At 70.5% G+C, this 57671-nt stretch carries 49 protein-coding genes and 1 riboswitch (1 of these 50 running past the window's edge); of the genes, 25 read left to right on the forward strand and 24 right to left on the reverse strand.

Translation table 11 applies throughout. The annotated features are described in order from the left end of the window. The 14 genes from AC3A46_RS12230 to AC3A46_RS12295 all read left to right on the forward strand — a co-directional run. Window positions 1-475: FHA domain-containing protein (locus AC3A46_RS12230; protein ID WP_487665427.1), on the forward strand; the 475-nt coding region annotated here is incomplete at its 5' end. Window positions 476-495: 20 nt separating this feature from the next. Beyond that, window positions 496-5025, forward strand: a complete 4530-nt coding sequence (locus AC3A46_RS12235; RefSeq protein WP_487665428.1) for a type VII secretion EssC family protein — start codon at window positions 496-498, stop codon at window positions 5023-5025. A gap of 117 nt (window positions 5026-5142) precedes the next feature. Further along, entirely contained in the window at window positions 5143-5430 is a 288-nt protein-coding gene (locus AC3A46_RS12240) for a WXG100 family type VII secretion target (protein WP_056370824.1), read from the forward strand. Window positions 5431-5520: 90 nt separating this feature from the next. Further along, entirely contained in the window at window positions 5521-5814 is a 294-nt protein-coding gene (locus AC3A46_RS12245; RefSeq protein ID WP_056370822.1) for a hypothetical protein, read from the forward strand. Between the two features lie 7 nt (window positions 5815-5821). After that, window positions 5822-7045: a hypothetical protein gene (locus tag AC3A46_RS12250; RefSeq protein ID WP_056370820.1), complete on the forward strand. Its 1224-nt coding sequence runs from the start codon at window positions 5822-5824 to the stop codon at window positions 7043-7045. A gap of 43 nt (window positions 7046-7088) precedes the next feature. Beyond that, on the forward strand, window positions 7089-7706 hold the full coding sequence (locus tag AC3A46_RS12255; protein ID WP_310247539.1) for a hypothetical protein: 618 nt from the start codon (window positions 7089-7091) through the stop codon (window positions 7704-7706). Window position 7707: 1 nt separating this feature from the next. Beyond that, window positions 7708-8325 (forward strand): hypothetical protein, encoded by a 618-nt coding sequence (locus tag AC3A46_RS12260; RefSeq protein WP_487665429.1) that lies wholly within the window; start codon window positions 7708-7710, stop codon window positions 8323-8325. Beyond that, on the forward strand, window positions 8322-9089 hold the full coding sequence (locus AC3A46_RS12265) for a hypothetical protein (RefSeq protein WP_487665430.1): 768 nt from the start codon (window positions 8322-8324) through the stop codon (window positions 9087-9089). The genes AC3A46_RS12260 and AC3A46_RS12265 overlap by 4 nt, the downstream gene beginning before the upstream one ends. Before the next feature lie 187 nt (window positions 9090-9276). After that, on the forward strand, window positions 9277-10059 hold the full coding sequence (locus tag AC3A46_RS12270; RefSeq protein ID WP_487665431.1) for a hypothetical protein: 783 nt from the start codon (window positions 9277-9279) through the stop codon (window positions 10057-10059). Between the two features lie 150 nt (window positions 10060-10209). After that, on the forward strand, window positions 10210-10497 hold the full coding sequence (locus AC3A46_RS12275; RefSeq protein WP_056370824.1) for a WXG100 family type VII secretion target: 288 nt from the start codon (window positions 10210-10212) through the stop codon (window positions 10495-10497). A gap of 251 nt (window positions 10498-10748) precedes the next feature. Further along, complete coding sequence (locus AC3A46_RS12280) at window positions 10749-12326, forward strand: DNA-3-methyladenine glycosylase 2 family protein (protein ID WP_487665432.1); 1578 nt, start codon at window positions 10749-10751, stop codon at window positions 12324-12326. Next, window positions 12323-12832, forward strand: coding sequence for a methylated-DNA--[protein]-cysteine S-methyltransferase (locus AC3A46_RS12285; RefSeq protein WP_487665433.1), 510 nt, complete (start codon window positions 12323-12325; stop codon window positions 12830-12832). Before AC3A46_RS12280 ends, AC3A46_RS12285 begins: the two co-directional genes overlap by 4 nt. A gap of 398 nt (window positions 12833-13230) precedes the next feature. Next, window positions 13231-15090 (forward strand): ABC transporter ATP-binding protein, encoded by a 1860-nt coding sequence (locus tag AC3A46_RS12290; RefSeq protein ID WP_487665434.1) that lies wholly within the window; start codon window positions 13231-13233, stop codon window positions 15088-15090. Next, the gene (locus AC3A46_RS12295; protein WP_487665435.1) at window positions 15072-16901 is read left to right on the forward strand and encodes an ABC transporter ATP-binding protein; all 1830 of its coding nucleotides are present in this window, start codon (window positions 15072-15074) and stop codon (window positions 16899-16901) included. Before AC3A46_RS12290 ends, AC3A46_RS12295 begins: the two co-directional genes overlap by 19 nt. A 212-nt stretch (window positions 16902-17113) precedes the next feature. Here AC3A46_RS12295 and AC3A46_RS12300 read toward each other — a convergent pair whose 3' ends face one another. From AC3A46_RS12300 to AC3A46_RS12325, 6 genes are read right to left on the reverse strand one after another with little or no spacing between them, the layout of a single operon-like run. Beyond that, complete coding sequence (locus tag AC3A46_RS12300; RefSeq protein WP_487665436.1) at window positions 17114-18028, reverse strand: N-acetylglucosamine kinase; 915 nt, start codon at window positions 18026-18028, stop codon at window positions 17114-17116. Next, on the reverse strand, window positions 18025-18996 hold the full coding sequence (locus tag AC3A46_RS12305; protein ID WP_487665437.1) for a glycoside hydrolase family 113: 972 nt from the start codon (window positions 18994-18996) through the stop codon (window positions 18025-18027). The genes AC3A46_RS12300 and AC3A46_RS12305 overlap by 4 nt, the downstream gene beginning before the upstream one ends. Further along, window positions 18993-21497 carry a glycoside hydrolase family 2 protein gene (locus AC3A46_RS12310; protein WP_487665438.1) on the reverse strand — a complete coding sequence of 835 codons (2505 nt, stop codon included), beginning with the start codon at window positions 21495-21497 and terminating at the stop codon, window positions 18993-18995. Before AC3A46_RS12310 ends, AC3A46_RS12305 begins: the two co-directional genes overlap by 4 nt. Next, the gene (locus AC3A46_RS12315) at window positions 21494-22402 is read right to left on the reverse strand and encodes a carbohydrate ABC transporter permease (RefSeq protein WP_487665439.1); all 909 of its coding nucleotides are present in this window, start codon (window positions 22400-22402) and stop codon (window positions 21494-21496) included. Before AC3A46_RS12315 ends, AC3A46_RS12310 begins: the two co-directional genes overlap by 4 nt. Further along, window positions 22399-23391, reverse strand: a complete 993-nt coding sequence (locus AC3A46_RS12320; protein ID WP_487665440.1) for a carbohydrate ABC transporter permease — start codon at window positions 23389-23391, stop codon at window positions 22399-22401. Before AC3A46_RS12320 ends, AC3A46_RS12315 begins: the two co-directional genes overlap by 4 nt. A 20-nt stretch (window positions 23392-23411) precedes the next feature. Then, window positions 23412-24725, reverse strand: a complete 1314-nt coding sequence (locus AC3A46_RS12325; RefSeq protein WP_056370792.1) for an ABC transporter substrate-binding protein — start codon at window positions 24723-24725, stop codon at window positions 23412-23414. A gap of 290 nt (window positions 24726-25015) precedes the next feature. Between AC3A46_RS12325 and AC3A46_RS12330 the strand changes: the two genes are divergently transcribed. Next, window positions 25016-26041 (forward strand): LacI family DNA-binding transcriptional regulator, encoded by a 1026-nt coding sequence (locus AC3A46_RS12330; RefSeq protein WP_487665441.1) that lies wholly within the window; start codon window positions 25016-25018, stop codon window positions 26039-26041. Then, a complete protein-coding gene (locus tag AC3A46_RS12335) occupies window positions 26038-28173 on the forward strand; it encodes an alpha-galactosidase (protein ID WP_487665442.1) in 2136 nt (711 codons plus the stop codon). Before AC3A46_RS12330 ends, AC3A46_RS12335 begins: the two co-directional genes overlap by 4 nt. Window positions 28174-28191: 18 nt before the next feature. Here the strand turns inward: AC3A46_RS12335 and AC3A46_RS12340 are convergent, their stop codons facing one another. Both AC3A46_RS12340 and AC3A46_RS12345 read right to left on the reverse strand, forming a co-directional pair. Continuing rightward, window positions 28192-29157: an acetylxylan esterase gene (locus tag AC3A46_RS12340; RefSeq protein ID WP_487665443.1), complete on the reverse strand. Its 966-nt coding sequence runs from the start codon at window positions 29155-29157 to the stop codon at window positions 28192-28194. Window positions 29158-29318: 161 nt separating this feature from the next. Beyond that, window positions 29319-29771, reverse strand: a complete 453-nt coding sequence (locus AC3A46_RS12345; protein WP_056370784.1) for a GNAT family N-acetyltransferase — start codon at window positions 29769-29771, stop codon at window positions 29319-29321. Between the two features lie 146 nt (window positions 29772-29917). Here AC3A46_RS12345 and AC3A46_RS12350 point away from each other — a divergent pair, with 146 nt between their 5' ends. After that, window positions 29918-32146 (forward strand): NADP-dependent isocitrate dehydrogenase, encoded by a 2229-nt coding sequence (locus AC3A46_RS12350; protein WP_487665444.1) that lies wholly within the window; start codon window positions 29918-29920, stop codon window positions 32144-32146. Between the two features lie 204 nt (window positions 32147-32350). Here the strand turns inward: AC3A46_RS12350 and AC3A46_RS12355 are convergent, their stop codons facing one another. After that, window positions 32351-34174 (reverse strand): L,D-transpeptidase, encoded by a 1824-nt coding sequence (locus AC3A46_RS12355; protein ID WP_487665445.1) that lies wholly within the window; start codon window positions 34172-34174, stop codon window positions 32351-32353. A gap of 219 nt (window positions 34175-34393) precedes the next feature. On the opposite strand from AC3A46_RS12355, the gene AC3A46_RS12360 reads away from it, so the two are divergent. The 6 genes from AC3A46_RS12360 to AC3A46_RS12385 all read left to right on the forward strand — a co-directional run bounded on the left by AC3A46_RS12360 (window position 34394) and on the right by AC3A46_RS12385 (window position 40761). Further along, entirely contained in the window at window positions 34394-35593 is a 1200-nt protein-coding gene (locus AC3A46_RS12360; protein ID WP_487665446.1) for an ROK family transcriptional regulator, read from the forward strand. A 107-nt stretch (window positions 35594-35700) separates the two neighbouring features. Then, window positions 35701-37035 carry an extracellular solute-binding protein gene (locus AC3A46_RS12365; RefSeq protein WP_487665447.1) on the forward strand — a complete coding sequence of 445 codons (1335 nt, stop codon included), beginning with the start codon at window positions 35701-35703 and terminating at the stop codon, window positions 37033-37035. 77 nt (window positions 37036-37112) lie between these two features. Next, the gene (locus AC3A46_RS12370) at window positions 37113-38072 is read left to right on the forward strand and encodes a carbohydrate ABC transporter permease (protein ID WP_487665448.1); all 960 of its coding nucleotides are present in this window, start codon (window positions 37113-37115) and stop codon (window positions 38070-38072) included. Next, the gene (locus tag AC3A46_RS12375; RefSeq protein ID WP_487665449.1) at window positions 38072-38992 is read left to right on the forward strand and encodes a carbohydrate ABC transporter permease; all 921 of its coding nucleotides are present in this window, start codon (window positions 38072-38074) and stop codon (window positions 38990-38992) included. The genes AC3A46_RS12370 and AC3A46_RS12375 overlap by 1 nt, the downstream gene beginning before the upstream one ends. A 43-nt stretch (window positions 38993-39035) precedes the next feature. Next, the gene (locus tag AC3A46_RS12380) at window positions 39036-39989 is read left to right on the forward strand and encodes an ROK family protein (RefSeq protein ID WP_487665450.1); all 954 of its coding nucleotides are present in this window, start codon (window positions 39036-39038) and stop codon (window positions 39987-39989) included. Next, on the forward strand, window positions 39982-40761 hold the full coding sequence (locus AC3A46_RS12385) for a glucosamine-6-phosphate deaminase (RefSeq protein WP_487665451.1): 780 nt from the start codon (window positions 39982-39984) through the stop codon (window positions 40759-40761). Before AC3A46_RS12380 ends, AC3A46_RS12385 begins: the two co-directional genes overlap by 8 nt. 15 nt (window positions 40762-40776) lie before the next feature. On the opposite strand, the gene AC3A46_RS12390 is transcribed toward AC3A46_RS12385, so the two are convergent. The 5 genes from AC3A46_RS12390 to AC3A46_RS12410 form a co-directional block, all read right to left on the reverse strand. Continuing rightward, window positions 40777-42168: an FAD-binding oxidoreductase gene (locus AC3A46_RS12390; protein WP_487665452.1), complete on the reverse strand. Its 1392-nt coding sequence runs from the start codon at window positions 42166-42168 to the stop codon at window positions 40777-40779. Then, a complete protein-coding gene (locus tag AC3A46_RS12395; RefSeq protein WP_487665453.1) occupies window positions 42165-42581 on the reverse strand; it encodes a YrdB family protein in 417 nt (138 codons plus the stop codon). The genes AC3A46_RS12390 and AC3A46_RS12395 overlap by 4 nt, the downstream gene beginning before the upstream one ends. A 98-nt stretch (window positions 42582-42679) precedes the next feature. Beyond that, complete coding sequence (locus tag AC3A46_RS12400; RefSeq protein WP_487665454.1) at window positions 42680-44590, reverse strand: RNA polymerase sigma factor; 1911 nt, start codon at window positions 44588-44590, stop codon at window positions 42680-42682. A gap of 309 nt (window positions 44591-44899) precedes the next feature. Beyond that, complete coding sequence (nagA, locus tag AC3A46_RS12405; protein WP_487665455.1) at window positions 44900-46036, reverse strand: N-acetylglucosamine-6-phosphate deacetylase; 1137 nt, start codon at window positions 46034-46036, stop codon at window positions 44900-44902. Between the two features lie 27 nt (window positions 46037-46063). Beyond that, window positions 46064-47593 (reverse strand): family 20 glycosylhydrolase, encoded by a 1530-nt coding sequence (locus AC3A46_RS12410; protein WP_487665483.1) that lies wholly within the window; start codon window positions 47591-47593, stop codon window positions 46064-46066. Between the two features lie 151 nt (window positions 47594-47744). Further along, a riboswitch (ZMP/ZTP riboswitch) is annotated at window positions 47745-47829 on the forward strand. 52 nt (window positions 47830-47881) lie between these two features. Here AC3A46_RS12410 and glyA point away from each other — a divergent pair. Next, window positions 47882-49156, forward strand: coding sequence for a serine hydroxymethyltransferase (glyA, locus tag AC3A46_RS12415; protein WP_487665456.1), 1275 nt, complete (start codon window positions 47882-47884; stop codon window positions 49154-49156). Window positions 49157-49401: 245 nt separating this feature from the next. Further along, window positions 49402-50289: a bifunctional methylenetetrahydrofolate dehydrogenase/methenyltetrahydrofolate cyclohydrolase gene (locus AC3A46_RS12420; RefSeq protein WP_487665457.1), complete on the forward strand. Its 888-nt coding sequence runs from the start codon at window positions 49402-49404 to the stop codon at window positions 50287-50289. Here AC3A46_RS12420 and AC3A46_RS12425 read toward each other — a convergent pair. The 10 genes from AC3A46_RS12425 to hpaD form a co-directional block, all read right to left on the reverse strand. Next, window positions 50276-50932, reverse strand: coding sequence for an NAD(P)H-dependent oxidoreductase (locus AC3A46_RS12425; protein ID WP_487665458.1), 657 nt, complete (start codon window positions 50930-50932; stop codon window positions 50276-50278). The genes AC3A46_RS12420 and AC3A46_RS12425 overlap by 14 nt on opposite strands. Continuing rightward, window positions 50929-51411 (reverse strand): MarR family winged helix-turn-helix transcriptional regulator, encoded by a 483-nt coding sequence (locus AC3A46_RS12430; protein WP_487665459.1) that lies wholly within the window; start codon window positions 51409-51411, stop codon window positions 50929-50931. Before AC3A46_RS12430 ends, AC3A46_RS12425 begins: the two co-directional genes overlap by 4 nt. Before the next feature lie 154 nt (window positions 51412-51565). After that, a complete protein-coding gene (locus tag AC3A46_RS12435; RefSeq protein ID WP_487665460.1) occupies window positions 51566-52300 on the reverse strand; it encodes an amino acid ABC transporter ATP-binding protein in 735 nt (244 codons plus the stop codon). Continuing rightward, window positions 52297-53142, reverse strand: coding sequence for an amino acid ABC transporter permease (locus AC3A46_RS12440; RefSeq protein ID WP_056370745.1), 846 nt, complete (start codon window positions 53140-53142; stop codon window positions 52297-52299). Before AC3A46_RS12440 ends, AC3A46_RS12435 begins: the two co-directional genes overlap by 4 nt. A 22-nt stretch (window positions 53143-53164) precedes the next feature. After that, the gene (locus AC3A46_RS12445) at window positions 53165-54019 is read right to left on the reverse strand and encodes an ABC transporter substrate-binding protein (RefSeq protein WP_487665461.1); all 855 of its coding nucleotides are present in this window, start codon (window positions 54017-54019) and stop codon (window positions 53165-53167) included. A gap of 369 nt (window positions 54020-54388) precedes the next feature. Then, window positions 54389-54952: a hypothetical protein gene (locus tag AC3A46_RS12450; RefSeq protein ID WP_487665462.1), complete on the reverse strand. Its 564-nt coding sequence runs from the start codon at window positions 54950-54952 to the stop codon at window positions 54389-54391. Between the two features lie 39 nt (window positions 54953-54991). Beyond that, a complete protein-coding gene (locus AC3A46_RS12455) occupies window positions 54992-55789 on the reverse strand; it encodes a transglutaminase-like domain-containing protein (RefSeq protein WP_487665463.1) in 798 nt (265 codons plus the stop codon). A 38-nt stretch (window positions 55790-55827) separates the two neighbouring features. Continuing rightward, window positions 55828-56631 carry an HpcH/HpaI aldolase family protein gene (locus tag AC3A46_RS12460; protein ID WP_487665464.1) on the reverse strand — a complete coding sequence of 268 codons (804 nt, stop codon included), beginning with the start codon at window positions 56629-56631 and terminating at the stop codon, window positions 55828-55830. Further along, on the reverse strand, window positions 56616-57401 hold the full coding sequence (locus AC3A46_RS12465; protein ID WP_487665465.1) for a 2-keto-4-pentenoate hydratase: 786 nt from the start codon (window positions 57399-57401) through the stop codon (window positions 56616-56618). Before AC3A46_RS12465 ends, AC3A46_RS12460 begins: the two co-directional genes overlap by 16 nt. A gap of 10 nt (window positions 57402-57411) precedes the next feature. After that, window positions 57412-57671 carry the end of a 3,4-dihydroxyphenylacetate 2,3-dioxygenase gene (hpaD, locus tag AC3A46_RS12470; RefSeq protein WP_056370728.1) on the reverse strand. The gene runs 901 nt beyond the window's last position, so only the last 260 of its 1161 coding nucleotides appear in the window; its start codon lies beyond the right edge, outside the window — the gene reads right to left on this strand; the stop codon is at window positions 57412-57414.

Consider the following 57671-nt stretch of genomic DNA (forward strand, 5'->3'; position numbering starts at 1 on the left):
AGCGCCGCACTCCGGCCCGGGGATCCCGTGGACGCCGCCCCGGCTGCTGCCTGACGCGAGCCCCGCGCCCGCGCCGGCTCTCGCAGGCCCCCCGGACGCGCCCGCAACCCCGGCGCGACAGTCGTCGCCGGCCGACCCTGCGACGCCGGGCGTCGTCCTCGAGTTCGACAACGGCGCCCGCATCGCGCTCGCCGGGTCCGGAATCCTGATCGGCCGTGATCCGGCGGCTGGGCCAGGGGACGCCGGTCTCGCGCTCGTTCCCCTGGACGACCCGTCGAAATCCATCTCGAAGACCCACCTGGCGCTCCTGCGCACGGATGGCAGCATCATCGCGATCGACCGTGCGTCGACCAACGGGAGCGCGGTGATCCGCGACGGCGTCGAGCACGCCCTTCCGCCCGGCCAGGGCATCGCGGTCCGCTCCGGAGACACCCTGCTGCTCGGCGAACGGCGCGCCCGCGTCCGCATCGGCTGAGGCAGCACAGCGAGGAACCCATGAGACTCAGACTCACCCTGCAGCGCCGGAACGCCCAGCACATCGACATCGTGGTCACCGCCGACACGACGGCGACCGTGCAGGACGTCGCGAGGCACATCGTCGAGACCGATCCGGCGCGCGAGACCATCGCGTCATCGCGTGACGTGCTGACGCTCAAGGTGGCGCCTCCGACGTCGTCGACGTTCACGATGCTCTCACCCGAGACGCTCATCAGCGACGCTGCGGTGGGCTCGGGCTTCGTCGCGTCGATCGTCAATCTCGGTGAGGAGTACGTCTCGACGCGGACGAACGGCGGCCCGCCCGCCGCCATCCTCTCGATCGTCGGCGGTCCGCTCGTCGGCCGCGAGTTCCCGCTGCCGCGCGGTCAGTTCACCATCGGCCGTGTCGCGGGCAACGACATCGTCCTCCCGGATCCCCTCATCTCCAAGTCGCACGCACGCGTCGAGGTCGGCGCGTCGGTCGAACTGGTCGACCTGAACTCGGCGAACGGCATCGTCGTCGACGGCGGCCTCGTGCAGCGACTTCGCGTCATCCCCGGCCAGCGGTTCTCGCTCGGCGACACGGACGTCGTCGTCCGCATGGTGCAGGACTTCGCGCCGGTGGAACAGGATCCCGTCCTCGAGCGGGGCGGCTCGCTCCTGTTCAACCGCAGCCCGCGCGTGGAGCCGCGGTACGTGGGCGAGGAGCTGCCCGAGCCGCGGATGCCGAAGGACCCGATCTCGCGGCTGTTCCCGTGGCCGATGCTGGTCGCGCCTCTGATCCTCGGCATGGCGCTGTTCGCGATGAACGGCAACCCTCGCTCGCTCCTGGTCGTGGTGATGTCGCCGCTCATGCTCCTCGGCAACTTCATCTCCCAGCGCACGCAGGTCGGCCAGCGCGCCCGCAAAGAGACCGAGATCTTCGAGCGCACATTCGAGGAGCTCGAAGAGAACCTCTATCGCGAGCGGCCGCGCGAGCGCGAGATCCGCAACGCCGAGGTGCCGCCGGTGGCCGTCGTCTTCGACGAGGCGATGCGGCTCGGCCCGATGCTCTGGACCCGCCGGCCCGAGCACTGGAACTTCCTGTCGGTGCGCCTGGGCACCGCCGAGGCCCCGTCGCGCACGACGGTGAAGAGATCCGAATCGCCCGAGGCGCTGCAGGAGTTCGTCGACCGCGTCGACCGGCTGCGGGATCGCTACCGCATGATCGACGGCGTGCCGGTGCTCGAGTCGCTGCAGAGCGTCGGGGTGATCGGCGTCGCAGGAGGCGAGCGGGAAGCCGCCGACGCCCTGCGGGGCCTCTGCGTCCAGCTGTTCGGCCTCCACTCGCCCAACGAACTGGTCGCGATCGCGCTCACCGAACCGCGATGGGCGACGCAGCTCGAGTGGCTCAAGTGGCTTCCGCACACCTCCAGCGAGCGCAGTCCCTTCCGCGAGATGCCGCTGTCGGATTCGGCGTCGACCGGCGCCGCGCTGCTGTCGAGCCTCGAGGAGCTCGTCATGCAGCGCTCCAAGGCCGCCTCGTCACCGCGCCTGCCGCTGGATGACGAGTGGGACCCCATGCGCTACGGCACCGACGTGCGGCGCGCCGCGGAGGAGGCCACGTTCCCCGGCCAGACGGCGGTGCTCGTCATCGTCACCGCTGACGCCCCGGTGGATCGCGCACGTCTCACGCAGGTGCTCGAGCGCGGCGCCGACGTCGGCGTCTACGGCCTGTTCGTGGCGCCCGTCGTCGAGGCGCTCCCCGCCGTCTGCCGCAGCTTCATCGACGTGTCCCGGGGTCTCGATCACGGCCACGCGGGCACGGTCCGCAGCGGCGTGGACTATCCGGAGACCGCGGTCGAGGGCGTGTCGAACGAGCTGATGACGGTGTTGGCCAAGCGGCTCGCCCCGGTCGTGGACTCGAGCACGGTCGTGGAGGACTCGTCCGACATCCCGAACTCGGTCATGTTCCTTTCGCTCGTCGGCACCGAGCTCGCCGTGGATCCCGGCTCCGCCGTGGAGCGCTGGCGCGAGAACAACACGATCATCGACCGCTCGGGCGCGGTTCTGCCACGCCTGAAGAAGGCCGGCACCCTCCGCGCGATCGTCGGCCAGGGAGCCACGGACGCGATGGCCCTCGATCTGCGGACGCAGGGACCGCACGCCCTCGTCGGCGGCACCACCGGCGCCGGCAAGTCCGAGTTCCTCCAGGCGTGGGTGCTCGGCATGGCCGCCGCCCACAGCCCCGACCGCGTCACGTTCCTGTTCGTCGACTACAAGGGCGGCTCCGCCTTCGCCGACTGCGTCGAGCTTCCGCACACGGTCGGCCTCGTCACCGACCTGAGCCCGCACCTCGTACGACGCGCGCTCACCAGCCTGCGCGCCGAGCTGCACCACCGCGAGCACCTCTTCAACCGCAAGAAGGCGAAGGACCTGCTCGAGCTGGAGAAGCGGCGCGACCCCGACACGCCGCCCGCCCTCGTGCTCGTCATCGACGAGTTCGCGGCGCTCGCGGGGGAGGTGCCCGAGTTCGTGGACGGTGTCGTCGACATCGCGCAGCGCGGCCGCTCCCTGGGGATCCACCTGATCATGGCCACGCAGCGGCCGGCGGGCGTCATCAAAGACAACCTGCGCGCCAACACCAACCTCCGCGTCGCGCTGCGCATGGCCGACGAGTCGGACTCGAAGGACGTCGTCGACGACCCCGTGGCTGCGCGCTTCGATCCGGGCATCCCCGGCCGCGGCATCGCCAAGACCGGCCCGGGCCGGCTCGTCCCGTTCCAGTCCGCCTACGCGGGTGGCTGGAGCACCGACGAGGCGCCCGCTGCCGACGTGGGCGTCGCGCAGCTGCGGTTCGGCTCGGTGCAGCGGTGGGAGCTGCCGGACTCGGGCGAATCCGAATCGCATGATGTCGATCCCGGGCCCAACGACCAGAAGCGCATCGTCGCGAACCTGGTCGCCGCCGCCGAGGCGGCGCGGATCCCGGCGCCGAGGCGCCCGTGGCTCGACGACCTCGAGACCACCGTCGACCTCCGCCGGCTGCGGGCCGGGCGCCCCGGCTTCATCCTGCTCGGCAAGCGCGATGTGCCGGAACGTCAGCTGCAGGAGCCGGTGTACTTCGAGCCCGACCGCGACGGCTCGCTCCTGGTGTACGGCACGAGCGGGTCGGGCAAGTCCACCGTGCTGCGCACCGTCGCGATCGCCGCGGCGATGGGGCGCCGCGCCGAGAACATCGCGGTGTACGGTCTGGACTTCGGCGCCGGCGCGCTCAAGAGCCTCGAGGTGCTGCCGCACGTCGGCTCGATCATCCCGGGCGACGACGCCGAGCGCGTGCAGCGCATCATGCGCTCGCTGGGGGGCATCCTCGACGACCGAGCCAAGCGGTTCAGCACGGCCAACGCCTCGAGCATCGCGGAATACCGCGAGCTGACCGGGCGCGACGAGTCGCGCATCATCGTGCTCCTCGACGGCCTCCCGCAGTTCCGCGCCGAGTGGGAGTCGACGACGGCGCGGATGCCGTTCTATCAGGCGTTCATGCGCATCCTCGGTGAGGGCCGCCCGCTCGGCGTGCACGTCGTCGCGACCGCCGACCGTTCCGGGTCGGTGCCCACCGCGATCAGCTCGAACGTGTCGCGGCGTGTGGTGCTGCGTCTGTCGGACGAGAACGCCTACGCGCTGCTGAACGCGCCGAAGGACGTGCTCGATGAGCGCTCCGCGCCCGGCCGCGCCATCGTCGACGGCTTCGAGACGCAGATCGCGGTGCTCGGCGGCACGCCGAACGTGGCCGAGCAGACGAAGCTCCTGGGCCAGTGGGCCGAGGAGCTTCGCGCGAACGGCGCGAGAGAAGTGGACGAGATCGGCTCGCTGCCGACACGGCTCGCCTGGCAGGCGCTGCCGGATCGCATCGGCGAGTTCCCGGTGCTCGGCATCGCCGAAGACACGCTCGCGGCCCGGGAGTTCGATCCGGTGGGCACCTTCGTCGTCGCGGGGCCGCCCTCGGCGGGCAAGACCAACGCGATGAAGGCCCTCGTCACCTCGATGGTGCGCTTCGATCCCGCTGTGCGGCTGTTCCACTTCGGCGGCCGGCGCTCGCAGCTGAAGGAGTTCGCCCCGTGGATGCGCAGCGCCACGACGCCCGACGAGGCGAAGGACCTCGCGACCGAGCTCGCCGAGCTCGTCGCGGACGAGTCCATCGACGCGCGGCTCATGATCGTGATCGAAGACGTGCCGCAGTTCGCCGACTCACCCGCGGAGCGACCGCTCAAGGCGCTGTTCCAGGCGGTCAACCGCAGCGAGCACCTGCTCATCGGCGACGCCGACGTCACGCAGGTCACCAGCGGCTTCGGCCTGGTGGGCGACTTCAAGGGCGGCCGCAAGGGCATCATCATCAAGCCCGACGCCTTCGACGGCGACGCGGTGTTCAAGGTGCCGTTCCCGAAGGTCAAGAGGTCGGACTTCCCCGACGGACGCGGCATCTTCGTGCAGGCGGGACGCCAGGTCACGGTGCAGCTGCCGCTGGTCGAGGCATCCGTCCTGCCCGTCCCGCAGACGGCCCCGCAGCACTGACGCGGGGCGGCGCCCGGGCATGGGGAATGGTCCCCATCGCGTGGCGTCGGCGCCGTCCGTTAGGTTGCTGAGTGTCCCGCCCGACGGGGGTCGGGAATCTGAGTGAGGGAGTTGACGATGGCCGATTTCGGTGCTTCGTATGCGGAGATGGAGCAGGTGGCGTCGTCGCTGTCGCAGGCTCGTGATGACATCCAGGGTCAGTTGGACACGCTGAAGAGCCAGGTGGACACGCTGCTGGGTGAGGATTTCAAGACGCAGCACGCGTCGGGCAAGTTCGGTGAGGGGTACTCCGAGCTGACGACGGGTCTGAAGGGTGCGGTGGACGGCATCAATGACATGTCGGAGTCGCTGCTGGGCATGATGCGTGCCATTCAGGACCTCGACCAGCAGCTCGCCGGCGGCTGAACCGAATCATCGAGGTCGGGAGCGGTGCAGGCCGCTCCCGACCGGTGATCGGTGAGGGCGGACGAGTCGGATCGGGAATGAGGAGACCCAGTGAGCGTCAAAGTCAGCTATGACGACCTCGGTGCACTGAGCACGCAGCTGAAAAGCATCATCGACGAGTTCGAGCATGCGGGCAACCGCCGCCGCGACCTCGAGGGTGCCGTCGACCGCCCCTACGAGCTGGGTGATCTGAAGGACGCGGCGCACGACTTCGAGGGCCGCTGGGACGATCGCCGGAAGCGCCTGATGGACAGCTGCAAGGGTCTCGCCGAGCATGTCGACGGCGTGATCGAGGGTTTCCAGGACTTCGACGAGGAAGCCGGCAACCGAACCGGCGAGAGATGAGCCGACGATGACGACAGCGCTTCCGTACATGCCCTCGCAGACGCCGAGGGGAGGGAACCTCATCGAGCACCTGCGCGGCGATGCGGGCGACGTCCAGACGCGTGGTCAGCAGATCGTCGACCTCGGTGCCGACATGTCGGCCGCGTGGACGCTCATCAAGCGACTGGTCGACAACGGCGCCGACATGGAAGGCAGCACCGTCGACAAGCTCCGCGAAGTTGCGGGTGAGGTCAGCGGCGATCTGTCGCAGGCGGCCGAGCTGTACGCCGCCGTCGGGCCGCACATCCTCACCTACGGTCAGGAGCTCGAGACGTCGAAGGCCGCGATCGATCCGATCGTCGACGATCTGATCGAGTTGTGGGCCGCCTACTACTCGCTATCGCGCGACGCCGACACGGCTGAGGGCGCCGTTCCGCGAGAGCCCGATGACGATGCCGATGCCGATGAGCAGTCGTCGTATGACACCGCGAACGCCAATGCTGTCGAGAAGCGGGGTCTCGCCGACGCCAAGCGCGGCGAGTGGGACACGCGGGCCGGTGAGTACGACACGGAGTGGGACAGCTGGCACACCGCTTTCCAGACCGCGGCCACGAACATCAAGGAAGGCTTCAGCGGCAAGATCGAGGACTCCTGGAAGGACGACCTGCGAGGTGCGCTGGAGTTCCTCTCGAATGTCCTCGCCGTGGCCGGCATCGTGCTCGCGGTGCTTGCGATCGTCGTGGGCGGACCCATCATCGCCGCGCTCGCGGCGATCGTCGCCGTCGCGACGCTCGCCGTCGCCCTCACCCGCAAGCTCGCGTTCGACGACGGAAGCTGGGTCGACGTCGCATTCGGCGTCATCGGCGTGGTGCCCTTCATCGGCCCCGCGGCGCGTGGCCTGCGCGGACTAGGCGCTCCCGGGGGCTGGCGCGCGCTCGGAACGGCGTTCGGCGACGACGCCGCCCGCCTGTTCGGCGTCGGTGCGACGGGGATCGACGACTGGGCGTCGGGGCTGAACCGCCTGCAGGGAACCGGGTTCGGCGCGAAGGCCGTCGACTTCACGACGGGCCTGCTGACCGGTCAGAACATGGCGCATTGGGCGGACCCCGCGGTGATGACCGGCGGGTGGAACATCGTCGAGGGAACGGCCGGCGTCTGGGCGACGCAGCTCGGGATCGCCGGGTGGATCAAGGACACCGCAGGAGGGGCGTTCCCGGGGTCCTTCGATCCCGACCAGAACCCGTTCTCGTGACGGAGGTGCCGAAGCGGGTCGCGGGTGATGGAAGACTGGCATGGTGACTGACTTGCGCGCGGAGTTGACCGGAGGCGCCGGAGCGACCGTGCCGAGGTATCGCATGCTGCTGCCGCCCGGGTGGCGGTCGTACGACATGGGGGCCGACACCGAGCGCGATCTCGTCGCGGCGGCGAAGGCACGCCTTGCCGAGGCCGGCCGACCCGACCTCGGGGCGGCGCTCGGAGCGCAGGTGAAGGACGCCTTGGCGCAGCTGAAGGGCCAGGACGCGTTCGCTTACGCCCTGCCGGCCGAGAGCTCGCCCACCTGGGTGCTGGGCTCCGCGAGCCTCGTGGGTCTGCGTCGTCGGTCGACGCCGCAATGGACGCTCGACGACATCGTCGAGGATGCCGTGCGCAATCGCGGCGGCGTCCCGATCGGCGAAGGTCACCGCATGGTGCGCTGGACCGAGCGGCGCCCGACCCGCGTCGACGGCGTCGACGCGGTGAGCTTCCTCATCCACTACCTGATCCCGATCCCCGGCACCCGGCGCACGCAGGCCGTCCAGTGGACGGCCACCGTGGCCCATGAGTCCGACCTGGCGCCCGATGACCCTGTGCTGCTGGCGTGGCTCGCTCTCTTCGACAACCACATATCCTCCTTCACCTGGAGCGTCAGCTGAGATGCAGTTGAACCTTCGCTTCGACCGGGAGCACTGCATCCCCGTCGACTTCCCCGCGCACTCGGCGACCGATCGTTCTGAGTGGGCACGCGCGACGGCGGCCGACTTCGTCGCGCGCACGGGGCTCGCCCCCGAAGCCGCCGGCCCGATCGCCGCGGCGCTCGACGATGTCGCCCGGATGGCCTCGGACGACAGCCGCAGCCTCGTCATCGTCGGCATCGACGGTCGGGTGATCGCGCCACTGACCGTGTTCGCGGTGGATGGTGCGCTCAGCGAAGCCGATCAGGCGGCGTTCCTCTGGTCGCCCTCGGCGCAGTTACCGGCGACGACTGAGGTGATCGAGACGGATAATTTCGGGGTCGGCATCTCGACGACGCTGCTCGAGCGGCACGGCGACCGGGATTTCGGATTCGAGCGCTGGCTGTTCTTCGGCGAGGACGCGACTGTCGCCGCCATTCTCGGCCCTGTCGCACCCTACGGGCTGGCCTTCGTGGAGGAAGCGGCCAAGGCGGTGTTGCGGCAGTCCACGCTCGAGGGCTTCGTCGCGTCGAGCGACCGCGTGCGCGTCGACGCACTCGACCGCGCCGTGGTGCGCTTCGGAGAGGAGTGGCCGGCATGACCGCCAGATCGCTGACAGAGCTCGTCGACGAGGCATCGTCGTGGACGCCGGTGGATTGGTGGCGCCTGGAGCTGCGGTCGTTCTCGCGCACCCCCGCGCAGCGCCCCCTTGCCGTGCTCGCGCCGGCAGAGGCCATGTCGGAGCACCGCGGGGTGACGCTGGGCAGTTTCATCCAGGGGCTGGCGTATCTCTTCGCCGTCGCCGCTCCGGTGATCGCCGCCGCAGCCATGGTGCGGTGGGTCCTCGGCGACACCGCGTACGACTTCCCTCTGGCCTTCGCAGGCACGATCACGCTGGTCAGCCTGCTGGTGACGGGGTGGAGTGAGCTGCAGCGGCTGCGCCACCCGCGTGCGTCGCGAGCGTCGGCCGTGCGAACGCTGGCGCTCATCCACGTCATCCCCGGGCTCATCACGGCTCTCATCGCGCTCACGGCCGGCGCGCCCTTCCTGCAGGGCGGCGCATGGGTGTGGATCGCCGTGGTCGCCGCCGACATCATCGTCCACGTCGTCATCCTGATCCGCGGTCCGCTGCCCGCGGGCGGACCGCAGAACGAGCGAGAGAATCTGCAGTGGAGCATCCGAGAGATCCCGCCTGGCACGCTCGCTGAGATCACGGCGCGCCGGGATGCAGCGATCCGGCGTCTCGCGGATCGCGGCCTCATCGAGCCGGGCACGGCGACGCGGGCGCTCACGACCGCGCCGGGAGAGCTGGCGCTGACGCTCGCGCCCGAGCTCCAGAAGTCGGACCCTCAGCGCTCGCGTTGATGGTCGCTGTGGCCGACGTCCCGGCCACGATGTACGCGCGCGCCGCGCACGGGTGGACGCCGCTGGGATCTCACGCCCGGCGGTGCTGCACCGTGCGCATCGGCGGCGCGCCCTGGGCTCCCTCCGAGCGGCTCGACGTGCGCTCGCTCGCCGCTCCTCCCGCTGACGCGGAAGGGATGTGGGCTGTATGAGCAATACACCGGCCACCGCTTACGCGCGCACCGCGGGGGCGTGGACCCCCTTGGACTGGTGGAAGCTCGAAGCCCGAGCTCTGCACGGCGTTCCCGCTGCACGTCGGGCCCTGGCCTTCTTCGCGCCCTCGGCGGCCTGGAAGGACCTCGCCAAGAACGTCGCCCCCGCGTGGGGCTGCCTGCTCACCCTGTCGCACATCGCCAGCTTCACGCTGCCGGTGGTGGCGCTCCTGTTCCTCCTGTCCTGGCTGGTCGGGCGCAGTGACACGGCCTCGGTGGGCGTGGCAGGCCTGCTGGCGGGCATCGCGGCGGTGATCGCGGGGATCGGCATCGTGACCGAGCTTCGCGAGTCCCTGGGCACCGATCCGAAGATCCACCGGATGCTCGGTGCGCTGCACCTCGTGCCCTCCGCGATCGGAACGGTGGTCGCCGTGCTGGCGATCACGCAGGGAGCGGCCGACGGCGCCCTCGGCATCGTCGGGTTCGTGGCCGACGTCGTGGTGGGTGCGCTCCACTTCGTGCTGTTCCGGGGGCCCGCCGAGAGCGGAAGCGACCGATGGCAGCGCAATCTCGCGGGCCTGGAACGAGCGGTGGAGGGGATGCCGCCCGACGAGCGCGCGCGCATCTACTCCGATCTCCAGACCGCCCTGAACGTGCTGTCGGAGCGCGAGCTCATCACGCCGCTCGAGCTCGCTCGCGCGCGCGAGGTGCGGATCGGACTCCTCGGCATCACCATGGCGCCCCGCGAGGATCTCACCCAGAAGGGCGGCTCGCGCTGAGCGAGCGCTCGCTGCCTGCGCCCGACCAGGGGTGACGCGCCGGGGATCCGTCCGCATGGGGAATGGTGCCCATGTGCTCTCGCCGAGCCGCCGATTAGCGTGGAGGCATCGGCCCGACGGGGGTCGGGAATCTGAGTGAGGGAGTTGACGATGGCCGATTTCGGTGCTTCGTATGCGGAGATGGAGCAGGTGGCGTCGTCGCTGTCGCAGGCTCGTGATGACATCCAGGGTCAGTTGGACACGCTGAAGAGCCAGGTGGACACGCTGCTGGGTGAGGATTTCAAGACGCAGCACGCGTCGGGCAAGTTCGGTGAGGGGTACTCCGAGCTGACGACGGGTCTGAAGGGTGCGGTGGACGGCATCAATGACATGTCGGAGTCGCTGCTGGGCATGATGCGTGCCATTCAGGACCTCGACCAGCAGCTCGCCGGCGGCTGAACCGCACCCGCAACGCGAAGCTCGACTGTCTGACCGGAGCGCCGCTCCTGCGGCCTCCCGTCAGCCGTCCGCTACGCGGAGGACGCCGAGACTGACCTCCAGAGCATCCTCGAGGCGTTCCCGTGCCTGGACAGCGAGCTCGGAGCGAGCGTGGTGCCCCAGGAAGGGGCGTCCCCCGGCGGCCGCCCACGCCGCACAGCCGTGTCCGATTTCCGCGAGCCTATGTCGGGGGAGCGTGTCAGGCTAGGGGCATGAGCCTGGCCATGACGTTCGACGAGAGGTACCGCGCGATCGATTCGCGCGACGCCCGCTTCGACGGGCAGTTCGTCACCGCGGTGCGCTCGACCGGCATCTACTGCCGCCCGAGCTGCCCCGCGCGCACCCCGAAGCCCTCGAACGTCACGTTCTATCCGACGAGCGCCGCCGCGCACGAGGCCGGCTACCGCGCGTGCAAGCGCTGCCTGCCCGAAGCGGCGCCGGGGTCGCCGCAGTGGAACCTCCGCGGCGACACCGCAGGCCGCGCGATGCGCCTCATCGCCGACGGCGTCGTCGAGCGCGAGGGCGTGCCGGGGCTCGCCCGCCGGCTCGGCTACTCGCCGCGGCACTTGACGCGGCTGCTGACCGCCGAGCTCGGCGCCGGCCCTCTCGCCCTGAGTCGCGCGCACCGCGCGCAGACGGCCCGCATGCTGCTGGTCGGCACCGACCTCTCGGCCGCCGACGTCGCCTTCTCGAGCGGGTTCGCCAGCGTGCGACAGTTCAACGACACCATCCGCGAGGTGTTCGGTATGCCGCCGCTGGAGCTCCGCGCGCGGCGACGCGTCTCCCGGCACGAGGGGCCGGCCGCTCCGGCACCCGGGGTGACGATCGACCTCGCACTCCCGCACCGTGGCGCGCTCGATGCTCCCGGCCTGTTCTCGTGGATGGCGGCGCGCGCCGTCCCGGGCGCCGAGGTGGCGACGGCGTCGACCTTCGCCCGCACGCTGCGACTTCCCCACGGACCCGCGTGGTTCGAGCTGCGCCTGGACGACCTCGGGAGGGTGCGGCTGCGCGCCGCGCTCACGAACCTCGCCGACCTCTCGACGCTCGTCACCCGCGCCCGGCGCCTCTTCGACCTCGACGCCGACCCCGACGCCGTCGACGAGTCGCTGGCGCAGCATCCGGAACTCGCTCCTCTCGTCGACGCGTTGCCGGGCATCCGCGTGCCGGGCGCCGCGGATCCGCACGAGATGCTGATCCGGGCGATGGTGGGGCAGCAGATCACCGTCGTCGCTGCGCGCACCGCGCTCACGTCGCTCACGGCGGCGCTGGGGGAGGATGTCCCCGCCTTCGCAGGACTCCCGTCGCCCGGCACCGGCGAGGGCCCTCCGCCCTCCCGTCTGTTCCCGACGATGGCAGCGATCGCGCAGCGCGGTCCCGAGGTGCTTCGAGGGCCCGCCGCCCGCATCCGTGCCATCACGGGCGCGGCCGCGGCCCTCGCCGACGGCTCGCTCACCCTCACCGCCGGCGACGACGCCCTCGAGCAGCGCGCGGCGCTCCTCGCGATGCCCGGCATCGGCCCCTGGACCGCGGACTACGTGCGCATGCGCGTGCTCGCCGACCCCGATGTCTTCCTCCCGGGCGACGTCGCGGTGCGCGCCGGCGCCGCCGCGGTCGGGCTTCCCGCCGAGGCTCGCGCACTCGACGCGTGGGCCGCCCGCACCGCGCCCTGGCGCAGCTACCTCACCGCGCACCTCTGGCACGCCGTCCCGCCGAAGCCTGCCGCACCGCGTCGGGTCGCGGCATCCCGCATCCCCGCACCGTCCCTCATGACCACCGGAGGCATCTCATGACCACCGCCACCATCCAGACCCTCGACACCCCCGACGGCGCCTTCACGGTCCTCGCCGACGACGACGGGCGCGTGCTCGCCTCGGGCTGGACCGCCGACGCCGACGCGATCCTCGCGCGTCTCGCGGACAGCGTGCGCCCGTCATCCGTCGCGAAGGGCGAGACGGATGCCGCGGCCGCCGTCGCCGCCTACTACGGCGGCGACCTCGGCGCGATCGACGAGGTGCCGGTCTCGCAGCACGGCACCGCGATGCAGCTCGCCGGGTGGGCGGCGCTGCGGCGGATCGCTCCGGGCCGCCCGCTGACCTACAGCGAGTTCGCCGTCGAGCTCGGGTCCCCGAACGCGGTGCGGGCCGCGGCATCCATCTGCGCGCGCAACGCGCCCGCGCTCTTCGTGCCGTGCCATCGGGTGCTGCGCACGGACGGCACGCTCGGCGGGTTCGCGTGGGGGCTGCCCGTGAAGCAGCGCCTGCTCGACCGCGAGGCGGCGGTGCCCGCGCTCATCTGAATCGCCCGCCTCAACCGCTTTCCGGGGCCCGGAAAGCGGTTGTTGCGTTCAGGCAATTCTCAGATATATGCTGGAGGGCTGTCGCGTCGCTAGGACCTAGCGGAGCGCGCAGCCCTTTCCGCTGAGCTCAAGGAGGAAGAAATGTATCAGGCCGCCATCGCCGCGAAGACCGTCTTCGTCCTCCGTCCCGCGGGACCCCGCACCGCCTCCCGGCTGCCGCGTCCCCGCGTTCAGGGGTAGTCCGCGTCCTTCCACCCGCCGGCCCGGCCGGATTCGGCATACCGCCGTCCCCCGGAGCGTTCCTCCTCGAGGAAGCTCCTCTCTCATGACAGCGCTCCCACACGGCGCTGTCGCCTCGCGACCCGACGACGGGTCACCGCAACACCCCCACAAGGATCATGACCACCACCGCCCTTGCTGAGCGATCAGAACAGCCGCAACGATCCGAACTGTCCACCTTCTCAGCCCTCTCCCGCCTCCTCCCGTTCGCGAAGCCCGTGCTTCCGCGTCTGGCGATGGGGGCCGCCAGCGCGCTCGTCGCCAGCCTGCTCGCGCTCACCATCCCGCTCGTGCTCGAGCAGGTGGTGGGCGGCCCGATCGCCTCCGGCGACATCGCCATGATCGGGTGGGGTGCCGCCGCGATCCTCGCGCTGGGTCTGGCCGAGGCCCTCATGGTCTGGCTCCGTCGCTGGTTCGTGCTCGGCCCCGCGACCATGGTCGAGTACGAGCTGCGCCAGACGTTCTACTCCCGCCTGCAGCGCCTGCCCGTCTCCTTCCATGACCGGTGGCAGTCGGGGCAGCTGCTGAGCCGCATGATGCAGGACATCAGCATGCTGCGCCGCTGGCTCGCCTTCGGCCTCGTGCTGCTCGTCGTCAACGCGATCACGATCGTCGTGGGCACGGCGCTGCTGTTCCGCTGGCACTGGGCGCTCGGCACGATCTTCCTCGTCACCTCCGCTCCGCTGTGGTACGCGGGGTACCGGTTCGAGAAGTCCTACGGCACGCTCGCGCGCCAGTCGCAGGACCAGGCCGGCGACCTCGCCACCTCGGTCGAGGAGAGCGTGCACGGCATCCGCGTGCTCAAGGCCTTCGGCCGCGGCACGCACGCGCTGCAGAAGTTCACCCGACAGGCCGAGACCCTGCGCGAGACCGAGCTGAGCAAGGCCCGCGCCGTCGGCTGGATCTGGTTCTGGCTCGTGCTGCTGCCCGACATCGCGTTCGCACTGTGCCTCGGCGCCGGCATCTACCTCACGGCCATCGGCCAGCTGCAGGGCGCGGAGCTCATCGCGTTCTTCGCCATGGCCACCGTGCTGCGCTGGCCGATGGAGTCGATCGGCTTCCTGTTCTCGTTCCTGCTCGACGCGCGCACCGCGACCGACCGCATCTTCGAGGTGTTCGACGAGCAGAACACGATCGTCGATCCCGAGACGCCGAAGACCATCGCGAAGCCGCGCGGCGAGCTCGCGTTCGAGGGCGTGCACTTCCGGTATCAGGATGCCGCGGAGCGCGAGCGCGACCTGCTCGACGGCGTCGACCTCGTGCTGCGGCCGGGCGAGACGATGGCTCTCGTGGGCCTCACCGGCTCGGGCAAGACGACCCTCACGACGCTGCCCACGAGGCTCTACGACGTGACCGGCGGGCGCGTGACGCTCGACGGCGTCGACGTGCGCGAGCTGACACTCGCCGAGCTGCGCCGGCACATCGGCATGGCGTTCGAGGACGCGACCCTCTTCTCCCAGTCGGTGCGTGACAACGTGCTGCTGGGCCGCGAGGATCTCGTGCCCGGAAGCGACGAGGCCGAGCGCGTGATGCGCGAGGCGCTCGACGTGGCACAGGCGTCGTTCGTCGAAGACCTGCCGGACGGCGTCGACACGATCATCGGCGAAGAGGGCCTGTCCCTGTCGGGTGGCCAGCGCCAGCGCCTCGCGCTCGCGCGCGCCGTCGCCGCACGGCCGGCCGTGCTCGTGCTCGACGACCCGCTGTCGGCGCTCGACGTCGACACCGAGGCCCTGGTCGAGGACGCGCTGCGCGAGGTCCTCCACGAGACGACCGCGCTCGTGGTCGCCCACCGCCCGTCGACGGTCACGCTCGCCGACCGGGTGGCGCTGCTCGAGGCGGGCCGCGTGACCGCGGTCGGCACGCACTCCGAGCTGCTGCGCACCAGCGAGCACTACCGGCACGTGATCTCGAGCCTCGAGGTCGAAGAAGCCCGGCTCAGGGCGAGACAGGAAGACCAGGAATGGGAGGTGAACCTGTGAGCACCACGGTGACCGGAACGAGCGGCGAAGACCGCTCCGATTACACGCGCGACGAGAGCAAGGCGATTCGCAGGCGCTCGCTGCGCCTCCTCGGCTCGCTCATCACACCGGTGCGCGGGCAGCTGATCCTCGCGGGCGTCGTGCTCGTCGTCTCGACCGCACTGCGCGTCGCGGGGCCGTGGCTCATCGGCATCGGCATCAACAACGCGCTGCCGGCCGCGGTGGAGCGCATGGACTGGGCGCCGACGATCGTGGTGGTCCTCGTCTACCTCGTCACGGCTGTCGGCGGCGCCGCCCTGATCGGGTGGTACGTCGTCGTCGCGGCGCGTCTCACGCAGGCGATCATGCTCGACCTCCGCAAGCGCATCTTCCTGCACACGCAGCGGCTGAGCCTGGAGTTCCACGAGTCGTACACGTCGGGCCGCATCATCTCGCGCCAGACGAGCGACCTCGACACGATCCGCGAACTCCTCGACGGGGGCCTCAACGAGCTGGTCTCCGGCATCCTCTACGGTGCGTTCACGCTGGTCGCGCTGTTCCTCGTGGACTGGCAGTCGGGCCTGATCCTCACGTTCATGGGCATCCCGCTCTTCCTCCTGATGCGCTGGTTCTACACGCGCTCGCAGCTCGTCTACCGCGAGTCGCGTGTCATCAGCGCGAAGGTGATCGTCAAGTTCGTGGAGACGATGACGGGCATCCGCGCCGTGAAGGCCTTCCGCAAGGAGGGGCGCAACGACGAGGAGTTCGGCGGTCTCGCACTGGACTACCGGGACGTCAACGTGCGCTCGATCCGGCTGTTCGGCACGTTCGAGCCGGGACTCATGGCAGTGGCCTCGTTCACGCTCGCGATCGTGGTCGCGTGGGGAGGCATCCGCGTCGTCGACGGCGCGATGGAGATCGGCTTCCTGCTGTCGGCGGTGCTGTACGTCCGCAACTTCTTCTCGCCGCTGCAGGAGGTCGCGTTCTTCCTGAACTCGTACCAGTCCGCGACCGCGGCGCTCGAGAAGGTGTCCGGCGTCCTGGAGGAGGAGCCGACGGTTCCCGACCCCAAGAACCCGGTCGACCTGTGGGCGGCGAAGGGCCACATCCGGTTCGACGACGTGCTGTTCGGGTACTCGCAGGACCGCGTCATCCTCCCGGATTTCTCGCTCGACATCCCGGCCGGCCAGACGATCGCGCTCGTCGGGACGACGGGCGCGGGCAAGTCGACGCTCGCCAAGCTCGTGTCGCGGTTCTATGACCCGACCCGCGGTGCGGTGACGCTCGACGGCGTGGACCTGCGCAACCTGCACCCGAAGGATCTCCGCCGTGCCATCGTCATGGTCACGCAGGAGGCCTACCTGTTCAGCGGCACGGTCGCCGACAACATCGCGCTGGGCAAGCCCGACGCGACGCTCGATGAGATCCAGGCGGCGGCTCGCGCGGTCGGGGCCGACGCCTTCATCCAGGCGCTTCCCGACGGCTACGGCACCGACGTCAACAAGCGCGGCGGCCGCGTGTCGGCGGGTCAGCGCCAGCTGATCTCGTTCGCACGGGCGTTCCTCGCGGACCCGGCGGTGCTGATCCTCGACGAGGCGACCGCATCGCTCGACATCCCGTCGGAGCGCCAGATCCAGGACGCCCTGCAGACGCTGCTGGCCGACCGCACCGCGATCATCATCGCGCACCGCCTGTCGACGGTGGCGATCGCCGACCGTGTGCTCGTCATGGAGCACGGCGAGATCATCGAGGACGACACCCCCGAGGAGCTCATCGGCGGCACCGGCAAGTTCGCGCAGCTCCACGCCGCGTGGCGGGAGTCGCTCGTCTGACCTGCGCCGTCTGAGCACCCGGATGCCCCGGCCCCCTGTCCACACTCAGGGCCGGGGCATCCGTCGTTCTCGGCTTGTCGCAGCACCGCATCGGCTTCAACAGGTCAACCGGGCTTCCACAGGATCGATCGAGTCGAAAAGTCCTGCAGAAGCCCGGTTGACCTGTGCAAAAGCGGGTGAGAACGCCCGGCTGCTCAGCGGCGCGAGACGGATCAGGCGTACGCGAACGAGACCGCGTGGGCGAGTGGATGCTGCGGCGCGAGGCCCGCGAGAGCAGCGGCGCCGTCGATGCCGTGGCCGAGAGGCTCGACGAGCGTGACGTCGAACTCGCTGGCGGCGATGTGCGAGGCGAACGCCTCGCGCAGCTGCGGGGAGCGGAACACGCCGCCGATCGCACACGCGGCGAAGTGCTCGCTCTCGTCGTCGGAGCGCACGCGGCGCAGCGCTGTCTCGACACTGTGCGCGAGCTCGCCGCCGGCGCGGACCGTGATGTTCTGCGAGACCGCGTCGCCCTCGGTCGCGAGGCGCGCGACGTGGGCCGCGAAGGAGGCGACCACGCTCACGCGCTCGGGGTCGGACTGCAGGTGGATGTACGCCTGACTGAGGTCGGGCCACCGGTCCTCGGCGACGGCGCGCAGCGCGGTCGTGGGGCCACGACCGTCGTACTCGCGCATCACGGCGTCGAGGGCCTCGCGGCCGATCCAGTAGCCGCTGCCCGCGTCGCCCATGAGGTAGCCCCACCCGTCGACGCGGGCCACCCGCGAGGCGCCGACCGCGAGCGTGACCACGCCGGTGCCCGCCGCGACGACCGCGCCGCGGGTGTCGCCGAGCGCCCCGAGGAACGACGTCGTCGAGTCGTGCGCGAGGATCACCTCGTGCACGGCGGCGTCGTCGATCCGGGCGAGGAAGGCGGCAGCATCCGATTCCCGTGTCGTGAGACCCGAGACGCCTGCGCTCACGACGGAGACCTCGGCGCCGGTGCGCTCGATCGCGGCGTGCGTGACGGCGGCGAGCTGAGGCAGCAGGGGCTCCCCGGTGCGGATGCCGGGGAACACGATGTCGTGCTCGCGCACGCGCACCTTGATACCGGTCTGGCCCGCATCGATCGCGAGCACCGCGGCGGTCATCGCGAGACCCCCGCTGTGAGTGCCGAGTACTGCGCGCGCAGGTACTCGCCGGCGGGCTTGCCGTACGGGCAGTAGTCGTCGTCGTGCGCCGCCTCGTCGGCGGAGTACAGGCGAGCAGGCCAGTCCCACAACATGAATCCCCCCACCCACGTGCGCTGCGCGCACGCCTCGAACATGACCCTGTAGTACCGCAGTTGCTCGCCGGGTGAAACCTCACCGGGCAGCGACCAGTCGTTCGGGCGCTCGGGCGACCCCTCCCGCGAGGGGCACCCCGCCTCCATGAAGAAGAACGGCTTGCCCGTCGCGGCGACGGCCGCCTCGATGCGATCGAGCTCGGCCTCCCACCGGTCGACGGGGTAGTAGCCGCTCGAGCTCACGACGTCGACCGCGTCCCACCAGCCGAGGCGGTCCTCCTGGTACTTGTCGCAGTTGTACGTCACGATGCCGGAGTACTCGGCCCGCACGGCGGCGATGAGCTCGCGCCACTCGGCCTCGCGGGCGTCGGCGCGCACCATCTCGCAGCCGACGCAGAGCATGTCGCAGCCCTCCGCCTCCGCGAGGCGCGCGGCGTGCACGATGAACTCGCGGTACGACGCGAACCACTCGCCCCACGTCGGCTCGCCCGGGACGTCCTGGTCGAAGAACCCGATGTGCGCGCGCCACGTGCCGTCGGCGACGTTGACGACGGGCTTCAGGCACACCTTCAGCCCGAGCGCCTTCGCCTCGCGGATCGCCCACACGATCTCGTCGTCGGTCACCGTCGGCTCCTCGCGGAACCGCACCTCGGTCGACTGCGCGGTGTCCTGCAGGGCCGCGTACGCCAGCGCGGTCCAGTTCACTGCGTGGTCGGCCATCAACCGCAGCGACCGGGATGCCTCGGCCGTCGCCCATGTTCCGCGCACGCCCGTCCATCCCCAGGTCATTCCGGCCACGTACGGCCCGAGCGCCTGGGTGGTCTCGGCGGTCACGAGGCGACCAGCTCGTTGGCGGTGCGCAGCACGCGCGGATCGGAGAGGGCGGATGCGGCGAGCCCGTCGCCGGCGTGGCGCACGATCAGCGTCGCGCTCTCGCCCGGCAGCAGGGTGACGAGCGCATCGGATGCCACGGCATCGGCGTCGACCTTGTCGACGAGGAGCGTGAGGTCGCGCACCAGTGTGGAAGCGGTGAGCGTGACCTGCGTGCCGTCGGCGACCGGCTCGGCGCGCACCTCGACCTCGGCCGCGCCGAGTGCCGAGTCCCGAGGCTCGGCGAAGAACCAGAAGCCCCGCACGTCGTCGACGCCCGCCACCACGAGCTCGGAGGCCGCATCGGCGGCCACGGCGACGTCGGCGGGCAGCGACACGGTCACCGTCTCGCGCGGGCTCAGCGAGACCGGGGTCTCGAACCGGGCGAGCTCGTCGCCCGCGAACCCCACGCGTCGCGCCACGAATCCGCCGGACCACGGCTCGGCCGTGTCGTTGACGAGCACCGCGGCGAGCCCGCCGTCGCGGGGCTGGATCGTCGCCAGCCGCGGGGCGAACGCGTTCTTCAGCCCGTAGTACAGCGGCTTCGGACGCTCGTCGCCGTCGATCGCGGCCCACGACGTGACCGGCCAGCAGTCGTTGAGCTGCCAGACGATCGCGCCCTGGGTGTGCGGTGCCCACGACCGGAAGTGCTCGAGGGCGGTGCGCACGGCGAGCGCCTGGTTGAGCTGCATCGCCCAGTGCCAGTCCTCCATGGCCTCCGGCATCCGGAAGTGGGGGATCAGCCCGTTCGAGAGCTTGGTGTTCCCCTCCATCGCCTTCTGGTGCACGATCATGCCGGGCGATTCGGGGGTCAGCGGGGCGTCCGACACGGAGCGCACGAGCGTCGACCACGCCGGCGGGCCCTGCCAGCCGAACTCGGCGACGAACCGCGGTGTGTGCTCCCGGTAGGTGTGCCAGTCGCGACGGTTCCACTGCTCCCACAGGTGCATCGAGCCGTGCTGCTCGTCGTTGGGGTGTGGTCCGGTCTGCGTCTCGCCGTCCCAGCCCATGCCGGGGCTGAACGGGCTCCCCGGCGCGTACGGCACGTGCGGTGCCAGCTCGGCGACGAGCGCGGGGAACAGCTCGTAGTAGTAGTGCGCGCCCCAGGTCTTGCCGTCCAGGCGCAGCTTCCAGCCCCAGTCCTCGTAGCCCCACAGGTTCTCGTTGTTGCCGGTGAGCAGCACGAGCGACGCATGATGGCCGAGGCGCACGATGTTCTCGCGCGCCTCCGCCTCGACCTCGGCGCGCAGCGGATCCTCCTCGGCGTACGCCGCGCACGCGAACAGGAAGTCCTGCCAGACGAGCAGCCCCAGCTCGTCGGCCAGCGCGTAGAAGTCGTCCGACTCGTAGAGCCCGCCGCCCCAGACGCGGATGAGGTTGAGGTTCGCGTCGAGCGCCTGCTCGAAGCGGCGCCGCACGCGGTCGCGCGTGACGCGCACGGTGAGTGCGTCGTCGGGGATCCAGTTGACGCCCTTCACGAACACCGGCTGGTCGTTGACGACGAGGGTGAACGGCGTGCCGGACTCGTCGGGCGTCATGTCCCAGCGCACGTCCCGGAAGCCGACGACGCGGTGCGTCGCGTCCAGCGGGTCGGGCGCGTCGCCGTAGAGCCGGACGTCGACCACATACAGCGGCTGCTCGCCATACCCGGCCGGCCACCAGCGATCGGCGTGCGGGACTTCGAGTCGCACGTGCGCCCGATCGCCGTCCACCTCGACGGAGGTGCTCGGCAGAGCGTCGCCGTCGAGCCCGGGCCCGTTCACCGCGACGTGCACGAGAAGACGATCGGATGCCGCATCCGCCGCGCGCTCGAGCTCGACGTCCACCGTGATCGTGCCGCCGTCGCCGTCCGGCGCAGCGACGACGCGCGTCTGCGCGAGACGCGCGACCGACCAGGACTCGAGCCCCACCGGCTTCACGATGCCGCTCGTGTAGGTCGCGATGCCCCAGTCCCATCCGAAGCTGCAGGCGGACTTGCGGATCGCGTCGTAGGGGAGCGGGTACGGGCGCTGGCGCACGCCGAGTGCGACGCTCTGCTCGTTCGCGTACTTCACCGGCGAGCGGAAGCGCACCACGAGCTCGTTGTCGCCCTCGACGAGCGCGTCGCGCACGTCGAACCGGTACGAGCGGTGCTGGTTCGCCGTCGAGCCGACCGCGCGGCCGTTGAGCAGGATCGTCGTCACGGTGTCCAGGCCCTCGAAGACGAGATCGGTGCGGTCCGCGGCATCCTTCGTCCAAGGGAACGTCGTCGCGTACGTCCAGTCGACGAGTCCGATCCAGGCCAGCGCCGACTCGTTGTCGTCGAGGAACGGGTCGGGGATCAGACCCGCGGCCAGGAGATCGGTGTGCACGCACCCGGGGACCTCGGCGGCGACGGCATCCGCGAATGCCGCCGGAGCAGGTCCGGCGGACGCCCGCAGCGTCCAGCCGGCGTCGATCGGGCGGAAGGAGAGGGAAGAGGTCACTTGACGGCTCCTGCGGTGAGGCCCTTGTAGATCCAGCGCTGCAGCAGCAGGAAGGCGATGAACGTGGGGATGATCACGAGGATCGTACCCGCGGCGATCACCTCCCATTGCGCGCCGTACGGGCCCTTGAATCGGAACAGGGAGGTCGAGATGAATCCCTGCGAGGGCAGATAGAGGAAGGGGAGGTAGAACTCGTTGTAGATCGCGATGCCCTTGATGATCACGACGGTCGCGATGGCCGGCCGCAGCAGCGGCAGGATGATGCGCCAGTAGATCGTCCACCGGTTCGCGCCGTCGATCATGGCCGCCTCGTCGAGCGAGACCGGGATCGACTGCATGAACTGGATGAACAGGTAGATCGCGATGATGTCGGTGCCCATGAACAGGATGATCAGTGCGGCCATCGAGTCGTACAGGCCGAAGGCGCTGATCAGCTGGAAGGTCGCGACCTGCGTGGTGACGCCGGGGATCAGCGTCGCGATGAGGAAGAGCGCGAGCACCAGCCGCTTGCCGCGGAAGTTGAAGCGGTCGAGCGCATAGGCGGCCATCGTGCCGATGAAGATCGTGCCCACCAGCGACACCACCAGGACGATCGTGGTGTTCACGAAGCCTTCGAGCATCTTCCCGCTGACGAACGCCGTCACGAAGTTGTCGAAGTTCAGCCAGTTCGACGGCGGCGTGAACGGCCCCGTCTGCGCATACTCGGGAGCGGTCTTGAGCCCGGCGAACAGCAGGACCGACAGCGGCAGGATCGTGACGACGGCTGCGACGATGAGACTCGTGTACTTCGCCGAGGTCGCCGTACCGGCGCGCAGCTTCTCCAGCGGGGAGCGGCCACGGATCTTCTTCTCCGGCGGGCTGGTCCGCAGCGGCATCGTGCGCAGCGGTTCTTCGGTGGTGGTCATGTGAGATCGACCTTCTCGTCGGGGAAGACTTTGCGCTGGATCCAGGTCACGACGAGCACGACGATCAGCAGGACGACGGCCATCGCCGAGGCCAGACCCACCGACCGGTAGCTGAACGCGGTCTGCAGCGTGTTGATGACGAATGTGGAGGAGCCGTTCGCCCCGCCGGTCATCACGAAGGGCACTTCGAACACGCTGAGGCTGCCGGCGATCGCGAGGATCACGGTGAGGCCCACCACGCGGCGGATGCCGGGGAAGATGATCGCCCAGAACTGCGCCCAGCGGCTGGCGCCGTCGATGTCGGCGGCTTCGTACAGCTCGTGGGGGATCGACTGGATCGCGCCGAGGAACAGCACGAATCCCATGCCGGTGTAGCGCCACACGGACGTGGCTGCGAGCGACCAGTTGACGACGTCGGGGTCGCCCAGCCACTGCGGTGGCTCGGTGACGCCGAACCAGCTCAGCACCGTGTCGAGCGTGCCCCCGGGCTGGAACAGGTAGAGGAAGACGAAGCCGACGGCGACGCCGTTGATCAGGTAGGGGAAGAACAGCACGCCGCGGAAGAAGCCGGAGAATCGCGTCGAGAAGCTGAGGATCGTCGCGAAGTACAGCGCGATGGCGATCTGGAAGAACGACGCCGCGAAGTAGTAGAGGCTGACGAAGAACACCGAGAAGATGCGCGGATCGGTGAAGACCTGCACGTAGTTCTCGAACCCGACGAGGTTCTTCTGCTGGTCGATGCCGTCCCAGTCGGTGACGCTGTAGTAGAAGAGGTTGATCGCCGGCCAGTAGGTGAACAGCAGCAGCAGGCCCACGGCCGCGGCGAGGAACAGCCACGGCGTGAGGTGCTGCATGACGCTGCGGCCGGCCGAGCCCCCCCGCCGGCCGCCGGCGCCTCGGGAGATCCCGCGGAGCCGGCGGCCGCGCAGGGGCGCCGAGAGGGCAGCAGGGGCATCCGCCGGTGCCGCGCCAGGAGTTGCGATGGCCATGTCTCTGCCGCCCCCTTCCGTCAGCCCTTGAGGCTCTCGACGGCGGCGCCCCACTTGTCGTTGAGCTCGGCGAAGTAGCTCTCCTTGTCGCCGTCGGCGGCGCCGCGGGCGATGTCGACGAGCTTCTGGCGGTAGATCGGGCCGTACAGGTCGATCTGGGCCTCGTTCGCGGTCTCGGTGAGGAGCGCCTCCTTGCCGGCCGGGGCGGGGTTGATCTCCATGAGCTCGACGCCGGCCGCCTCGAAGTCGGTCAGCGACTCGGGGAGCGGGTCGTCCTTCAGCGTCGACACCATGCCCTGCACGTCGGTGTAGTCGGACTCGCCCACGATCCACTGGATGAAGGCCCAGGATGCGGCCTTCGCCTTGGAGTGCTTGCTCACGCCGAGGTTGTAGTCACCGCCGATCACGGCGTACTGCTGGCCGTCGACGTTCGCCGGGAACGCGAAGAACCCGATGTCGTCGGCCGAGGCGCCGTTGTCTTCGGCGGCGGCCTTCATCTGCGACACGGCCCATGAGCCGAGGGTCATCGCCGCGACCTCGCCGGTGCCGATGAGCACCTTCGACTGCTCCCAGTCGGTGGTGAGCGGGTCGTCCTCGGTGAGCCCGGCCGCCACGCTCTCGTAGAGCAGGGAGTCGATCGCGTAGACGTCGGTGCCCTCGGTCCACGGCGCCGGGTCCTCGGCGAGCGTGATCGGGGCATCGGCGTCGTCGGTGACGCCGCCGAGGTTGCCGAAGCTCTGGGTCAGCGGCCATCCGCCCTTGTAGTTGGTGTACAGCGGGATCGCATCGGTGTTGTCCTTGACCTTCTGGAGGGCCTCGAGCCACTCCTCCTCGCTGGTCGGGAGCTCGGTCACGCCGGCCGCTTCGAAGACCTTCTTGTTGTAGACGACGCCGTTGGCGTTGCCGCCCCACGCGATGCCGTACTGGGTGCCGTCGTAGCTGGCGGCGGGGAGGAATCGGTAGGTGTCCTCGAAGTCCGCCGTCTTGCCGAGCGGCTCGAGGAACTGCTCGAACTGATCGGGCTGGATGGTCGGGATGCCGAGGACGTCGCCGTAGTTCGTGGTCGACATGCGCGTCTGCATCTCGGTCGCGTAGTCGGTGACGGCCTCGATGGTCACGTTCACCTCGGGGTACTTCTTCTCGAACTCCTCGACGTAACGGTCGTACGTGCCGTCCTGCACGAGGTCGGTGCGCCAGGTGAGGACTTTGATGTCGCCCTTGATCTCGCCGTCGATCGTGTTGTCGGCATCGCCCGCGCCGCCGCCCGCGCAGCCGCTGATCGCGACCGCGGCGGTGGCCAGCAGCACGATGCCTGCCAGTGCCTTCTTCGCCATGTGATTTCTCCTTGTCAGGTTCGCCCTTGAACTGCCGGTGCGCGTCGTCGCACCGTTGCGTGGTTCGTCGCGCCGTCAGAGTAGAGCGGTTCGAAGCGTTTCCGCAAGCGTTCGATGTCAGCGCTGTCTTGTCCTGTCCGATCATCGTCTCCGCAAGAAACAAGCTCCCTGAACTGGGATAATTTCGTAATCCAGTCATCGAGCGGCAACCCGATGTCTGAGCAATGTCCTACGTGGACATTTCCGGCCGGCAGGTGCTAGCGTGAACCCCGCCGGCAAGGAGGCCTTCGATGACCGTTCAGCAGCGCGCGACGCTCGAAGACGTCGCGCGGCTCGCGGGAGTGAGCTCGAAGACGGTCTCGCGCGTCTTCACGCACCGCGACCTCGTCGCGCCGGAGACCGTCGAGCGCGTGCTCGGCGCCGCGAAGCGGCTGCGTTTCCGCCCGAACCCGCTGGCGCGCAATCTGCGCCGCGGCGGCCCGACGAACACGATCGGGTTCGTCATGGGCGAGCTGAACAACCCGTTCTATTACAAGCTCGCCGCCGGCATCGAACGCGAGCTGTCGGCGCACGGCTTCTCACTGGTCGTCGCGACCACCGACGACACCGCCGAGGGAGAGGAGCGCGTCGCCGACGCCCTGCTCGGTCAGCGCCTGGGCGCGCTGCTGCTCATTCCGGTCGCCGACGACCAGTCGTATCTCGAAGGCGAGCGCCATCTCGGCACGCCTGTGATCGCGATCGACCGGCCGGCACGCAACCTCGTGGCCGATTCGATCGTGCTCGAGAACCACCGCGGGGTCTTCGACGCCACGACGCGGCTGCTCGAGCGCGGCCACCGGCGCATCGGCTACATCTGCAACCCGGCGTCCGTCTACACGCAGGCCGAGCGCCTGCGCGGCTATCGCGACGCCCTGGCGGCATACGGCATCCGCGACTCCTCGGCGTGGGAGCGCCTCGAAGACGACCTGTCGCGACCCGCGGACGGACTCATCGCCGATCTGCTCGACCGCGACGACGCGCCCACCGCCATCATCACGGGGAACAACCGCGTCACGATCGACGCGCTGCGCGTGCTGCGCGACCTCCACGACGACGGTCGCACGGCCCTCGTCGGCTTCGACGACTTCGACACCGCCGACGTGCTCGGGGTGACGGTGATCAGCTACGACCCGCTGGCGCTCGGCAGGGCCGCCGCGACGCTCGCGATCGAGCGCATGCAGGATCCCGCCGGCTTCACCCGCCAGCTCGAGATGCCGACCTGGATCGTCGAGCGCGGCACCGGCGAACGCACCCCCGCAGAGAGGACCACCGCATGACCCCCGGCTTCATCCGTCTCGAGAGCGAAGGCGTCGGCGTGCTCGTCGATGCCCGGGGCCCGGGTCTTCCGCACGTGCTGCACTGGGGTGCGCCCATCGGCGGGATCACGGATGCCGATGCCGATGCCCTCGCGAAGGCGCTGAGCCGCCAGACCGCCCCGGGCACGCTCGACGCCGCATGGCAGGTCTCGCTGTCCCCGCAGGAGGGCGACGGCTGGACGGGGCGCCCCGGGATGCAGCTGCGCCGCGACGGCGTCGTGCACCACCCGCGGTGGGACGTGACAGGCGTCGAGGCCGACGAGCGGTCGTTCACCGTCGAGGCGCGGGATGCGGCATCCGGCCTGCGTCTGTCGATCACGGTGGGCGTCGAGGCCGGCGGCGTCGTGTGGGTGCAGCACACGCTCGCGCACGAGGGAGCGACGGATGCTGCGCCGGTCGACGTCGACTGGCTCGAGGCGACGCTGCCGGTGCCGACGACGACCGACACGCTGCTGACGTTCGACGGTCGCTGGACGCGCGAGAAGAGGCCCGTCGTGACGTCGATGCCCGCCGGCGCCACCGTGCGGCAGACTCGTCGCGGCCGCCCAGGACACGACAACCCGGTCGCGGCGATCGCCGGGATCGGAGCGCCACGCTGGCAGGACGGCGCCCTCTGGGGCGTCCACCTCGCGTGGTCGAGCGACCTGACGACGCGGATCGACCGCGTCACCGACGCGGTGACGCTCATCGGCGCCGGCGAGCTGCTGCGCCCCGGCGAGATCCGGCTCGCACCGGGCGACGAGTACCGTGCGCCGCGGACGGCCTTCGTGCACTCGGCCGAGGGCCTCGACGGGTTCGCGCACCGCGTGCACACGTGGCTGCGGGCGCGGCCGCAGCATCCGTCGTCCGTCCGTCCTCTCGTGCTCAACACGTGGGAGGCGGTGTACTTCGACCACGACGCCGAACGGCTCGCCGCGCTCGCCGAGCGCGCAGCCGCGGTCGGCATCGAGCGGTTCGTGCTCGACGACGGGTGGTTCCAGGGTCGTCGCGACGACTCGACGAGCCTCGGCGACTGGGTCGTCGACCGGGCGGTGTGGCCCGACGGTCTCGGTCCCCTCGCGGCGCTCGTGCACGAGCTGGGCATGCAGTTCGGGCTGTGGTTCGAGCCCGAGATGATCAGCCTCGACTCCGACGTGGCGCGCGCCCACCCGGAGTGGCTCCTGCACCACGCAGGTCACCTCGAGCACGATCCGGCGGTGTCGTGGCGCGGGCAGTACGTCATGGATCTCGCGAATCCGGCCGCCTACGCCCATGTGCTCGCACAGATCGACGCGCTCGTGGGCGAGCTCGGCATCGACTTCATCAAGTGGGACCACAACCGCGACCTCGTCGAGAGCGTGCACGACGGGCGCCCCGGCGGGCACGCCCAGATGACGGCGGTCTACGAGCTCATCGCGGAGCTGAAGTCGCGGCATCCGTCGCTCGAGATCGAGTCCTGCTCGAGCGGCGGTGCACGCACCGACCTCGGGATCCTCGAGGTCACCGACCGGGTGTGGGCGAGCGACTCGAACGACCCGGTGGAACGCCAGGACATCCAGCGCTGGACCGGTCTGCTGCTGCCGCCCGAGCTCGTCGGCGCGCACGTCGGCCCGACGACGTCGCACTCGTCGGGGCGCACGACCGCGCTGTCGTACCGCATGGCGACGAGCCTCATGGGCTCGGCCGGGTTCGAGTGGGACATCCTGTCGTGCGACGACGACGAGACCGCCACGATCACGCGGTTCGCGGCGCTCTACAAGGAGCTGCGGCCGATCGTCCACGGCGGACGGATGCTGCACCCCGAACTGCGCGATCCCGCCTGGCGTGCGACAGGCTTCGTCACGGACGACGCGGCGGTCGTCGTCGTGGCGACGGTGGCGAGCCTCGAGGATGCTCGCGCCGAGCGCCTGCGCGTGCCCGGGCTCGATCCGGACCGTCGTTACCGTGTGCGCGTGCGCCGCGAGATCGGCGCGGCCGCGTACGGCTGGATCGCGCCGGAGTGGTTCACCGCCGGCGAGATCGAGCTGCCGGGGTCGCTGCTCGCCGAGGTCGGCCTGCAGCTGCCCACGCTGTGGCCGCTGCAGGCGTTCGTGCTGCACCTCGAGGCCCTCTGACCAGGGCCACGGTTCGGATCAGAGCGACGCGAGGAAGCGGGCCTGCTTCGGGAACTGGAACGCCTGGCCGCCCTCGTGGCCGTTGTGCGTGTAGACCTCGATCTGCTTCGCCGGGTTGGCGTGGCGGTTGAACGCCGCGTACACGGTCGACGGGGGGCAGATGGTGTCCATGAGAGCGACGGAGTACAGGGCCGCAGCATCCGCTCGCTTCGCCATGTTCACGCCGTCGAAGTACGACAGCGTCTCGAACACGCGCTCGTCGCGACCTCGATGCACGGCGAGGTACCGCACGACCTCCTGGTAGGGGTCGTCGCCGGTGAGACCGACGGCGCGCTCGAAGTGGCAGAGGAACGGCACGTCGGGCATGACCGCGACGACGCCGTCCGACAGTCCTGCCGCGGCGATGGCGATGCCGCCGCCCTGGCTCGCGCCGCACACGGCGATGCGGCCGGCGTCGACCTGCGGGAGCGTGCGCACGGCATCGACGGCGCGCACCGCATCGGTGAAGACCCGGCGGTAGTAGTAGGTCTCGGGATCCTCGATGCCGCGGGTCATGAACCCCGACGACGAGGGGCCGGTGCCGTGCGGGTCGACGGTGTCGCCGCCCGAGCCCCACATCGAGCCCTGGCCGCGCGTGTCCATGAAGAGGTGGGCGTAGCCGGCGGCGGCCCAGCCGAGGCGCTCGCCGGCGAGACCCCGGCCCCCTCCGTACCCCTGGTACTCGACCACCGTCGGCAGCGGCCCGTCGACGCTCGCGGGCAGCGTCAGCCACGCCTTGACCGGGTCGCCGCCGAAGCCGGGGAACGTCACGTCGAAGATGTCGACCAGCGTGTACGGCGTCTCGAGGCGCACGACGTCGGGGGAGGCATCCCACTGCCGCGACTGCGCGAGCGTGTCGGCCCAGAAGGCGTCGAAGTCGGCGGGTTCGCGAACGTCGGGGGCGTAGTCCGCGAGCTCAGCGGGGGACAGATCGAATCTCGGCACGCGCTCACCCTAGCGCGTCGTGCGGAAGCGTTTCGACGGTCGGGACCGAGAAGGCGACGGGGTCTCGATGGGGGAGGGGTATTCGAGGCCCCGCCGCCGGTCTCTGAGCGCCCGGCGGGCGCTGTGTGGGGAAGTCTTCGGGTCGATCGTGCGGCTCGGCGTCAGAGGCGGATCTCTGCGATCACTTCACCGTACTCGGTCTCGCCGACCGGTGTGAAGCCCACGCGCTCGAAGAATGCCTGCGGACCGCCTTCGCCGGCCTCGTAGATGACGTTCACGTGATCCATTCCGCGGTTGCGCGCCTCTTCGAGGAGCCCTGCGACGGCGAAGCGGCCCACGCCGCGGCCCTGGTCGTCGGCGTCGACGTTGATGCGCCACAGCACCGAGCGGAAGTGCTCCTGCGGGTCGTCGAGGTCGAAGTTGCCGCTGACGAACGCGACGACCTCCTCGCCGTCGACCACCACGCGCTGCCAGGTCGTCTGCGGGTTCACGACCGTCGCCGCGATGCCGTAGCTCACCGGCGAGAGGTATTCCTCCTGGCCGGGCTTGAGCGACATATTGTTGACCGCCACGATGGTCGCGGCGGACAGTTCGACGAGTCGCAGATCACCCATGGACCACAGGCTAGCCCTCATGGCGGCATCCGGCATCGTCCGCACGTCGGATTAACACGGTGTTCATACGCCGAAGTATCTTGACGTCGAGATATCTCGGCCGCTTGCGATAGGCTGAACGCCGACCCGCAAGAAGGACGTGACTGGTGACCGACTCGACCATCATCTACACCTACACCGACGAGGCGCCGGCCCTCGCGACCGCCTCGTTCCTGCCGATCGTGCAGGCCGTGACCAGCCAGGCGGGAGTGGACGTCGAGACGCGCGACATCTCGCTCGCGGGCCGCATCCTCGCGGCGTTCCCGCAGAGCCTGACGCCCGAGCAGCAGGTCGGCGACGCGCTCGCCGAGCTCGGCGGCCTCGCGACGCTCCCCGAAGCCAACATCATCAAGCTGCCGAACATCTCGGCCTCGATCCCGCAGCTGAAGGCCGCGATCGCCGAGCTGCAGTCGCAGGGCTACGACATCCCGGACTACCCGGACGAGGCGCAGTCGCTCGAAGACAAGGACGTGCGCGCCCGCTACGACCGGATCAAGGGCTCGGCCGTGAACCCCGTCCTCCGCGAGGGCAACAGCGACCGTCGTGCGCCGCTGTCGGTCAAGAACTACGCGCGCAAGCACCCGCACCGCAACAAGGCCTTCGGCGAGGGCTCGAAGACCCGCGTCGCGACCCTCGGCCACGACGACTTCAAGTCGAACGAGAAGACCACGGTCATCCCCGCCGACGACGTGCTCTCGGTCCGCTTCGTCGCGACCGACGGCACGGCGACCGAGCTCAAGACGGGCATCAAGGTGCTTCCCGGCGAGATCGTCGACGGCACGTTCCTGTCGGCGGCCGCGCTCGACGCGTTCCTCGCCGAGACGCTCGAGACCGCCAAGGCGGAGGACGTCCTCTACTCGGTGCACCTCAAGGCCACGATGATGAAGGTCAGCGACCCGATCATCTTCGGCCACGTCGTGAAGGCCTACTACGCCGACGTGTTCGACCGTTTCGGCGACAAGATCGCCGAGGCCGGCCTCACCCCGAACGACGGCCTGGGCGCGATCCTCGCGGGCCTCACGAACGTCGAGGGCGGCGACGAGATCGCCGCCGCGTTCGCCGCGGCCACCGACACCCCGCGCCTGTCGTACGTGAACTCCGACAAGGGCATCACGAACCTCCACGTGCCGTCCGACGTCATCGTCGACGCGTCGATGCCCGCCCTCGTCCGCAACGGCGGCAAGCTGTGGGGCGCCGACGGCGGCGAGGCCGACACGCTGGCCGTCATCCCCGACTCGTCCTACGCGGGCGTCTATCAGACCGTGATCGACGACGTCATCGCGCACGGTCCGCTCGACCCGGCGACGATCGGCACCGTCCCGAACGTGGGCCTCATGGCGCAGGCCGCCGAGGAGTACGGCAGCCACGACAAGACGTTCGAGCTCGCCGCGGCCGGCACCGTCCAGGTCGTGAACCAGGCCGGCGACGTGCTGCTGGCACACGAGGTCGCTCCGGGCGACATCTGGCGGGCGACCCAGACGAAGGACGTCGCGATCCGCGACTGGGTGAAGCTCGCGGTCACCCGCGCCCGCGCCACCGGTGCGCCCGCCGTGTTCTGGCTCGACGAGAACCGCTCGCACGACGCGGCGCTCATCGCGAAGGTCAAGACGTACCTCCAGGACCACGACACCGACGGCCTCACGATCGAGATCCTCGCCCCCGCTGCGGCGACCCAGTACTCGCTGGACCGTCTGCGCACGGGCGAGGACACCATCTCGGTCACCGGCAACGTGCTGCGGGACTACCTCACCGACCTGTTCCCGATCCTCGAGGTCGGCACCAGCGCCAAGATGCTGTCGATCGTCCCGCTCCTGGCGGGCGGCGGCCTGTTCGAGACGGGCGCGGGCGGCTCGGCCCCCAAGCACGTGCAGCAGCTGCTCTCCGAGGACTACCTGCGCTGGGACTCGCTCGGCGAGTTCTTCGCGCTCGCCGCGTCGCTCGAGCACCTCGCCGACTTCACCGGCAACGCCAAGGCGCGTGTCCTCGCCGACACGCTGGACGCGGCGACCGGCACCTTCCTCGAGAACGACAAGTCGCCCGGACGCGCCCTCGGCACGATCGACAACCGCGGCAGCCACTTCTACCTCGCCCTCTACTGGACGCAGGAGCTCGCGACGCAGCAGACCGACGCCGACCTCGCGGCGGCGTTCGCCCCGGTGGCCGAGGCGCTCGCTGCGAACGAGCAGAAGATCGTCGACGAGCTCCTTGCGGTGCAGGGGGCGGCCGTCGAGATCGGCGGCTACTACCGCCCCGACGCCGAGCTGGTCGCCGGTGTCATGCGCCCGTCGCAGACCTTCAACGAGGTCATCGACGCCCTGCTCGATCAGCGGAGCTGATCGAGCAGGAAGCCCGGTCGTCGAGCGTCCCACGCGTCAGCGGCGGACCTGTCGAAACGTGAACGCCTGACGTACGAGAGGGCGGATGCTGCCGCATCCGCCCTCTCGTCGTGTCCGGGCGCGTTGATCCCGAGGCCGCGCAGTCCCGCCTTCGGACTTCGCCGACCCGCGCGGCGGCGGGTCAGCGTGGAGGTGTGAGCGCGGTCAGGCGTGAACCCAGACCTCGGTGCCGCGCGCCGTCCAGTCGTAGACGAACTTGGCATCGTCGTTCCACATGTTGACGCAGCCGTGGCTCTGCGGAAAGCCCAGGCGGCTTCGGAAGTTCGAGGCGCCGTGGAACGCGATGTCGGGTGCGAACCAGGTGATCCACGGCACGTCCTCCGTGCAGTAGCTGTTCACCGCGGCCGGGTTGTAGCACAGCGCGCCCATGTCCTGCACGCGCGTGAAGGCGTTCACGGTGAAGCGGCCGGTGGGCGTCGGCGTGCCGGAGAGGCCCGACGAGATCGTGTACGAGGCGACCACGTTGCCGTTCTCGAAGAGGGTCGCCGTCTGGCTGGAGAGGTCGACCTCGACGGTGCGGGCGAGCGTGGCGACGACGGGCGCGACCTCGGTCACGGGCGTCTCGAACACCGCGTCGCCGGCGGCCAGCTGCGTGGCGAAGTCGGAGGCGAAGTTCGTGGTGTCGCCGACCTCGCGCCCCGAGATCCCCGGCGCCTCCTCGCGGAGGACCTTGCCGGCCGAGTTGGTGATGACGGCGCCGTTCTCGGCCGGCCGATTGATCGCGGCGGGAAGACCGTCCACCGCGGCCTGGATCGCCGCCGTGTCGGCAGTGATGTAGTACGCGGCGTTCTCAGGGTCGGGCGCGACGGTCAGCCAGGCTGCCAGCGTCGCGCGGTCGATCGGCACCGTGCGCTCTTCACCCACATAGAATCCGGCCGTGTCGAGCATGCCGTTCAGCTGGGCGACGGTCGCGTCGGCGGTCTCGGTCGAGATGTCGGCGGGGACCTCGGACGAGACCGGGTCGAGCTGCACGCGCGTCTGGCCGGCCTCGAAGGCCGCCTGGATGGCGCCCTGGACGGCGGCCACGTCGATGCCCGCACCGGCGACGGCCGGCGTGGAGACATACGACGCGGTGGCCGCATCGAACGCGAGCGTCGCGTCGGTCGGCTCGGTGTAGAGCTGCGGTGCGACCTCGCGGAGGGCCGCGGTGGCGGACGCCGGGTCGAGCTCGATCTCGGCATCGGTGGCGGCGAACCACGCGGTGGGGTTCCACATCGGGTGCTGCGCGAACGCGGCGTCGGCGAGTGCCTTCGCGTCGACCGCGGCGCCCAGTTCGGCGCCGGTGACCTCGGCGTCCGCGCCGGCGCCGGTGAGCACGACCGTGGTCTCGGCCAGACGCTGCTCGATGGCGTCGACTGCCGCGCCAGGCGTCAGCCAGCCGACCGGCACCCCGGCGACCGTGGTGCCGGGAGCGATGAGCACCAGCGACGAGACGACGAGACCGACCACGGCGACGCCCGCGGCTGCGCCGACCCAGATCGCGGTGCGCTTCTTCTTCGGCTGGGGCTCGGCCGGCGCCCACGCGAAAGTGGGGGAGGCGTCGGCCGGAGCGGTCCCGGTGGCCGTTGCGACAGCGGTCGCGGGCTCGGCGGAGAGGTCCGCGGTGGGTGCGAGTGCCGTCGCAGCGGCGGGGACGCTCGCGGTCGTCGCGACGGCGACCGTCTCGGCATCGGCATCGGCATCGGCATCGGCATCGGCGTCGGCGTCGGCGATGCCGGATGACTCGGGCTGGGCCTCGTCGGTGGAGGCGCCCTCTTCAGCGGCTCGGGGTGCAGACGCCTCGTCGGCCTCGACCTCGGTATCCGCCGGGGCCTCAGCATCCGTCTCGTCAGCATCCGTCTCGTCCACGGCATGCGAATCCGTGGCGTCCGCCGTTGCGGCCCGCTCGTCCTCGACGGCCTGATCGGCCTGGACGGCGTCATCGCCGGAGGCCTTCCCGGCCTGCGACCCGGTCGCCAGATTAGTCACGCCACACCCCCGACTGTGAACAACGCTTCCCCCCATGGTAGGCGACGCGCCTGGGTGTCGAGGTCACGGGCTGGTCACGCACGAACCGCCGGTCACAGGCGGAAACCCGTGACTGCTTCGAGGACGATCCGAAGACGGAGGATCACGGTTTTGTAAAGCATCCGCCCAAATCGGGTCGAAGACTTGCGAAAAGTTAGTTCGTAAGGTCTACTAACAAACATGTCCCACACGGAAGCGCGACGCGGCCCTTCCCTCGTCGACGCGCCGCAGAGCCCCGCCACGAATGCACGGGCGTTCGCCCCCGGACGCACGCTCCGCCAGGGTGCGAAGGTCCTTCCCGAGCACGCGCGCGGCCACAACCGCTCGCTCGTGCTGCAGACCCTGTTCCACCAGGGCGCGATGAGCCGCGCCGATCTGTCGCGTGAGACGGGTCTCACCCGGGTCACGATCTCCGACCTCGTCGCCGAGCTCATCGCCGACGGGTTCGTCGCCGAGATGGGGGTGCGCGAGGCCTCGGGTCCCGGCAAGCCGGCGATCCTCGTCGACCTCGACCACGCCGGTCACCGCATCGTCGGGCTCGACCTGTCGGGCAGCGACACCTTCATCGGCGCCGTCCTGACCCTCGACGGCGGCATCGTCGCGCGCCGCGAGGTCGCGGTGCCCGCGGCCGATGCTCTCGTCGACACCGTCGTCGAACTCGCCCGCGCGCTCGTCGCCGAGTCGCACGCGCCGGTGCTGGGCGTGGGCGTCGGCACCCCCGGTGTCGTCGACGATCGCGGTGTCATCCTCACCGCTCCCAACTTCGGCTGGGCCGGCTTCGACCTGGAGGGTGCACTGCGCAACGCCCTCGGCGTTCCCGTCCTGGTCGCCAACGACGCCAACGCAGCCGTGCTCGCCGAGTACACGTTCGGCGGCGCTCCCGACGACGTGCTGCTCGTCAAGGTCGGACGAGGCGTCGGCTCCGGGCTGCTGCTGGCGGGCCAGCCCATGCGCGGCAGCCGCTTCGCCGCGGGCGAGATCGGCCACGTCACCGTCGGCACCGACGGCGGCCCGCAATGCGCGTGCGGCAAGGTCGGATGCCTCGAAGCCTGGCTCTCGGTGCCGTCGCTGACCTCGCGACTGAACGCGGCGGCCGATCCCGCCGCCCACGAGGGCATCCTCCGCGACGCGGGTGAGCGGCTGGGCATCGCCCTGGCCCCTGTGGTCGGTGCGCTCGACGTGTCGGAGATCGTCCTCTCCGGCCCCCCTGAACTCCTCGGCGGCTCCCTTGCGGAGCAGACCGTCGAGACACTCCGCGCGCGCACGCTCGCGCCGTCCGTCGACGAAGGCGTGCGAGTGCGGATGACGGAGCAAGGCCAGGACATCGTCCTGCGCGGCGCGGCCGTCATGGTCCTGTCCGGACAACTCGGGGTGTCCTGACAGAGCACGGAACTCCGGGGCCTCCCCGGAACCCCGATTCCCCCCGGATGGGCCACCCGGCCCACCCGAACATCAGAAGAACACACACACACACGAAGGAACACGCCATGAAGAAGACGCTCGGAGCTGTGGCGCTCATCGGCGCCTCCGCACTGGTGCTCGCCGGCTGCGCCGGCGGGAACACGGCCGGTGGACCCGATGACGTCTCGGGGTTCGACCCCGAAGGCGCCAAGGACCAGGACATCACGTTCTGGGTCATGGGTGGCGACACCCCGGATGAGCTGCGCGAGTACCTCAAGGACGAATACACGGCGGCCACCGGCGGCACGCTCACCATCGAGGAGCAGTCGTGGGGCGACGCGCTGACGAAGCTGGCCAACCAGCTCCCCGATGCGAAGAACACCCCCGACGTGACCGAGATCGGCAACACCTGGTCGCCGACCTTCACCACCTCGGGCGCGTTCAGCGACCTGAGCGGCGTCTACGACGATCTGGGCGGCGACGACCTGCTCCAGTCGTTCGTCGACATCGGCACGGTCGACGGTGCGCAGTACGCGCTTCCGTACTACTTCGGCTCGCGCTACATCACCTACCGCAAGGACATCTGGGAGGCCGCGGGCCTCGACGTGCCCTCGACCCTCGAGCAGTTCAACGAGGACGTCAAGACGCTTCGCACGGTCGACCAGTCGGGCTTCTACATCGGTGGCGAGGACTGGCGCAACGGCGTCTCGTGGGTCTTCGCCAACGGCGGCGAGCTTGCGAAGAAGGACGGCGACAAGTGGGTCTCGACGCTCAGCGACGCGAAGACCATCACGGGCCTCGAGCAGTTCCAGGACCTGTTCGAGAACGCCTCGAACGCTCCGGCCACCGAGGACGACAGCACTCCGTGGGTCAACATCAACAACGACAAGAACGGCAACCCGCCGACGGCCGCCACGATCATCGCACCCGGCTGGGCGCACTGGTCGATCGGCGACTTCGTCGAGGAGAAGACCGCTGACGACGGCACCGTGACCGAGGTCCGCGAGTGGAACGACGACACCTTCGGCGTCTTCCCGCTGCCCGGCACCACCGAGGGCGAGGCGGCTCCCGTCTTCGCCGGCGGTTCGAACCTCGGCATCTCGGCCAAGAGCGAGAACCAGGCCGGCGCCAAGGAACTGCTGCGCATCATCTACTCCGACGAGTACCAGCAGATGCTCGGTGAGAACGGCCTCGGCCCGGCGAACACCAAGTTCGTCGACTCGCTCGGCGACGACATCTTCGCCTCGGCGCTCATCGAGTCGGCCCTGAACTCGAAGCTCACCCCGGCGGCGCCGGGCTGGGCCGCCGTCGAGGGTCAGAAGATCCTCGAGGAGTTCTTCGGCAAGGTCGCGTCGGGTGGCGACATCCCCGAGCTCGCCGCGGAGTACGACGAGAAGATCGACGCCATCATCAACGGCTGAGACCTTCAGCACTCCCGGGGTCGCGGACACGCGTCCGCGACCCCGGTCCCCTGCGAGACCCCCTGAAGGAGGCGGGCATGGCGGTTCCTGCCCCCACCAACCTCGAGCGCGACACCCGGCACGTCGACGAATCCGTCGGCGCCCGGCGCCGCTCACCTGTTCCCCTGTTCCTGCTGATCCCCGCGATCGCCATCCTGCTGTTCGGCATGGGCTATCCGGTCGTGTGGCAGGTCATCACGTCCTTCCAGAAGTACGGCGCCCTGCAGCAGCTCGGCGGCAAAGCCCCCGACTTCGTCGGACTCGACAACTACATCGCTGTCGCCACCAGCCCCACGTTCTGGGAGGTCGCGCTCCGTTCGGTGATCTTCTGCCTCGTCACGGCTGCCGTCACCGTCGTCATCGGCATGGCGCTCGCGCTGCTGATGACCCGGGTGCCCTCGGGCGTGCGCATCACCTTGCAGATCGCGCTGCTGCTGGCATGGGCGATGCCCGTGGTCGCGGCCATGACCGTCTGGATCTGGCTGTTCGACCGCCGTCGCGGCGTCGTCAACTACCTGCTCGATCTCATCCCCGGCGTCGACATGAACCAGTTCAACTGGATCGGCGGCGAGCCGTTCGTGTTCTTCATCGTCGCGTCGGTGATCGTGACGTGGATGTCGGTGCCCTTCGTGGCCTTCTCGGCCTACGCCGGCCTCACCCAGGTGTCGACCGAGATGGTCGAGGCCAGCCAGCTCGACGGTGCGACGGGATGGCAGCGACTGCGCTACATCGTCCTGCCGATCATCCGTCCGGTGATCATGATCGTGCTGCTGCTGAACCTCATCTGGGACCTGCGCGTCTTCACGCAGATCACCATGCTGCAGGACGCCGGCTCGAACTCGAGCGACTACGACCTGCTGGGCACGTACATCTACAAGATGGGCGTCGCCGGCCTGAACTTCGGCCAGGGCGCTGCGATGGCGATCTTCGTGCTCGCGCTCACGATCGTCCTCAGCTGGTTCTACATCCGCAGTCTTCTGAAGGAGGACCAGGCCTGATGTCCGCGTCCGCACAACTCGCGCCCACGACCGCGCCGCCGGCCCGCTCGGGCTCCTCCCGCACCTCCGCGACCGTTCCGAAGCGCCGCCGCCGTGGTGCGGGAGCGACCTGGGGCTGGAGCATCCTGGCGATCCTCGTCGCCCTGATCTGGGTGTTCCCGGTCTACTGGATGGTCAATTCGTCGATGCTCTCGTCGGCGACGCTGGAGTCCTTCACGCCGACGTTCCTGCCCTTCGGCGGTTCGTTCGCCAACTACCTGGCCGTTGTCGACGGCTCGTTCTTCGGCGCGCTCGGCATCAGCATCTCGGTCACGCTCATCGCGGTGTTCTTCTGCCTGCTGTTCGCGTTTCTCGCGTCGGTGGCGATCAGCCGGTTCCGCTTCCGGGGCCGCACCACGTTCGTGCTGGCCATCCTCATCATCCAGATGCTCCCGGCCGAGGGCCTGTTCATCGCGCAGTACAAGATGATGAGCGAACTGGGGCTGCTGTCGAACGTCTTCGGCCTGAGCCTGCTCTACATCGCGGCCGTCGTGCCGTTCACGGTGTGGATGCTCCGCGGCTTCGTCACCGGTGTGCCCGCCGAGCTCGAAGAGGCGGCGATGGTCGACGGTCTCAGCCGCACCCAGGCCTTCATGCGCATCACACTGCCCCTGCTCGCGCCCGGGCTCGTCGCATCCGGCGTGTTCGCCTTCCTGCAGTGCTGGAACGAGTTCACGGTCGCCCTCGTGATCATGAACGCCGAGAACCAGACGCTGCCGCTGTGGCTGCGCGGCTTCGTGCAGCAGAGCTCCAGCCGTGCGATCGACTGGGGCGAGGTGATGGCCGCCTCGACCATCGTCGCGATCCCGGTCATCGTGTTCTTCGTGATCGTCCAGGGCCGCATGACCAGCGGACTCGTCGCGGGGGCGGTCAAGGGCTGATGCGCGCGAACGACAACGCCGCCTCCCACGGGGAGGTCGGCCGATGAGGGTCGGGCTGGACGTCGGCGGGACCAAGACCGACGCCGTGGCGGTGCACGCCGACGGCACGATCGCGGGTCGCCTCCGCATCCCCACGGGATGGGGACCGGATGCTGTGGCCCAGACCGTCCTCGACGCCGTGCGCGCGCTCGGCTCCGAGGCGGGCGTCGATCTCTCGGCGGTGCGGTCGGTCGGGGTCGGCATCCCCGGCCAGATCGAGCCGGGCACCGGCCGCGTGGTGCACGCGGTGAACCTCGGCGTCGACGAGCTCGACCTCGCCGCCGCCGTCGGGCCCCAGCTGGGGGTGCCGGTGCAGGTCGAGAACGACGTCAAGGCCGCCGCCCTCGGAGCGCATGCGCTCCACACGCGGGGTGGCGCACGGGCGCCGGGTTCGATGGCGTACCTCAACCTCGGCACCGGCATCGCCGCGGGCATCGTCTCGGACGGCGTGCTCTGGCGGGGTGCCCGGGGCACCGCGGGGGAGGTCGGCCACATCTCGGTCGACCCGAACGGGCCGCTGTGCCGCTGCGGTCAGCGCGGCTGCATCGAGGCCTTCGCCGGCGGCGGTGCGATCGCCGAGCGCTGGGCCGAGCGCTCCGCGCTGCCGGTGCGCGACGTCTTCGACGCGGCCGACGCGGGCGACCCGTCGGCGCGGCAGCTGCGCGCCGGGCTCGCCCGCGGCGTGGCCGCCGCGATCCGGGTACTGGTGCTCACGGCCGACGTCGATATCGTGGTCCTCGGAGGAGGTGTGACGGCGTTGGGAGACCGGCTGGTGACGGATGTCGCAGCCGAGCTCGCGGCCAGCGCCGAGGCATCCCCGTTCATGCGCTCTCTGCACCTCGCCGACCGGGTCGAGCTGCTGCCGCCGGGTTCGCCCGCCGCCGCACTCGGAGCCGCGCTGGTAGGCGCGGAGGGCGACGCCACACACGACGCAGAGGAAGCACTGGTCCATGGCTGAGATCGTCATCGTTGAAGACAAGGCCGCCGCAGGCGCGCTCGTGGCCGACCACATCGCGGAGCTCATCCGCTCGAACCCCGAGACGGTGCTGGGGCTTGCGACCGGATCCACGCCGCTGCCCGTGTACGAGGCGCTGCGCTCGCGGCTGGATGGCGTCGACGTTTCGCGTGTGCGCGGATTCGCGCTCGACGAGTACGTGGGCATCGACCCCGCGCATCCCGAGAGCTACCGCTCGGTGATCACGCGAGAGGTCGTCGAGCCGCTGGGCCTCAACCCCGAGCTCATCCGCACACCCGACGGCACGCCGGAGGGCATCGAGCACCACGGCGAGGAGTACGACGAGGCCATTCGCGGGGCCGGCGGCATCGACCTGCAGATCCTCGGCATCGGCACCGACGGCCACATCGGCTTCAACGAACCCGGCTCGTCGTTCTCGTCGATCACCCGCGTGAAGACGCTCACCGCGCAGACGCGACGCGACAACGCGCGCTTCTTCGACTCGATCGACGACGTGCCCATGCACTGCATCACGCAAGGGCTCGGCACCATCCTGCGCGCCCGGCACCTGGTGCTGCTGGCGTTCGGCGAGGGCAAGGCGGCGGCGGTCGCCGGCGCCGTCGAGGGCCCGCTGTCGGCGTCCCTGCCGGGCTCGGCGATCCAGCTCCACCCGCACGCGACGATCGTGGTCGACGAGGCCGCCGCATCGCAGCTGACCCGCTCCGACTACTACCGCTACGCCTACGACAACAAGCCCGACTGGCAGGGCATCTGAGGCTCCCGCGTCGGCTCAGCGCGCGAAGACCTTGCCGGGGTTGAGGATGCCCTGGGGATCGAAGACGCGGGTGATCTGACGTTGCAGCTCCCACTGGTCTTCGCCGAGTTCGTCGGCGAGCCAGCGGCGCTTGAGCACGCCCACGCCGTGCTCGCCGGTGAGCGTGCCGCCCAGGCGCAGGGCCGCGCGGAAGAGGTCGTCAGCGGCCGCCCAGATGTGATCCGGCGCCTCGACGACGCCGAATTCGTCGGGCTCGGCCTCGAAGATGAAGTTGGGGTGCAGATTGCCGTCGCCCGCGTGGGCGACCGTCGGGATCACGACGCCGTGCTCGCGCTCGACGCGGGCGATCTCGTCGAACATCGCGGGCAGCGCGCTGCGGGGCACCGAGACGTCCTCGATGAGGGCGGTGCCGAGCGACTCCATGGCGGGGTGCATCGACCGGCGGATCGCCAGCAGCCGCTCTCCCTCTTCGCGGTCGTGCGAGACGACCACCGCGCCTCCGGCGCCACGGAGCACGTCGGCGATGGCGTCCGCTTCGGCGATCGCGGCCGGACCGTCGGTCTGGATGGTGAGCTGCGCCGCTCCCGGAGTCGGTGCCTCGAGCGCCAGGAGAGCATGCACGGCGGCGAGGGACGCGGCATCCATCAGCTCCATGATCGCCGGCTGCGCACCGGAGGCGGTGACGGCGGAGGATGCCTCGGCCGCCGTGCGCACGTCGGGGAACGTCGCGGCGATGGTGCAGACCTCGCCCGGCACCAGCCGTCGCAGCTTCACGGTCGCGCCGACGACGACGCCGAGAGTCCCCTCGGACCCGATGACCAGGGACGTCAGGTCGAGGCCCGTGACGCCTTTGACGGTGCGGTGACCGAGGTGGAGCAGCCGACCGTCCGCGAGGACGAGGTCGACGCCGAGCACCGCGTCGCGCACGACTCCGTACTTCGCGCAGAGGAGTCCGCCCGCGCCGGTGGCGATGTTGCCGCCGACCGTCGAGATCGCCCGGCTCGCGGGATCGGGCGCCCACCAGAGGCCGTACGGGAGGAGCGCGGCATTGAGGTCGGCGTTGAGGATGCCCGGCTCGACGATCGCGAGGAGGTCGTCGGGGCGCACCTCGAGGATGCGATCCATGCCGCGCACCGACAGCGAGATCTCCCCGTCTCCGGCATTGGCACCGCCGGCGAGGCCGGTGCCGGCCCCGCGGGTGACAACGGGCGTGCCGGTGCTTCCGGCGATGCGGAGCGTCTGCTGCACATCGTCGACGCTACGGGCGTGCACGACGGCGAGGGGGAGACCGGATGCGGCGTGCCCGGACTTGTCGGCGCGCGCGGCGGCGAGCGATGCCGGGGAGATGTCGACGCGATCGCCGAGTGCCGCGCGCAGCTGGTCGAGCGCGTCGGCGCCCGAGATCACGACAGGCGCCGCCGGCCGGCGATGAGGCCGGCGGTCACGGCGACCAGGCCGAACGCGAGGCCGATCCACGCGTTGCCCATCGACCACCAGGCGGCGGTCGCCGACACGTAGACGAGGAGCTCGACGACGGCGCGGACGAAGGGGTGCACCGCGAACACGGCGCGCGGCGACACGAAGAGGGCCCAGAGGAGGATCGCGATCACGGGCGCCCCGAGGCCGGCGACGATGTTCCACGGGAACGGCCACATCGTGAAGCCCCACAGCGCGAGGGTGCCGAACGCGAAGATCTCGCACACGAAGGCGACCACGTCGATCGCCGTCAGCGGCGCAACCTTGCCGGCGGTCAGGGGCGCGCGCGTTCCGGGTGCCGGTTCGGCAGGGCGCGCGGGAGTGACGTTCGGCATGTCGGACATGGCTTCCAGTCTACGGCGGCGTCCTGGACGCGTCCCCCGGGCACCGGTGCTCGGGGGCTGGTCGCCGAGCACCCTGCGACGAGGCGGAACGTGGTGGGTCAGTTGCCGCCCCCGGCAGGCACCGTGTCGGGGGGCAGGGTGTCGGCCGCCTCAGGGACGTCCGCGGGCGCCTCGGCGGCGGGCGCGGACGTCGTGCGGTCGACGACGCCGCGGCCGAGGCCGTTCGGAACGCTCACGCTGCGCCTGGTCGTTCCGGCGCCGGTGGTGTCGCCGTTGCCGTTCCCGGTGCCGTTGGCGGGAGCGCCGTTCCCGGTCGAGCCGCCGTTTCCGGTGGTGCCGCCGTTGCCGCTGCCCGCGCCGTTCGTCGGCGTGCCGTTGCCCGGGTTGCCGGTGCTCCCGTTGTTGCCCGACGCGCCGTCGCCGGTGCCGGTGCCGTTGCCGGTGCCGTTGCCGGCGTTGCCGGCGTTGCCGGTGTTCGCGTTGCCGCCACCCGACCCGTTGGCGGCGTTGCCGGTGTTCGCGTTGCCGCCACCCGACCCGTTGCCGTGGTTCCCCTGCATGCCGCCGTTGCTGCCCGAGGCGCTGCCGTTGCCGCCCGAGGCGCCGGCGTTGTGGCCCTGTGCGTTGCCGTTCTCGCCCTGCGCGTTGCCGCTGCCGGTCTGGTCGGTGGCCTCGCCGCCCCCCGACGCCGTGGCGTCGCCGTCCTGTGCCTCGCCGCTGCCGGAAGCGGTGTCGGACACGACGGGCACGTCGGCCGGGCCGGGGCCGGGCTCAGCCGGAAGCTGGAGCGCGGTGTCACCGGTCTCCTCGGGCAGGATCGCCGGGGCGTTCACGTTCTCGGCCGAGACCTCGTTCGCCGGCGTGGGCGTGGGCCCCGGTTCGGGGCCGGCGCCGGCCGGCAGCATCACGGCCGCGGCGACCACGCCGCTGACGACGACGAGGCCGGCGGCGGCGAGTCCGGAGGCCGCACCGATGCCGGCGACCGCCGACGTGCCGAAGACCGCTGCCGACGAAGCGACGGCGGTCGCCGCCCCTGCTGCGCCGACCGCCCCCGCCGATCCCACGCCGGCCGACGTCGCCGCCGCACCGGCACCTGCACTCGCAGTCGCTCCCGCGCCGACGACTCCGCCCGGCGCGATGGTCACCGTGCTCTGCACGACGCTCGACGGCATCGAAGCCAGCGCCACGAGTGACGTGCCGCCGCCCTGAACCGTCGCGAGGTAGCCCGCCGTGCCGACAGCGCCCAGCGCGATGGGCAGCAGCACGAGCGCCAGCCGGCTCGAGACCTCCTTGGCTTCGCTCGCGACGATCGAGCAGCGCACGCAGCGGCCGAGATGCTGCTCGAGCTTCGCGTGGTCGCGGCGGCCGAGGTTGAGGCGGGAGTACGCGCCGAGGCGCTCGATGGTCCACTGGCAGTCCGAGCCGTCGGCCGCGGACCGCAGGTGCGCCTGGATCCACGCCTCGCGCAGTCCTTCCCGCGCACGGAACGTCAGCTGGGCGACCGCCGTCGGCTTCATGCCCAACAGCGGCGCGATCTCGGCGGGCTTCATGCGCTCGATCTCGGAGTACCAGAGCACCTCCTGCCACCGCGTCGGCAGGCTGCGGAAGGCCTGATGCGTGAGGCCCCGGTCGAGCGCGGCCTCGCTCTCGTGCTCGGCGCCCGAGGGGTCCTCGACGCCGTCGAGCTCCTCGTACGCGGTCTCGCGGCGCGCGCGCCCCCACGCTGCGGCGGTGTTGCGGATGCTGGTGAAGAGGTAGGCGCGGAACGATCCGGTCGGCCCGCCGCCGTGGACGATCGAGTGGTAGATGCGGGTGTACGCCTCCTGCACGAGGTCGTCGGCATCGAGGCTCGAGGTCATGTTGCGCGCGACGGTGACGCCTGCGCGATAGTGGCGCCGCCAGAGCTCCGCGAACGCGTCGGTGTCACCCGATCTCGTCCGCAGGACGAGATCGGCGTCGGCGTCGGTGACGACCTCCGTCTCGAGCTCCCGCACTTCCTCGTGGTCCATGGATCCCCCAGTTCCGCGGCGCACATCGACGACGTCGATCCCGGGTGCGGACCGCGGCTCGTTCCATTGTCGTCGCCGCTCCCGGATTTGACCAGGGCTGCGACTCGGCCGCGCAGCATCCGTCCGGGCGAATTTCCAGAACTCGCGTAATAGATCGGGGGTCGCGCCGTCTCTTTCGTCAGAGTGGCAGGCCGCCTTGTGTGGGGCACGACGGCGGCCGCCCCCGCGGGAATCCCGCGGACAAGGCGGGGCTCGGAGGGATCTCGGGGGAGGGACCTTCGGCCCCGCCTTTCACGTGCGCGAACGCGCTCAGGCGTCGCGCCCCGCGACCCAGACGCGACGCACCGCGAGGGCGTGGTCGAGCAGCACCGCGTCCGCGGGCGCTCCGATGTCGAGCGTGCCGAGGTCGCCGCGGTGGATCGCATGCGCGGGCTGCCGGCTCAGGGCATGGGAGGCGACCTCGAGGGGCACGCCGGCGGCCACCACGTGGCGCAGCGCGGCGTCCTGCGTGAGCGTCGAGCCGGCGATCGCGCCGCCCTCCTCGAGCCGCGCGACACCGTCGGTGACGCGCACCGCGAGGCCGCCCAGCTCGTACCGGCCGTCCTGCGAGCCCGCCGCGGCCATCGCGTCGGTGATGAGCGCGATGCGGTCGCCGGCCACGGCGAACAGCGTCGCGATGAGCTCCAGGTCGACGTGCACGCCGTCGGCGATGATCTCGAGCGTGACGCGCTCGTCGCGCAGGCCCGCGATCACCGGACCGGGGGCCCGGTGATGGATGCCGGGCATCGCGTTGAACGCGTGGGTGAGCAGCGTCGCGCCGGCGTCGAAGGCGCGCCGCGTCGTGTCGGCGTCGGCGTTCGTGTGGCCCACCGCGACCGCGACTCCGGCGTCGACGAAGCGCCGGATCGCATCGAAGGCACCCGGGCGCTCGGGGGCGAGCGTGACCTGGCGGATCGTGCCGCGTCCCGCCTCGAGCAGCCGGTCGACGGATGCCGCGTCCGGCGCCCGCAGCAGCGACTCGGTGTGCGCGCCCTTGTGCCCGGGGTCGAGGAACGGGCCCTCGAGGTGCGAGCCGAGGACGGTGGGATCGGCGTCGCAGAGGTCGGCGACCATCGCCACGCGCGCGGCGAGGTCGTCGATCGGTGCGGTGATGAGCGAGAGCACCGCGCGCGTCGTGCCGTGGGCGCGGTGGACGGCCCGCGCGGTGGCCACGGCCTCCGGCCCGTCGTCGAAGCCGGCGCCGGCGCCGCCGTGCCCGTGGATGTCGATGAAGCCGGGGACGAGGCATCCGTCGCCGCCGTCCACGACCTGGTCGGCGGCCGGGAGATCGCCGCCGACGCCGGCCGACGCGACGCGGCCGCCCTCGAACAGCGCCCACCCGTCGGCGCGGTCGCTGTCGACGGAGACGGAGCCCAGCAGGCGGACGGAGTGGACGAGGGTGCTCATGCGGTGCTCCGGATCACTCGGCGGAGGTCACTCGGTGACCCACGGGATCTCTTCGGACGGGTGGAAGCCGATGCCCATGCTGGTCCACAGCGGGCCGAGGGCGCCGACCCGCTCGCGGAACGACGCCCAGGTGCGCAGGTCGCTCGCTCCGGTCGCGGGCGACCAGGCGGCCTCCGCGGCGGCGGCCGCGCGGGGGAACGCCATCGTGTCGATGTCGGCGGCCGTGCGGATCGTCTCGGTCCACAGCGGCGCCTCGACGCCGAGGATGCCGGAGTCGTCGACGCCCGGAACCACGTCCGACGGCTCCCACGAGTACGCGCGCTCGACGCTCGTCGGGCCGTTCGCCCACGTGAGGCCCAGCTCGGGTCCGGTCGGATACTTCATGTCGAGGTAGATCGCGTCGGCGGGGGACAGGATCAGCTGCGCGCCGTTGTCGACGAACGCGGTCGCCTTCTCGGCGGCGCCTTCCTGCGGCGTGAGGAAGCCCCAGTACTGGCCGACCGTAATGTCGGCGATGCCGGCCGCGGCACCGGCCTCGTGCCACGCCACGGGCGTCTTGCCGAGGTCGGCGATGATCTCGCTCGCGCGCGCCACGAACTCCGCGAAGTCCTCGTCGGTCGTCGAGAGCGACTCGTCGCCGCCGAAGTGCAGGTACGGCCCCGGCGTCATCGCCGCGAGCTCGCCGAGCACGTCGGCCACGAAGTCGTACGTCGCCTCGTCGTGGATCTTCAGCGATGAGAACCCGACGGCCATGCCGTCGTACGGCGCGCCGACGCGCGGCTCGTCGCCGCCGTAGTCGCGGATGGTCTCGCGCATGTGGTCGCTGACGCTGGGGTCTTCGGCGAGTTCGGGGTAGGCGAGCCCGACGGCGTGCGTGTGGCCCGGCATGTCGATCTCGGGGACCACGATCATGTGACGCGATGCCGCGTACTCGACGATCGCGCGGTAGTCGTCCTTCGTGTAGAAGCCGCCCGGGTCGCCGCCGACAGAGGTGCCCGACGCCTTCTCGGTCAGCTCGGGCCGCGAGTCGAGCTGGATGCGCCAGCCCTGGTCGTCGGTGAGGTGCAGGTGGAGCGCGTTGAACTTGAGCGACGCCGCGTGGTCGATGTACGCCTTGACCGTCTCGACGGGATGGAAGTGCCGGGCGACATCGAGCATGACACCGCGATAGGCGAAGCGCGGGGCGTCCTCGATGGTGACGGCGGGCACGGTCCATTCGTCTCCGTCGCGGGCGATGAGCTGACCCAGCGTCTGCACGCCGTAGAAGAGTCCGCCCGCGTCGGCGCCGGTGACGGAGACGGATGCCTCGTCCACCACGATCCGGTAGGACTCGGCCGGGTCTTCGGACCCGGAGCCCGTCGACGGGTCGATCCGCAGCTCGATGCCTGCGCCGTCGCCGCGCGCGAGGGTCAGCCCGGTGCGGGCCTCGACGATCGCGGACAGGGCGGCCGCAGCATCCGCTTCCGCGTTCACCGCCGTGGCGGAGGTGAGCCGGAACGGCGCGCCGGTGCCGGCCTCGATCGAGACGGGGGCGGGGACGACGGCGGGAAGCGACACGGTGTCTCCATTCTGTGCGACCGGGGTGCAGCCGGCCAGCAGTGCAGCGGCGAGGACGGCTGCCGCGGCGGTCCGTCCTCGTCGACGATTCATGTAAAGAGTCCTAACAAAAGGGAATCGACTCAGCCTAGCGGCTCCAGTTCCGTTATGCTCGGTGTGTCGCGACTGGCGTTGAGGTGGGACACCACCGGGGAGCGACCGACTACGGCATTCGACCGCACGCCTGGGCCGATGTGAATCCCGGCACCCCGTGCCGCGCACCCCGAAAGCCGCAGTCAAGGAGATCGCATGACCGATCAGTTCTTCAACGCCCCTCTCGCCGAGGTCGACCCCGAGATCGCCCAGGTGCTCGACCGCGAGCTCGACCGCCAGCGCGGTTACCTCGAGATGATCGCCTCCGAGAACTTCGTGCCCGTCTCGGTGCTGCAGTCGCAGGGTTCGGTGCTGACCAACAAGTACGCCGAGGGCTACCCGGGCCGCCGCTACTACGGCGGCTGCGAAGAGGTCGACGTCGCCGAGGAGCTCGCGATCCACCGCGCGAAGTCGCTGTTCGGCGCCGGGTTCGCGAACGTGCAGCCGCACTCGGGCGCCACCGCCAACGCGGCAGTTCTCCACGCGATCGCCCGTCCCGGCGACACGCTGCTCGGTCTCTCGCTCGACCAGGGCGGCCACCTCACGCACGGCATGAAGATCAACTTCTCGGGCCGGCTGTACAACATCGTCGCGTACGGCGTCGACCCCGAGACCTCGACCATCGACATGGACGAGGTGCGCCGCCTCGCGGTCGAGCACAAGCCCAAGGTCATCATCGCCGGCTGGTCGGCCTACCCCCGTCAGCTCGACTTCGCCGCCTTCCGCGCGATCGCCGACGAGGTCGGGGCGACGCTGTGGGTCGACATGGCGCACTTCGCCGGTCTCGTCGCGGCGGGTCTGCACCCGAACCCGGTCCCGCATGCGCACGTCGTGTCGTCGACCGTGCACAAGACGATCGGCGGCCCCCGCTCGGGCTTCATCCTCACCAACGACCCCGACATCGCGAAGAAGATCAACACGGCGGTCTTCCCGGGCCAGCAGGGCGGCCCGCTCATGCACGTGATCGCGGCGAAGGCGACGGCGTTCAAGCTCGCGGCCACCCCCGAGTTCAAGGAGCGCCAGGAGCGCGTGCTGCGGGGTGCCCACATCATCGCCGAGCGCCTCTCGCAGCAGGACGTGAAGGATGCCGGCATCGCCGTCCGCTCGGGCGGCACCGACGTGCACCTCGTGCTCGTCGATCTCCGGAACGCTCAGATCGACGGCAAGCAGGCGGAGGACCTCCTGCACGAGATCCACATCACGGTGAACCGCAACGCGGTGCCCAACGACCCCCGCCCGCCGATGGTCACGTCGGGTCTGCGCATCGGCACGCCGGCGCTCGCGACCCGCGGCTTCGGCGACGCCGAGTTCACCGAGGTCGCCGACGTCATCGCGCTCGCGCTGCAGCCCGGTGCCGACCTCGAGGAGCTGCGCCTGCGCGTGGCGGCCCTGACGGCCGCCTTCCCGCTGTACCCCGGCTTCCGCCACTGAGTGGGAGTGCCGCCGCAGCACGGCGGCACCGTCTGGTACCACTGTCGACACGGATGCCGCGGCCCGACGCCGGGCCGCGGCATCCGTCCCCCCCTCCTCCTCGACCACGATCCGCGAGAGTGCAGCTGATCGCCGAGAGGGTGGGTGGTTCCCCACCTCTCGTCCACCAGCTGCACTCTCGCCGACGGGCGGGGCGGCAGGCGAGGGGCCGGGTACGTAGCGCACGAAACACGAGGAGACCAAGGATGACCGCACAGAAGCTCGACGGGCGCGCGGCCGCGGCCCAGATCAAGGACGAGCTGCGCGAGCGCGTGGCGGCACTTAAGGACCGCGGCGTCACGCCCGGCATCGCGACGGTGCTCGTCGGCGCCGACCCGGCCTCGCAGCTGTACGTCGGGATGAAGCACCGCGAGTCCGAGGCGATCGGCATGAACTCGATCCAGCGCGAGCTGTCCGCTGACGCCACCCAGGCCGAGGTCGAGGCGCTCATCGACGAGCTCAACGCCGACCCGGAGTGCCACGGCTACATCGTGCAGCTGCCGCTGCCGAAGCACCTCGACACCGACGCGATCCTCGAGCGCATCGACCCCGCGAAGGACGCCGACGGCCTGCACCCGACCAACCTCGGCCGTCTGGTGCTCAACGTCAACTCGCCGATCACCACGCCGCTGCCGTGCACGCCGCGCGGCGTCATCGAGCTGCTGCTGCGCAACGACTTCGATCTCAAGGGCAAGGACGTGGTCGTCGTCGGCCGTGGCGTGACCATCGGCCGCTCGATCGGTCTGCTGCTCACTCGCCGCGAGATCAACGCGACCGTGACCCTGACGCACACCGGCACGGCCGACCTGTCGCACCACCTGCGCCAGGCCGACGTGATCGTGGCCGCCGCGGGCGTGAAGCACATCGTCCGTGCTGAGGACGTCAAGCCCGGCGCCGCCGTCCTCGACGTCGGCGTCACGCGCGAGGACGACCCCGAGACCGGGAAGTCGCGCGTGTACGGCGACGTCGCCCCGGACGTCGCCGAGGTCGCCGGCTACCTCTCGCCCAACCCCGGAGGGGTCGGTCCGATGACCGTGGCGCTGCTCATGACGAACGTCGTCGAGGCGGCGGAGCGCTCGCTCAACGACCAGTAGCCGCGACGAGCTCGGACCGTTCGCGCGGACGCACGGACTCGGCATCCGTCGCTCCGAACGAGGCCATCCCGCGGACCCAGCGCTCGCGATCGGCCTCGGTGCTGTGCCGCACCTGCGCCAGCCGAGTGACGCCGCGGACCTTGATGCCGCAGTACTCCAGCGTGGCGTTGCGCAGCGACCGGATCGGGGCGTCGCGGTACACCCACGCGTTCCAGAACGTGGGGGAGTCCATCGTCATCACGATGCGCGCGCTGCGCCCGGTGAGCAGCTTGTCCCACAGCCGCCCGGTCGGACGGTAGCGGTAGGCGAATCCGCGCACGAACACGCGGTCGATCCACGTCTTGAGCGCCCCGGGAACCGAGCCCCACCACTGCGGGAAGAAGAACACCAGGTGGTCGGCCCAGTCGACATCGGCGATGTAAGCGGCGACCTCGGGGGTGAGCGGCACGTCGGCATCGGTGCGCGGCAGGCGCACTTCGTCGCGGACGGACGGATGCTGCGGCACCGTGTCGTTCGCAAGGTCGACGACGCGCACTTCGGCGCCCCCGGCGCGGGCGGCGTCGGCGTACGACTGTGCGAGGGAGTGGTTGAGACTGCCGGCGAAGGGCGTGCCGACGATCACGAGGATGCGGGGAGCGTTCATGCGTGGGTCTCCTGAGGGTGGTGGACGGCACCCGGGCCGGGGGCCGGCTGTTGCTGGATGAAAGCGGTGAGGGCGACGAGCTGGGCGTTCATGCGCGAGGCGTCGATGGGGTCGCCCGCGAGCGAGGGGTGGGTCAGCATTGCGGCGAACTCCCGCTCGAGCACCTCGCCGGCATCGCGCACGAGGGCGGTGCCCTTGTCGGTGAGCGTGAGCAGGATGCTGCGGCCCGCGCCGGGCTGGGATGCGGCGGTGATCCACCCGTCCTCGACGAGCGCGGGCACGCGCTTGCTCACGGCGGCCTTGGTGACGCCGAGGCAGCGGGCGAGCGTCGTCATGTCGACCGGCTCGTGGTCGTAGAGCACGGCCAGGAACTGGAAGTGGTTGAACGTCACGCCCCACCCGGCCTGCAGGGCGGCGTCGGCGAAGGCGTCGAGCTCGGCGATGAGCTCGTGGAGGGTGAAGGTCAGGCGCTCGGACACATCTGAAGTAAACCAGTTGACTAACCTTAAGTCAACAAGTTGACTCACTCCGCCGCGTTCACATCGCGTGATCTCGCCGAGGCCATGCGTTGTACGCGCGCATAACGGGTGCGCTCGGTGAGATCACGCGATCTGGACAGCGGCCTTGCCTCACTCAGGCGGTGAAGCGGGCGAGGAACTCCCGGGTGCGCGGTTCACGAGGAGCCGCCAGCACCTCGGAAGGAGGCCCCTGCTCGACGATCGTGCCCGCGTCGAGGAACACCACGCGGTGGGCGACATCCCGCGCGAACGCCATCTCGTGCGTCGCCATGAGGATCGTGGCGCCGTCGGCGGCGAGCTGCCGCACGAGCTCGAGCACCTCGCCCACGAGTTCGGGATCGAGCGCCGACGTGATCTCGTCGAGGAACAGCACCTCGGGGTCGGTCGCGATGGCCCGCACGATCGCGGCACGCTGCTGCTGGCCGCCCGAGAGGCGGTCGGGGTGCTCGTGCGCCAGATCGGCGAGCCCGATGCGGCCGAGCAGTTCGAGCGCGCGAGCCTCGGCCGCACGCCGCGGAGTGCGGTGCACGACGCGCGAGGCCAGCGTGACGTTGTCGAGCACGGTGAGATGCGGGAACAGGTTGTAGCTCTGGAACACGGCACCGAACCGCGAGCGGACGCGGTTCGCGTCGACGCGGGGGTCGGAGATGTCCTCGTCGTCGAGGAAGATCTGCCCGTCGTCGATGGGTTCGAGGAGGTTCAGGCATCGCAGCAGCGTCGACTTTCCCGATCCGCTCGCGCCGATGAGCGCGACCACTTCGTGGGTCGCCAGTTCGAGGTCGACGCCGCGGAGCACTTCGCGCTCGCCGAAGGACTTGTGGATGCCGGTTGCCCGCAGCAGGGCGGTCACAGGATCGCCCCCGCCTGCTCGCGCTCGCGCAGTCGCGCGGTGTACCAGTCGGTGAGCCGGATGGTGGGGATCGCGAGCAGGATGAACAGCACGCCGGCCACGACGTACGGCGTGAAGTTGTAGGTGAGCGAGGCGACGGATCTCGCCGCGGCGATGGCGTCGACCGCGCCCAGGATGGAGATCAGCCCGACGTCCTTCTGCATGGAGATGAAGTCGTTCATGAGGGGCGGCGTGATCTTGCGGAAGGCCTGGGGCAGCACGACGCGGCGCAGCGACTGCACGTAGCCGAGGCCGAGCGCCCGCGCGGCAAGGCGCTGCGACGGGTGGACGGCTTCGATGCCGGCGCGGATCACCTCGGCGACGTACGCGGAGTAGGTGAGCGTCACCGCGATCACGCCGAGCAGCACGACGGGCATCCGCGTGTTCGTGATGGTCGGCAGACCGAAGCCGATGAGGTACAGCACGATGATGAACGGCAGTCCGCGGAAGAGGTCGGTGTAGCCGGCCGCGAGCACGCGTGCCGGGAAGAAGACCGGCCCGCGGAGGGTGCGCAGCACGGCGATCACGAGTGCCACGACGGCGACGGTCACGACAGAGTAGGCGAGGACCTGCAGGTTGATCAGGAAGCCGTCCCACACCTTCGGCAGCGCCTGGATCGCGACGTCGAGGTTGAAGAACGACTGCTGGACCTTCGACCAGCCCTCGGTGTTGATGACCGTCACCCAGACGATCGCCGCGAACGCGAGCGAGGACGCGATCGCGATCAGGACGGACCGCCGCGAGCGGCGGTGCCGGTAGGCGCGACGGTCGAGCTCGAGCGCGCTGGGCTGGTGCGGGGTCACCGAACGAACGTAGCGGACACGGTCACTGCAGCTGAGGCACGCCTTCGCTGAGGACGGCGAGCCATTCCTCCTCGAGGGCGTCGAGCGTTCCGTCCTCGCGCAGCGCGTCGACGGCCGCGGTGACGTCCGCGGTCAGCGGGGAGTCCTTCGCCAGCAGCAGGCCCCACTGGTCGGGAACCCCCGCGGCCGGGAGCTCGCCGACGGTGAAGGAATCGTCGATGTAGAAGTTCACCGCGGTGTAGGCGGTCGGGGTGTCGAGCACGAGGGCATCGATCTGGCCGGCCTTGAGCGCGGCGACCGCGTCTTCGTTGGAGCTGTAGAGCTGCGGCGTGGCGGTGGGAGCGATGGCCTGCTCGATCGTCGTGGCGCTCGTGGATCCCGACATCGCACCGAGCACCAGATCCTTGAGGCCCGCGATATCGGTCACGCCCTCGGCGGCACCGCCCTTGAGCGCGACCACCGACTGGCTGGCCTCGTAGTAGGGCGACGAGAAGTCCACGGCCTGCTTGCGCTCGTCGGTGATCGTGTACTGCTGGATGTTGAAGTCGAAGCTCTTGGGTCCGGGCGCGATCGCCGACTCGAAGCTGGTCCGCACCCACTCGACGTCCTCGGCGGCGAAGCCCAGCTCCTCGGCGACGGCGTACGCGACCGCCGCCTCGAACCCCTCACCCGACGCCGGGTCGTCGTCGATCACGTACGGCTCATACGCCGTCTCGCCCGTCGCGATGGTGAGCTTGCCGGGGGTGAGGTAGCCCGCGTCCTCGGCAGCCGACTCGCTGCCGGCCGGCGCGGAACCCGAGGCGCAGCCCGTCAGGGCGAGGGCCGCGACGGCGATGCCTGCGGCGGCGATGCGGACGAGACGGATGCTGCGCGACATGGGTGCCTCCAGGAGTCGGGTGTCCGCGCGTGCGTGCTGTCGCTGCGCGGATCCCTCCATTTTGACGAGGCGACGGGCCGAACGGTCCGCGCGGGTCGGTTTGTTACACCTCTGATGCGGGGGAGCCGGGGGGCGCAGCATCCGTTTCGCACCATTCTCGCGCTGCCCGATTCGGCATCCGCGGCTGTTCCCGCACGGCCGATTGCGCTCGCGCTGCCCGAATCGGCATCTGCGGCCGTTCCGAACGGCAGCGGATGCCGATTCGGAGAGCGGAGTGCGGAAGACGGATGCTGCGGCCCCACGCCCTGGCCGAGCGGGCCGAGGGCGTGATCACGGTCGGCGCCCGCCCGATCGACAGGTCGGGCGCACTCAGCCCTTGCCGAGTTCGTCGAGCATGCGTCGCTGCTCGTCGGTGAGCCCGTCGTTCCGTTCGCGACGGCCCGCGGATGCCTCGGAGGACGGGATCGGCGGGGCCGCGGCATCCGACGATCCGGCCTTCGAACCGGTCGCCTTGTCGTAGAGCGTGCCGGCATGGGTCTCGACCTTGTCGTCGATGGCGCCGTAGATCGCCCACCCGATGAGGAGGATCACCGGCGGGATGACCCAGCCCCAGAACGCGCCGAAGATGCCGCCGCCGATGGAGACCCCCGTGAAGACCACGGTGACGATCCAGACCAGGAATGCGACGGCGAAGGCGAGCAGGAACTCGACGAGCTTCTCGCCGGCCCTGGTGCGCTGGTTCGCGGACTTCGCCGCCATCGAGCGGAACCACTTCTCGACCAGCGGCTTGATCCAGATGACGAGCGCGGTCAGCACGATGCCCGCCCACAGTGCGGCCCAGCCGACGCGCGCGGGAGTGAGCCAGCCGACGATCAGCAGGACGACGATGTTGAACACCAGCAGCGACGCGAACCGCACGACCCACTTCTTCATGGATTCACTGTGCCACGTCCCCGGCCGGGTCGCGGACTCCTATGCGATCGAGACCTGTTCGTCGATGTCGTCGGCCGGAAGGGCATCCGCCGTCGTGATGACCGACATCTCGGCGAGGTCAGCGCGACCGCGGGCGACGGTGAGGAAGGCGGTGTCGGCGGCGTCGCGACCCGTGGCGATGCGCACCAGCGTCTGGCGCGGCGCGAGCGCGGTCGCATCGACCACCCGCCAGGCGTCGTCGATCCACGCCTCGGCGACGGCGTGGAAGTCCATCGGATCGAGTCCCGGCGCATACACGGCGACGACACGGGACGGGATGCCGAGGGCCCGCAGCAGCGCCACGCACAGGTGCGCGTAGTCCCGGCACACGCCCCGACGGGCGAGCAGCGTGCGGACCGCGCCGTCGGTGGGAAGCGAGGCGCCCGGGACGTACCGCAGGCGCGTACCCACCCACGACGAGACGGCGGTCAGGAGCGCCCCAGGATCCTCGATGCCCGCGAACTCCGCGGCGGCGGTCGGGGCGAGCGCGTCCGATTCGGCGTAGCGGCTCGGGCGGGTGTAGGTGAGCAGATCGGACTCTTCGGCGACCGCGGTGTCGCCCGCGCCGAGCACGCGGGCGCGGTACTCGACGACGAGTTCGCCCGGCGCGCTGGTCAGCCGGTGGAGCCTGGTGCCGTGCGCGTCGGAGAGCTCGTGCGACGGGACGGCCGCGCCGTCGAGGGTCGCCCGGAACTCCTCGTGGTCCGGCGTGTAGTGGCCCGACACCGCGACCGCGAAGATCAGGTCGGCGGTCTCAGTGACATTCAGGACGATCCGGCTCGCGACATCACGCTGCATGTGCCCAGCGTGTCACGAATGGGCGGACTCGTCGTCGCTCAGTACGAGGCGCGCTCGCCGGAGGCGTCGGTGGGGACGTACCGGGCGGCGAGGGCTTCGGAGCCGCGCGCCAGGAGCGCGACGTCGGCGCCGACGAGGACGAACGACGCGCCTGCCTCGAAGTAGGCGTGGGCGGTGGCCGGGTCGAAGGCGTTGACGCCGACCGGCTTGCCGGCCGCGCGGACGGCGTCGAAGGTGCGGCGGGCGGCGGCGACGACGTCGGGGTGGGTCTGCTGACCGAGCACGCCCATCGAGGCGGCGAGGTCACTGGGACCCACGAAGACGCCGTCCACGCCGTCGACCGCGGCGATCTCGGCGGCCGCCTCGACACCCGCCGTCGTCTCGATCTGGACGAACAGCGAGACGTGCGTGCCGGCGTCCTGGAGGTAGTCGTCGACGCGGTTCCACCGGGCCGACCGTGCGAGCGCGGAGCCCACGCCACGCGTGCCGTGCGGGGGATAGCGCACGGCGGCGACGGCGGCCTCGGCATCCGTCTTCGACGACACCATCGGCACGAGCAGGTTCTGGGCTCCGAGGTCGAGCACCTGCTTGATGGTCACGGCATCGCCGATCGGCACGCGCACCACGGGGGTGATCGGGTAGGCGGCGACGGCCTGCAGTTGAGCCAGCACCGACTCGAGGCCGTTGGGGGAGTGCTCCATGTCGATGAGCAGCCAGTCCAGGCCGGAGCCGGCGCAGATCTCGGCCACGAGCGGTGAGCCCGTGCACACCCACATACCCGCGAGCGGGCGGTCGGCGTGCGCGAGGTCGTCGCGGAAAGTCGGGCTCAGACGAAGCGGCATTCGATCACTCCCATGGGTCCGTAGTCGCACCTGACGGTATCGCCCCGCGACACCCACATGGGGCGTGTGAACGAGCCGGCGAGGATGATCTCGCCCGCCTCGAGTCGCGCGCCGTGCTGGTGGAACTTGTTCGCGAGCCACGCGACGCCGGTCGCGGGGTGGCCGAGCACGCCCGCGGCGACGCCGGTCTCCTCGATCTCGCCGTTGCGGCTGAGGACGCCGGGCACCCAGCGCAGGTCGATCTCATCGGGGCGCTTGTGCACGTCGCCGAGCACCATCGCGCCGTACGCGGCGTTGTCGGAGATCGTGTCGACGATGGTGCGGCCCTCGAGCTCGATGTGCGAGTTCAGCACCTCCAGCGCGGGCACGGCGTAGTCGATCGCCGCGAGGGCGTCCGCGAGGGTGCAGTCGGGGCCCTCGAGCGGGGTGCTCAGCACGAACGCGAGCTCGACCTCGATGCGCACGTTCGAGAACTCCTCGACGGGGATCTCCGCGCCGGAGCGGTACACGGTGTCGTCGAACATCACCCCGTAGTCGGGCTCGGAAATGCCCGTCGCCTGCTGCATCGCCTTCGACGTGAGCCCGATCTTGCGGCCGACGAGCGTGCGCCCGGCGGCGATGTTCTGGTCGCGCCACACGCCCTGGATCGCGTACGAGTCCTCGACCGTCGCGTCGGGGTATCGCGCCGTGATCCGCGGGATGACCGAGTGCGTGCGGTCGGCCTCGGCCAGCTCGGCCGCGATGGCGGCGATGTCGTCGGGGTGCAGCATCCGACTCTCCTTACAGCTGGTGGCCGAGCTTGTACTCGCCCTGCTTGTACTCGGGCATCGAGTCCTCGTCGGGGCGGGTGTACGAGAAGCCGTCGGCGCCGATGGTCACGGCCATCTCGGACGAGTCGGTGCGGGCGACGACGGGCTGGGGGTTGCCGTCGAGGTCGAGCACGAGCGAGGCCTCGGTGTACCACGACGGCACGACGGGGTTGCCCCACCAGTCGCGGCGCTGGTTGTCGTGGACGTCCCAGGTGACGACGGGGTTGTCGG

Source organism: Microbacterium sp. Soil_C_42, assembly GCF_057656735.1.

What these genes read in the sequence shown, in the direction of transcription:
- glyA (WP_487665456.1), top strand. Translation starts at nt 47,882, where the DNA reads ATGACCGATCAGTTCTTCAACGCCCCTCTCGCCGAGGTCGACCCCGAG.
- AC3A46_RS12455 (WP_487665463.1), bottom strand. Translation starts at nt 55,789, where the DNA reads ATGCAGCGTGATGTCGCGAGCCGGATCGTCCTGAATGTCACTGAGACC.
- AC3A46_RS12275 (WP_056370824.1), top strand. Translation starts at nt 10,210, where the DNA reads ATGGCCGATTTCGGTGCTTCGTATGCGGAGATGGAGCAGGTGGCGTCG.
- AC3A46_RS12345 (WP_056370784.1), bottom strand. Translation starts at nt 29,771, where the DNA reads ATGGGTGATCTGCGACTCGTCGAACTGTCCGCCGCGACCATCGTGGCG.
- AC3A46_RS12420 (WP_487665457.1), top strand. Translation starts at nt 49,402, where the DNA reads ATGACCGCACAGAAGCTCGACGGGCGCGCGGCCGCGGCCCAGATCAAG.
- AC3A46_RS12425 (WP_487665458.1), bottom strand. Translation starts at nt 50,932, where the DNA reads ATGAACGCTCCCCGCATCCTCGTGATCGTCGGCACGCCCTTCGCCGGC.
- AC3A46_RS12380 (WP_487665450.1), top strand. Translation starts at nt 39,036, where the DNA reads ATGAGGGTCGGGCTGGACGTCGGCGGGACCAAGACCGACGCCGTGGCG.
- AC3A46_RS12295 (WP_487665435.1), top strand. Translation starts at nt 15,072, where the DNA reads ATGGGAGGTGAACCTGTGAGCACCACGGTGACCGGAACGAGCGGCGAA.
- AC3A46_RS12330 (WP_487665441.1), top strand. Translation starts at nt 25,016, where the DNA reads ATGACCGTTCAGCAGCGCGCGACGCTCGAAGACGTCGCGCGGCTCGCG.
- AC3A46_RS12335 (WP_487665442.1), top strand. Translation starts at nt 26,038, where the DNA reads ATGACCCCCGGCTTCATCCGTCTCGAGAGCGAAGGCGTCGGCGTGCTC.
- AC3A46_RS12235 (WP_487665428.1), top strand. Translation starts at nt 496, where the DNA reads ATGAGACTCAGACTCACCCTGCAGCGCCGGAACGCCCAGCACATCGAC.
- nagA (WP_487665455.1), bottom strand. Translation starts at nt 46,036, where the DNA reads ATGAGCACCCTCGTCCACTCCGTCCGCCTGCTGGGCTCCGTCTCCGTC.
- AC3A46_RS12450 (WP_487665462.1), bottom strand. Translation starts at nt 54,952, where the DNA reads ATGAAGAAGTGGGTCGTGCGGTTCGCGTCGCTGCTGGTGTTCAACATC.
- AC3A46_RS12375 (WP_487665449.1), top strand. Translation starts at nt 38,072, where the DNA reads ATGTCCGCGTCCGCACAACTCGCGCCCACGACCGCGCCGCCGGCCCGC.
- AC3A46_RS12320 (WP_487665440.1), bottom strand. Translation starts at nt 23,391, where the DNA reads ATGGCCATCGCAACTCCTGGCGCGGCACCGGCGGATGCCCCTGCTGCC.
- AC3A46_RS12365 (WP_487665447.1), top strand. Translation starts at nt 35,701, where the DNA reads ATGAAGAAGACGCTCGGAGCTGTGGCGCTCATCGGCGCCTCCGCACTG.
- AC3A46_RS12280 (WP_487665432.1), top strand. Translation starts at nt 10,749, where the DNA reads ATGAGCCTGGCCATGACGTTCGACGAGAGGTACCGCGCGATCGATTCG.
- AC3A46_RS12445 (WP_487665461.1), bottom strand. Translation starts at nt 54,019, where the DNA reads ATGTCGCGCAGCATCCGTCTCGTCCGCATCGCCGCCGCAGGCATCGCC.
- AC3A46_RS12395 (WP_487665453.1), bottom strand. Translation starts at nt 42,581, where the DNA reads ATGTCCGACATGCCGAACGTCACTCCCGCGCGCCCTGCCGAACCGGCA.
- AC3A46_RS12300 (WP_487665436.1), bottom strand. Translation starts at nt 18,028, where the DNA reads ATGACCGCCGCGGTGCTCGCGATCGATGCGGGCCAGACCGGTATCAAG.
- AC3A46_RS12385 (WP_487665451.1), top strand. Translation starts at nt 39,982, where the DNA reads ATGGCTGAGATCGTCATCGTTGAAGACAAGGCCGCCGCAGGCGCGCTC.
- AC3A46_RS12325 (WP_056370792.1), bottom strand. Translation starts at nt 24,725, where the DNA reads ATGGCGAAGAAGGCACTGGCAGGCATCGTGCTGCTGGCCACCGCCGCG.
- AC3A46_RS12240 (WP_056370824.1), top strand. Translation starts at nt 5,143, where the DNA reads ATGGCCGATTTCGGTGCTTCGTATGCGGAGATGGAGCAGGTGGCGTCG.
- AC3A46_RS12315 (WP_487665439.1), bottom strand. Translation starts at nt 22,402, where the DNA reads ATGACCACCACCGAAGAACCGCTGCGCACGATGCCGCTGCGGACCAGC.
- AC3A46_RS12465 (WP_487665465.1), bottom strand. Translation starts at nt 57,401, where the DNA reads ATGCTGCACCCCGACGACATCGCCGCCATCGCGGCCGAGCTGGCCGAG.
- AC3A46_RS12290 (WP_487665434.1), top strand. Translation starts at nt 13,231, where the DNA reads ATGACCACCACCGCCCTTGCTGAGCGATCAGAACAGCCGCAACGATCC.
- AC3A46_RS12360 (WP_487665446.1), top strand. Translation starts at nt 34,394, where the DNA reads ATGTCCCACACGGAAGCGCGACGCGGCCCTTCCCTCGTCGACGCGCCG.
- AC3A46_RS12260 (WP_487665429.1), top strand. Translation starts at nt 7,708, where the DNA reads ATGCAGTTGAACCTTCGCTTCGACCGGGAGCACTGCATCCCCGTCGAC.
- AC3A46_RS12265 (WP_487665430.1), top strand. Translation starts at nt 8,322, where the DNA reads ATGACCGCCAGATCGCTGACAGAGCTCGTCGACGAGGCATCGTCGTGG.
- AC3A46_RS12285 (WP_487665433.1), top strand. Translation starts at nt 12,323, where the DNA reads ATGACCACCGCCACCATCCAGACCCTCGACACCCCCGACGGCGCCTTC.
- AC3A46_RS12460 (WP_487665464.1), bottom strand. Translation starts at nt 56,631, where the DNA reads ATGCCGCTTCGTCTGAGCCCGACTTTCCGCGACGACCTCGCGCACGCC.
- AC3A46_RS12370 (WP_487665448.1), top strand. Translation starts at nt 37,113, where the DNA reads ATGGCGGTTCCTGCCCCCACCAACCTCGAGCGCGACACCCGGCACGTC.
- AC3A46_RS12400 (WP_487665454.1), bottom strand. Translation starts at nt 44,590, where the DNA reads ATGGACCACGAGGAAGTGCGGGAGCTCGAGACGGAGGTCGTCACCGAC.
- AC3A46_RS12270 (WP_487665431.1), top strand. Translation starts at nt 9,277, where the DNA reads ATGAGCAATACACCGGCCACCGCTTACGCGCGCACCGCGGGGGCGTGG.
- AC3A46_RS12250 (WP_056370820.1), top strand. Translation starts at nt 5,822, where the DNA reads ATGACGACAGCGCTTCCGTACATGCCCTCGCAGACGCCGAGGGGAGGG.